This window comes from Streptomyces sp. NPDC048420 (assembly GCF_040651535.1).
In the GTDB taxonomy this organism is placed as follows: domain Bacteria; phylum Actinomycetota; class Actinomycetes; order Streptomycetales; family Streptomycetaceae; genus Streptomyces.
Genome location: NZ_JBEZKG010000039.1, coordinates 1 through 57,671 on the forward strand (window position 1 = coordinate 1; position 57,671 = coordinate 57,671).

Below are 57,671 nucleotides of genomic sequence, written 5' to 3' on the forward strand. Positions count from 1 at the left end.
GGGAGTCGACGCGGAGCGTCGGCGAGTGACGACAACGCGGCAGATGCGCGTGCCAGACCCCGCGCCGCCGGCATGATCCGCCGGACAGGCCCTAGCCCGCACGGTGGACCACCGCGTCGCACAGCTCCATCAGAGCCGCCTTCGCGTCGCACTCCCGCAGCGGGGCCAGTGCCGCGCGCGCGTCCTGCGCGTACTGCACCGTGTCCTTGCGGGCCTGCTCAAGCGCGGGGTGCGTCCGCAGCGCGGCCAGCGCCTGCGCGTGCCGGGTGTCGTCCGTGAGGTCGGAGTCGAGCAGCTCGCACAGGGCGACGTCCTCAGCGAGACCCAGCCGCGCGGCCCGCTCCCGCAGCCGCAGCACCGGCATCGTGGGGATGCCCTCGCGCAGGTCTGTGCCCGGGGTCTTGCCGGACTCGTGGGAGTCGGAGGCGATGTCCAGGACGTCGTCGGCGAGCTGGAAGGCGACGCCGAGGCGCTCGCCGTACTGGGTCAGGACGTCCACGACCGTCTCGTCGGCGCCCGACATCATCGCCCCGAAGCGGCACGAGACCGCGACCAGCGAGCCCGTCTTGCCGCCGAGCACGTCGAGGTAGTGCTCGACCGGGTCCCGGCCGTCCTGCGGCCCGGCCGTCTCCAGGATCTGGCCGGTGACCAGGCGTTCGAACGCCTCCGCCTGCACCCGGACCGCCTCGGGGCCGAGGTCGGCCAGGATGTGCGAGGCGCGCGCGAACAGGAAGTCACCCGTCAGCACGGCCACCGAGTTGCCCCAGCGGGTGTTGGCGCTGTCGACGCCGCGGCGGACCTCGGCCTCGTCCATGACGTCGTCGTGGTACAGCGTCGCGAGGTGGGTCAGCTCCACCACCACGGCCGACGGCACGACCCCCGGCGCGTAGGGGTCACCGAACTGGGCGGCGAGCATCACGAGCAACGGCCGGAACCGCTTTCCGCCCGCCCGCACCAGATGCTGGGCGGCCTCCGTGATGAAGGGGACCTCGCTCTTGGTGGCTTCGAGCAGTCCCTCCTCGACAGCCGTCATTCCGGCCTGGACATCGGCTTCCAGAGCCTGGTCCCGCACGCTCAGCCCGAACGGCCCGACGACGGTCACGAGGGGTCTCCTGTCTGCTGGTGTCTACTGGCGGTTACGCGGAATGTCGATAGGTCGCTGCCATCACTCAAGTCAGCGTATCCGGTCACCTTTGGATCACCGATAGCGCCCGCCCCGTCCATGCCAGGCGGTATCGGATCACGGCCGGTATGTTTTTGATCACCTGAAAAGAACGGATATCTATCGACTTGTAGGGAAGTAGCCGCCCGTGTCCCGAACCGAAGTCGAGATCGAGCCCGAAGAGCCCGGCGGCAAGCCTCCCACCCAGGACGACACCGCGTTCTTCGGCCAGCCCAAGGGCCTGCTGACCCTCTCCGGTCTGGAGGTCTGGGAGCGCTTCTCGTTCCTCGGCATGCAGGCCATCCTCGTCCTGTACTTCGCCGACACGGTGCCGAGCGGCGGCATGGGCATGTCGGCCGGTACCGCCGCGTCCGTCTCCGCGGCCTACGGCACCCTCGTCTACCTGGTCTCGGTCGTCGGCGGCTGGCTCGCCGACCGCATCCTCGGCTCGTACCGCGCGGTGCTGTGGGGCGGCGTCCTGATCGCCTGCGGCCACTACGCGATGGCCGTCCCGACCGGGACCATGACCTGGGTGGGCCTCGGCCTCATCAGCGCCGGTACCGGGCTTCTGAAGCCCAACGTGGCCACCATGGTCGGCAAGCTCTACGCCACCGACGACGACCGCCGGGACGCCGGTTTCGCGCTGTACTACATGGCGATCAACATCGGCGCCTTCGCGGGCCCGCTGATCACCGGCTGGCTCGGCGACCACAGGGGCTGGCACTGGGGCTTCTCGGCGGCGGCGATCGGCATGACGTTCGGACTGGTCCAGTACGTCCTGGGCCGCCGGCACCTGGCGGGGCGCAGGAACAAGGCGGAGTTCGCGCTCGCGCCCCAGGTAATGCACAGGGCTGTTCGCCTGATCATCGCGACGATCGTCGTCCTGGCCGTCCTCGCGACCGCCCTCGCTCTCGCCGGTTGGCTCACCATGGACCGCTTCGTCGACCTGCTCACCCTGATCTCGGTGATCGCCCCGGTCGGCTACTTCGCGGTGATGTTCGGCAGCCCCCGGGTCACCGCCGAGGAACGCGGACGCCTGAAGCCGTACATCGCCCTCTTCCTGGCCTCGACGGTCTTCAACTTCATCCTGTTCCAGGCCTACTCGACGATGATGCTGCTGGCCTCCACGAACGCCGAGACGACCCTCCTCGGCTTCGACTTCCCGGCGAGCTGGTACGCCTCCGCGCTGGGCGCCTTCGAGGTGGGGCTCGCGCCGGTGGTCGCCGCCCTGTGGGTGCGCATGGGCCACAGCCAGCCGCACGCCTCCAACAAGATCGCCATCGGGGTGGTACTCGGCGGCCTGTCGTTCCTGCTGATGGCTCTGCCGACCAGCGGGCACGGCAGCGGCGACTACCTGATGTCCGCCTGGTGGATCGTCGGCTCCTACCTGCTCCTCGGCCTCGGCGACATCCTCCTGGAGACCTCCGGCATGTCGGCCACCACCAAGCTCGCCCCGGTGGCCTTCGCCAGCCAGACCATGTCCCTCTGGTTCCTGTCGCTCGCCCTCGCCAACGGCATCCAGGCCCAGACGGTGAAGCTCTACGACGACGTCTCCCACCCGGCCTACTTCGGCGTCAACGGCGCGATCGCGGTGGCCGCGGGCCTCGCCGTGATCGCCGCCACGCCCTGGCTGCGCCGCACCATGCACCCCGTCCACTGAGGTCACCCGATGAGCATCCACATCCGTACGTCCTTCCCCTACGACACGGCCCACGAGGACGTGCGCATCCCGCTCCGGGACGGGACGCTCGTGTACGCACGCGTGTGGCGACCCCTCACCCCCCAACCGGTACCCGCGATCCTCGAATACCTGCCGTACCGCCTCACCGACTGGACCGCGCCACGCGACTGGCAGCGCCACCCCTGGTACGCCGGCCACGGCTACGCCTCCGTCCGCGTGGACGTGCGCGGGCACGGCAACAGCGAGGGCATGCCGGGCGACGAGTACTCGCCGACCGAGCTGGCCGACGGCGTCGAAGTGGTCAACTGGCTTGCCGCACAGCCCTGGTGCGACGGTCGGGTCGGCATGTTCGGCATCTCCTGGGGCGGCTTCAACTCCCTCCAGATCGCGGCCCTCGCTCCCGAGCCGCTCAAGGCGGTCGTCACCGTCTGCTCCACCGACGACCGCTATGACAACGACGTGCACTACATGGGAGGTTCCGTCCTCGCGGTGGACATGCACGCGTGGGCGGCGACGATGCTCGCCTTCGTCTCCAGGCCGCCGGATCCGCTCCATGTGGGCGACGCCTGGCGGGAGATGTGGCTCAAGCGCCTGGAGCAGGTCGACCCGTTCATCCACACCTGGCTCGCCCACCAGACCCGCGACGACTACTGGCGCCACGGCAGCGTCTGCGAGGACTACGGCGCGATCGACGCGGCCGTCCTCGCGGTGGGCGGCTGGCACGACCCGTACCGCGACACGGTCCTCAGACTCGTCGAGCACCTGCCGCAGGACCGCGTACGAGGGATCGTCGGCCCCTGGTCCCACCAGTACCCGGACCGGGGCCTGCCGCCCGGCCCGGCGATCGGCTTCCTCCAGGAGACCCTGCGCTGGTGGGACCAGCACCTCAAGGGCGTCGACACCGGCGTCATGCGGGAACCGCTCCTGCGCTCCTACGTCAGCGACTCCCACCCCCCGGCCACGGTCTACGACACTCTGCCGGGCCGCTGGGTCGGCGAGCCGGCCTGGCCCTCCCCGAACGTGACGACGGTGTCGTACGGCCTTCAGGGCGCCCCCGTCCTGGTCCGTTCCCCGCAGCACACGGGCGTGGACGCGGGCCGGTTCTTCCCGTTCGGGAACGACGCCGACCTGCCGCCGGACCAGCGGGAGGAGGACGCCCGTTCGGCCTGCTTCGAGTTCGCGGTGGGCGAGGAGACGTGGGTCCTCGGGCGGCCGCGGGTGCGGCTGAGGGTGACCTCGGAGGTGTCGCGCGGGCAGGTCGTCGCGCGGCTGTGCGACGTGGCCCCTGACGGGTCGTCGACCCTGGTCACGCGCGGGGTGCTGAACCTCTCCGCGCGCCATGGCCGGGACCGGGCGGTGCCCTGGGAGCCGGGGGCCACCCAGGAGGTGTCCTTCGAGCTGAACGGCATCGGGCACGCCTTCCCGCCCGGCCACCGCATCCGGCTCGCCGTGTCCTCGGCGTACTGGCCCTGGATCTGGCCGCAGCCGGAGTCGCAGGCCGGGTTCACGCTGGAGCCCGCGGGGAGCTTCCTCGAACTGCCGGTACGCGTGCGTGGAGCCGCCTCGGACATCGACGCGGACATCGATGCGGACATCGCCTCGGAGATCGCCTTCGAGGAGCCGGAGCAGGCCGCGCCGCTGGGGGTCAGTTATCCTGTGACGCTCGACGAGCCCCGGCCCGAGCGCCTGGTCGTGCGGGACGTCGCCAAGGGCCAGTGGCGTCTTGAGGTCGACCCGCGATACGGCGGCACGCGCGTGTACCCCGACGGGCTCGAGTTCACCGAGGACGCGCTGGAGACGTACACGATCCACGAGCAGGACCCCCTGTCGGCGCGCGCCCGCTCGGACTGGTCGATCCGGCTGCACCGCCCGGAACTCGCCTGGGACACCACCGTCCGCACCCGCTCGGAGATCAGCTGCGACGGAACGGACTTCCTCACCTCGAACGAGGTCGTCTGCACCGACGGCGGCGAGGTGGTGTTCCACCGGACGTGGGAGAAGCGGATCCCACGGACGGCCGGTTGACTATGAGTTGGGCATCTTGCCCGTTTTGCACGTCTTGCGAACAGGCGTGACTTGGCTCACTCGGATCGGCGGTTCGACGGATATCCGGAATCAAACGATCCGCCTTCTCTTCGCGCGAGTTGAGGCTTGCGTCCGCAAAGGATCAAGCGCCTCAAATGCCCCGTACCAAGGTCAATAGGCACGGCATGTGAATTCGCCACTTGTTCCGGACATGTGCTCTCGCATACGTTCCCGGCCTGTCGGGCGGACGCCGAATCCTGCCACCGCCCGTACACCCACCGAGAACCACGGCAGGAGCGGGGGAACCAGGTAGGTCGCCGGACCGGACGTCTTCGGACATACCGGTACGGCTTGGGGTGAAGTCGCGCCTTTCGCAGGTGTGGCCGGGCAGCTCCCGCCCGAACCCGACAGCTCACCTCGCAGGCGACGGAGAGGAACTTCGCCATGCCCGCTGCCGCTCAGCACCGCGCTCCCCGCACGAACCGTCTCGTCCGCAAGCTCGCCCTCGCCGGCACCGGAATCGCCGTACTCGCGCTGCCCCTCGTCGGCGCGACCACCGCGTCCGCGGCCACCCCGACCGTGCAGACCGCCACCACGCTCGGCTACGCCAACAACCTCGACGGCTGGATCCGGGCCTCCCTGGCCGTCATGGCGGAGCACGGGATTCCCGGTTCCTACAACGGCATCTACCGCAACATCATCCGCGAGTCCTCCGGCAACCCCTGGGCCATCAACCTCTGGGACTCCAACGCGGCCGCCGGCACGCCCTCCAAGGGTCTGCTCCAGGTGATCGACCCGACGTTCAACGCGTACCACGTGGCCAACACCTCGTGGGACCCGTACGACCCGGTCGCGAACATCACGGCGGCCTGCAACTACGCGGCCCAGCGGTACGGGTCGATCGACAACGTGTGGGGCGCGTACTAGGAACTACGCCTCGGGGAACAGTCTTTCGAGGACGACGGCGATGCCGTCGTCCTCGTTCGACGAGGTCACCTCGTCGGCCACGGCCTTGAGTTCGGGGTGGGCGTTGGCCATCGCGACGCCGTGGGCCGCCCAGTCGAACATGGGGATGTCGTTGGGCATGTCCCCGAAGGCGATCGTCATCTCGGGCCCCAGGCCCAGGTGTTCGGCGGCCAGCGCGAGACCGGTGGCCTTGGTGATGCCGCATGGCTGGAGTTCGACGGTCCCGGGCCCGGACATGGTGACCGTGGCCAGTGAGCCCACCACCGAGCGCGCGGTCACCGCCAACTCGTCGTCGGACAGGTAGGGATGGCGCAGCAGCACCTTGCTGATCGGCGCGCACCACAGGTCGTCGCGGCGGCCCACCCGCACGGCGGGCAGGGTCGGATGGGGCATCAGATATCCCGGCTCGATGAGCGTGAGCCCGTCGACACCGTCCTGGTCGACGGCGGCGTACACCTGTCCGACCTCGGCCTCGATCTTGCCGAGCGCGGTCTCGGCCAGCTCGCGGTCCAGGGTGACCGACCACAGCAGACGGTCCGCGCCGGCGTCGTACACCTGCGCGCCCTGTCCGCACACCGCGAGCCCCGTGCTGCCGAGGTCGTCGAGCAGCGGCCGCACTCTGGGTGCCGGCCGTCCCGTCACGACGAGATGCCGGGCTCCGGCCGCCGCCACCCGCGCGAGCGCGGCCAACGACCGGTCGGAGAGGGTGTCGTCGGCACGCAGCAGCGTGCCGTCCAGGTCGGTGGCGATCAGTGAATATGCGGTGGAGGCGGCCATGATCAGAGAATACGGATGGTTGGCCCCTCCGACTCGACGCGAACCGGACGGCTGCTGCTTTCACATCCGTTGACGGCAGTTCCGGTTCCGGGTGTGCGGCGGCACGGCACGACCACGGCCGACGAACCGCACGGGGCACGGCCCGAACACCCCTGCGGGCCACGGGCCTTGCGTGAGGACACCAACACGATCCATCGTCCGGCGCGGTCCGGGCTGGGGGCTCCCGGGTGCTTCCGGCGGAGCGGATGCGCCGCAAACCGCGCGAGCGCGGCCGAAGACCCCAGCGGACGCGGGCCCTGCCCCCGCACCAGGGCGCCGACACAAGCCATCATCCCGCGCGATCCGGGCCGCGGGCTCCCGATGCTTCCGCCGGAGCAGATACGCCGCCGACCCCAGCGGATCACGGGCCCTGGCCCGCACCAGGGCGTCGGCGCGCCTCCAGCGTCCGGCGGTGGGGGCCGTGGGTTCCTCCGTGGATCCCGTGGAGCGGTTACGCCGAGTCCCGGATCACCAGTTCCGTCGGGAGGATCACCCCGGCCGTGTCCTCGCCGGTGACCTGGGCGAGGAGCATGCGGACCATCTCGGCGCTGATGCGGTCGAAGGGCTGGCGCATGGTGGTGAGGGCGGGGGTGATGGCGGTGGCCGCCGGGGAGTCGTCGAAACCGCCGACAGCGATGTCACCCGGGACCGAACGCCCGGACTGCTGAAGGACGTTGACGACACCGAGGGCCATGAGGTCGGAGGCGACGAACACGGCGTCCATGTCGGGGGCCTGGGACAGCAGCCGCCGCGCCGCCCGTTCGCCACCACTGCGCCGGAAGTCGCCCTCGACCACGAGCGCGGGGTCGTACGGCAGGCCCGCGTCGGCGAGCACGTCCCGGTAGCCGGCGAGCCGGTCGGGGCCGCCCGGCATGTCCAGCGGCCCGGTGACCATGCCGACGCGGCGCCGGCCACCGGCGAGCAGATGGCGGACCATCTCCTGCGCGCCCTCGCGGTCGGCGGCCGCCACGTAACTCACCTTGGAGCCGAGCCCGATCGGCTTGCCGCAGACCACCAACGGGATCCCGGCGTCGTGGAGTTCGGCCGCGACCGGGTCACCGCTGTGGTTGGAGAGCAGCAGCACCCCGTCGACGTGACCCGAAGTGATGTACCGCGTCAGCCGGCGCCGGTCGTCGTCGCTCTCGGCCAGCATCAGCAGCAGCGGGATGTCGTGCTGCGCGAGCCGCTCGGTGCAACCCCGCAACAGGACGTTGAAGTTGGGGTCCTCGAAGAACTTCTCCTGCGGTTCCGTCAGCAGGAACGCCACCGAGTCCGACCGGCCCGTGCTCAGGCTGCGCGCATGCCGGTTGACCACGTACCCGGTCTTCTTGATGGCGGCCTCCACGGCCCGCCGCGCGGCGGGCGAGACGTAGTGGCCGCCGTTCAGGAACCGGGAGACGGTGCCCCGCGAGACACCCGCCTCCCGGGCCACGTCGTGGATGGTGGGAGGCCTGCGGCGGCCGTTCGCGCTGGTGGTCATGTTCCTCGTCAGCTAGAGACGTCAGCAAGAGAAGGGTCGTTCAGGCCTTGACCGAGCCGCTCAGCAGGTCCAGGGACCAGAACCGCTGGATCACCAGGAAGAGCGCGATCAGCGGAAGGATCGCGAGCAGACATCCGGTGATGACCAGGGTGTAGAGGGCCGGCTGCGAAGCACCCTGGGCGAGCAGCGTGTAGAGGCCGAGGGTGATCGGGAACTTCTCGTCGTCGGCGAGCATTACGTAGGGCAGAAGGAAGTTGTTCCAGATCCCCACGAACTGGAAGAGGAACACCGTGATCAGGCCCGGCATCATCATCGGTACGGCGATCCGCGAGAAGATCCTCCACTCGCTCGCGCCGTCCATACGGGCCGCCTCCATGAGCTCGGCGGGCACCGACGCGGCCGCGTAGATGCGGACCAGGTAGACGCCGTACGGCGACAGGATCGACGGCAGCAGCATCGACCAGTACGAGTCGGCCATGCCCAGCTCCGACAGCAGCAGGTACTGCGGTACGGCGAGCACGATGGACGGCACCAGCACGCCGGCCAGGATCATCTTGAAGATGGCCTCACGGCCCCGGAAGGCGAACCGGCCGAGGGCGTAGCCGCCGGCGGCGGAGACCGCGGCCGAGAGAAGGGCGCCGAAACCGGCGTAGAAGGCCGAGTTGGCCATCCACTTCCAGAAGATGCCGTCGCGGTAGGCGGTCAGGTCGCTCAGGTTCTGGAAGAAGCCGCTGCCGGGGGCGAGGGTGAAGGTGGAGAAGAGCTCCGAGCGGTCCTTGGTCGCCGCGATGATCACCCAGGCGATGGGGATCAGGCAGTACAGCGCGCCGAGGATGAGCACGATCGTGGGCACCCAGGCGGTGCGACGGCCGCCACGGGAGGTGTCGGCGCTGAGGGTGAGGGGGGTCATGCCCGGTCCTCCCGGGTGTAGCGGTCGGAGATGCGCAGCAGGGTGAAGGAGAGGACGAACGTGGCCAGGGCCAGGACGACCGCGGTGGCGGAGGCGCCGTAGATGTCGGACTGCAGGAAGGCCTTGTCGTAGATGGCCATCAGGGGGCTCCACGAGCTGGGCAGGCCGTTGGTGAGCGGCTTGAGTGCCATCGGCTCGGTGAAGACCTGGAGGGTGGCGATCACCGAGAAGAAGAAGGTGAGCACCAGGGAGGGCATCACGATCGGGATCTTGATCCGCAGGGCGATCTTCAGGTCGCTCGCGCCGTCGATCCTGGCCGCCTCGTAGATGTCCGGCGGGATGGCCCGCAGAGCGGTGTAGATGACGATCATGTTGAAGCCGGTGCCGCCCCAGACCGCGATGTTCGCGAAGGAGAGGTAGAGGTTGCCGCCGTCGAACAGGTCGGGCTGCGGGAGGCCGAACCTGTCGAGCAGGTAGTAGAAGGGGCTGACGTCCGGCAGGTAGAGGAAGCCCCACATGAGGGCGGCGATGATGCCGGGCACCGCGTACGGCAGGAAGATCATCAGCCGCGCGAAGGGCGCACTGCGGGCCTTCGGGGTGTCCAGCATCAGCGCGAACAGCAGCGCGAGGCCCAGCATGGTCGGGATGACGATGAGGCCGTAGCCGAAGGCGCGCAGCACGCTGTGGCCGAACTCCGAGTCCTTGAGGACGTCGGTGTAGTTCCCGATGCCGTTCCAGACCTGCTCGCGGGCGCCCTTGCCGAGTCCGATGCCCTTGACCTGGACCTTGTGCAGGCTCAGCCAGATCGCGTACCCGATGGGCACCACGGTGAAGGCGGCGAAGAGGGTGAGGGTGGGCACCAGGAACCAGTACGGTGCGCTGCGGCCACGGCGGCGGGGGCGGCTGGGGCGGACGGACTGGGCGGTGCCGGTGCCGTCCGCCAAGGGGCCGGCCTCGGTGAGGTCGGCGCCCTTGAGCGGAGCGCTGGTCATGCCTCGGTCACCTCGAAGCCCTGCTTCTTCATGTCGGCGAAGGTCTTCGACTGCACGGTGGCGAGGGCGGAGTCGAACTGGGCCTCCTTCTTCGCCTTGGTGGCCTTGCCGAAGGCGTCCTGGAAGGTGGTGTAGGCCGTGTTGACGTTGGGGCCCCAGGCCGCGGCGGCGGTGGTGGCGGCGATCTCGCCGGCGGTCGTGTAGAAGTCCGCCTGGTTGGAGAAGAACTCCGGCGTGGTCAGGACGTCCCCGGACTGGCCCTTCGTGGCGGCCGGGTAGATCGCGACCTCCTTGACCAGGGCGGCCAGCGCCTCCGGGTCGGTGTTCAGCCAGGTGGCGAACTTGGCGGCGGCCTCCGCGTGCTTGGAGTCGGTGGAGACACCGGTGGAGGAACCGCCCCAGCTGCCGGTGGCGTTCTCGCCGGACTTCCACTGCGGCAGCGGGGCCATGCGCCACTTGCCCTTGGTGTCGGGGGCGGAGGAGACCAGTACGCCGGGCGCCCACACGGCGGAGACCCAGGCGAGGTGGGTGCCCTTGTTGAGGGCGTTGTTCCAGGCCGGGGTGTACATCGGCTGGTTGTCGATGACGCCCTCCTGCACGAGCCCGCCCCAGAACTCGGCGACCTGCTTGGTGGCTGCGTCGTCGATGCCGACGGTCCACTTGCCACCGGAGTCGACGGTCCACCACTTGCCGCCGGCCTGCTGGGCGAGGCCCGCGAAGAGACCGGGGTCGTTGGAGGAGAACGTGGTCAGGTAGGCGTCCGGGACGGCCTTCTTGGCGGCGCGGGCGGTCTCGGCGAACTCCGTCCAGGTCTTCGGGACGGTGAGGCCGTGCTTCTTGAAGAGGTCCTCGCGGTAGTAGAACATCAGCGGCCCGGCGTCCTGCGGGATCGCGTAGAGCGCGTCCGTGCCGAGGGTGACCATGCCCCAAAGGCCCTCGGCGAACTGGGACTTGGTGTCGGCGGCGTACTTGGTGATGTCGGCCAGGACGTCGTTGGAGACGAGGGTCGGCAGCGACTGGTACTCGACCTGGATGAGGTCGGGGGCGTTGCCGGCCTTCTTCGCGGTGATCAGCTTGGAGACGATCTCGCCGCCGCTGGCCTGCTTGGACACGGTCACCGTGATGTCCGGGTTCTTCTTGTTCCAGATCGCGGCGACCTTCTCCATGTTCGGCGCCCACGACCAGTAGGTCAGCTTGACCGGCCCGCTGTCGCTGTCGCCGGAGTCGTCGTCGGAACCGCCGCAGGCGGCGAGGGTGCTCGTGAGGCCGAGGGCTGCGGCCCCGGCAAGGATGCTGCGCCTGCTGATCTGGCGGCGGTTGATCGACATCTTCATCTCCCCTGACTTGGAACCAGCCGGTCTCGAGACGTCGCGCGTTCGCGGCAACCGCCGTGGGGGGAGGTTCTGCGGACATGTCCGAGAGGCTGTGCGCGAGGGCCGCGCGGCTCTGTGATCGTGCACAGTAGAGAATTGTTTCGGCCCCTTGTCAATGGCGGGGCCGTGGGGTTATCTACTTGTTGCCCGCCGATGACAGGGGTGAGGGGAGCTGTGCACGATCACAGAAGATGAGGGTTTTCTGGGTCGTTCGGCGTTACGTCGGCTCCCCTCACCCCGTTCCCCGGCCCTCCCGCCGGCCCTCCCCCGGCCGCCGAAGTCACCGCGGTGCCGCCATCCCCGTGACCGTCCGCGAAAGGACCCTTGGACATGCGCAGACGCAGTGTTCTCACCGCTGCCGGAGCCGCCGGAGCCGCCGCGCTGGCCGCTCCGATGCTGGGGGCGGCGCCCGCCGTCGCCGCACCGGCCACTGCTTCGGCGGGCGGCCGGAACCGTCTGGAGATCCGGGGCGTCGACATCTCCTCGCTGCCGAAGAACGAGGACCACGGGGCGGTGTACCGCACGGCCGACGGCCACCGTCAGGACCCGGTCCGTCTCATGGCGCAGGCCGGAGTCACCCACGCCCGGCTGAAGGTGTGGGTGAACCCCGTCGACGGCTACAACAACAAGGCGCGCATCCTGCCGCTGGCCCGCCGCCTCAAGCGGGCCGGGGTCGGCATCTGGATCGACTTCCACTACTCCGACAGCTGGGCCGACCCGGCGCACCAGACCAAGCCGGCCGCGTGGGCGGACCTCGACGTGGCGGGCCTCGCCAGGGCGGTCCACGACCACACCGCGGATGTGCTGGGCGGCTTGAAGAGGCAGGGCACCCCGGCTCAACTCGTGTAGATCGGCAACGAGTTGAACGGCGGCCTGCTGTGGCCCGAGGGCAACTGGGAGCACTTCGACAACATGACCGCCTTCCTCAAGGCGGGCCTGAGCGCGGCCAGGGACACCACCCCGCGCGTCCGGACGATCCTGCACCTGGCGAACGGCGGCGACAACGGGCTGTACCGCTGGTGGTTCGACAACATGGTGTCGTACGGCGTCGACTTCGACATCATCGGGCTCTCGTACTACCCGTTCTGGCACGGCCCGATCGCGAACGCGGCCGCCAACATGGCCGACATCACGGCGCGTTACGGCAAGCCGTGCGTGATCGCCGAGACGGCGTACCCGTTCACGCTGGAGAGCGAGGACGACGTCAACGACATCATGAACGACCCCGCGCAGCTGACCGAGGGCTTCCCGGCGACGCCCGCGGGCCAGGCCGCCTGGCTGCGGGCGGTGGCCGACCTCGCGGCCGGGGTCCCGGACGGGCAGGGGCTGGGCTACTGCTACTGGGAAGGCCCGTGGACCTACCGCGCGGGCAGCGGCTGGGACCCGACGGACCCGTCCTCGGGCAACGCGTGGGAGAACCTCGCGCTGTTCGATTTCCAGGACAGGGCGCTGCCGGGGCTGCGGACGCTGGGGCGTTACCGGTCATAGCGCACCGGGTGCGGGGTGTAGCCCGGTACACCCCGCATACGGCAGGCAGCTCCCTCGTGGCCGCGGGCCGGTGACGGAATCGTGGACGGCATCGAACCCCGCCCCGAGAAAGGTCGGCCCCAGCCATGCGCCGTCGCCGCAGCCTCACCGTCGTCACCGCCCTGACCGCCGTCGCCCTCACCGCCGTCCTCGCCACCGGCTGCGACCCCGACGACGTGGACAACTCCCTGGACTGCGTGTCGAACGCCGACACGATCGCGGACAGTGTCAAGGCCATCCACGAGGCCGGCTGGGACGCGGTGAAGGACCCGTCGAAGACCGAGGAGTCGATCGCCACGATCGACAAGAACGTCGACGAGATCAACAAGGTCCGGGACGACTCGGGCGACAGCGAGGTCGACCAGGCCGTCAAGGACCTCGACAAGGCGATCGACGACTACAACAAGTCCATCCTCAACGGCGACACGAACCCGGACGCCGGCAGGATCGACGCGGCGGCCGCCAAGTTGAAGGACGTCTGCACGTCCTGACGCCGGGGGCTGTCCGGCGCATCGTGTCGGTCTGGCGGACGCCGGCACGCGCCGCCTCGAAGGGTGGGCCCCCAGCCACGTCGTCGTCACTCTCCGGCCGGCCCACGGCCGGACGACCTCCGTGCGCGACAGATGCCGTCGCGATGAGGGCTCGACCCCGCTGGCGCGGCAGGATGCCCCACCCGCCCTGCCCGGCCGACCGGCCGCGAAGTGCCGTACCTCGCAGTCGGCCCACCGCACGAGCCCTGCCCGTGAGCGACAGATGCCGTCGCGATGAGGGCTCGACCCCGCTCGCACGGCAGGATGCCCCACCCGCCCTGCCCGGCCGACCGGCCGCGAAGTGCCGTACCTCGCAGCCGGCCCACCGCACGAGCCCTACCCGTGAGCCGCCGCCAGATGCTGTGCCAGCCTCGGTGAGGCGAACTCCGTGCCGCACACGAAGCGCATCACCGGGCCGTAGGAGGCCGCCGCCGGCAGGCCGGTGAAGTACAGGCCCGGTACGGAGGAGACGTATCCGGCGCCGAGCCTGGGTGTGCCCCGGCTGACCGTGAGGGCGGTGCGCAGTTCGTGGCCGAGGAAGTCCATCGCGGCGAGGTCGACGCGGTAGCCGGTGGCCGCGATGACGTGGTCGGCGGAGAGGCGGGCCGTGTCGCCGGTGTGGGTGCGGACGTTCAGGGCCGGGTGGCCGTCGGTGGTGTCGGCGCCCTGGATGCGGTCCACCTCGGTGACCCGGACCTTCCCCTCGAAGCGGTCGCGCAGCCACCACGCGCCGAGGGGGCCGAGGACCCGGCGGACCAGGTAGTGGCGGGTGGTGGCCGGGAGCAGGCGGTAGGGGTGCGGGTAGTAGGTCAGCGCCCACAGCGACCAGGCCCGGCCGAAGGGCGACTCGGGGCGCAGCCTCGGCTGCTTCCAGGGCGGCGCTCCGAAGGCCACGCTGCCGCGCCCGCGGGCGACCACCCGGACCTGCGCGCCCGCCTCCGCGGCCAGCGCGGCCGTCTCCAGGGCGGACTGGCCCGCGCCTACGACGATCAGCTCCTTGCCGCCGTAGCGGGTGAGGTCGTGGTGCTGGGAGCTGTGCGAGACCGGGCCGGTCGGGGCGGGTCCGTCGGGTGCGGCGGCGGCCAGTTCCGGGGGCAGGTGGGACAGCCCGGACAGGCCGCTGGCCACGACGACCGCCCGCGCGGTGAACGTCTCCCCGGAGTCGAGCTTCAGGGTGAAGCCGTGTTCGCCGCGATCCACGGAGACGACCCGCACCTGCTCCAGCTCGGGCACCAGCCTCTGCTGGAACCACTGGCCGTAGGCGATGAAGGTCTCGACGGGGACGATGTCCTCGTCCGTCACCAGCCGGGGTATCCCGGCCGCGTCGCAGTAGTCGACGAGGGTGTGCCCGCGCTGTGGCGCGTCGAGGTTGGAGGCGGCGGGGGTCGACTTGAGGAGCATGCCCGCGGGCATGTGGTCGCGCCAGCTGACCATGGGGTCGCCGAAGACGCGCACGGGTATGCCGCGCTCCCGCAGATGGGCCGCGGTGGACAGGCCGAAGGGCCCGGCACCGATGACTGCTACCGGATGGATCACGAAGTCCCTCCCCAGGACGTCACGTCGTCACTTCGTGGTGGTGCCGCTGTTCAGTTGGCCGCGCTGCCGCGGCGGCTGGTACGCCACAACTGGTAGAGATGCTTCGCGCCGGGCCGCACGAAGCGCCCGAGCATCGTGAGGAACGGCAGCGGGTCGTCACCCGCGAGCCAGGCCAGCTCGGTCCCGCTGGGCCGCGCCGGCGCGTGCGGCGTCGTATAGCCGCTGCGGCGGTAGGCGAGCAGGGCGGGCAGGTCGATGTTCTCCACGACATAGCGGTGGCCGGCCCGCTGTTCCCCCTCCGGAACAGCACGCCCTGTGAGATCCAGGTGCATGGCGCGGACGACGTCCACCCCCGACTCGCTCTCGAAGAGCCGGAACTGGGCGCCCATGCGTGGGTTGAAGTCGAGCAGTTTGTACTGACCGTCGCGCCGGTCGAAGCGCAGGTCGAGGTCGATGACGCCGGTGTAGCCGATCTGTTTGATGAAACGCGCGGCGAGGTCCGCGAGTTCCGGGTTGTCGACGACGTACGCGTTCGCCGTCATGCCCGCGTGCGGCGGCCAGGAGCGCACCTTGACGCCGGTGAACAGGGCCAGCGGGGTGGAGTTGGCGTCGAAGTAGGCGTGCACGATCCAGTCCTCGGCCTCCTCCCGCGGCAGGTACTCCTGGAGGATCACCCCGGGCCGCTCGCCCCAGTCACGGGCGAGGGCGAGCAGCCCTTCACGGGTGGCGATGCGGGTGGTGCCGTTCACCGCGGGCCGCCGGCGCCGTACGAACGCCTCGCGGTTCTTGGCCACCACCGGGAAGCGGGCCTTCTCGGCGAAGGCCACGACATCGTCGTACGACTGCGGGAAGGCGGCCTCCGGGCTCGCGATCCCGTGTTCCACGCACAGTTCGTGCAGGCCCTGTTTGCTGGCCAGGCGCCGGGGCAGGGCGGGCTCCACGCGCGGGAAGAGGAAGCGGCCGAAGAGGTCCCTCTGGTGCTCGGCGATCAGGATCGCGGCCTCCTCGTCGGTCGGTACGAGGACGGCGGGGCGGCCGATGCGGCGCCCGATCCGGATGAGTCCCTCGACGAGCCGGCCCGGGTCCTCGGTGCCGGTCGTCGGCCAGACGAAGGCGCGGGTGAGGTACCGGGAGGCGGCCGCGGGTGTGCAACGGTCCTCCGTGATGGCGTACATGGGCACGCCGAGGCGGCCCAGACTGCGGATCGCTCCCACTCCGCCGTGGTGCAGCGGGTAGTCGCCGAACTTGACGATCAAGGCCGGTACATCCGTGTCGGCCTCGAACGGCACACTGCTCGCACTCCTGGCCACGGTCCCCCCACGCGTCCCCCAACGGACGCGACCCCACCCATCCCGTCCGTGCTCGCAAAGGACGCTAAGCCGGAATGGAAGCCTCCGACTATCCCGTACCAGGACATTACGAACTCTTTAGTCGCATTGCTAACTCTTTAGACACTCCCACGACCGGCGGCTCGGACGTAACGTGTGCCGCGACCACCTGCACCGCACGGCATGCGCGAGAGTGAGGCAGCACCCCATGCCCCCCTTCGAGGTCCCCTTCGACGTGCCTGAGGGCCACCCCTTCGGTCCGCACAACCTTCCGTACGGAGTCTTCTCCCCAGCGGGCTCGCCCGAGCGGACCGTCGGCGTCCGGCTCGGCGACCACGTCCTCGACGCGGGCGCGGCGGCGACCGCCCTCGGCTCCCCGTACGTCTCCCTGCTCGCCCAGCCGTCATTGGGGCCCTTGCTGGCCGCCGGCCGCACGGCCTGGTCGGACGTCCGGCGCGCGCTGACGGCGTGGGTGACGGTCCCGGCCCACCGCGAGGCGATCGCGGGCCTCTTCCACCCGCTGCCCTCGGTCGACCTCCATCTCCCCTTCGAGGTCGCGGACTACGTCGACTTCTACGCCTCCGAGAACCACGCGCGGAACGTCGGCCAGATCTTCCGGCCCGACGCCGCCGACTCCCTGACCCCCAACTGGAAGCACCTGCCGATCGGTTACCACGGCCGCTCGGGCACGGTGGTGGTGTCGGGGACGGAGGTCGTACGGCCGTCGGGGCAGCGTCGGCCCGCTCCGGACGCGGCGCCTGTCTTCGGGCCGTCGGTGCGGCTCGACATCGAGGCGGAGGTCGGCTTCGTGGTCGGCGTGCCCTCGGACATGGGCCGGCCGGTCGGGCTCGGTGACTTCCGGGAGCACGTCTTCGGGCTGTGCCTGCTCAACGACTGGTCGGCGCGGGACATCCAGGCCTGGGAGTACGTCCCCCTCGGCCCGTTCCTCGGGAAGTCCTTCGCCACGTCGGTGGCGGCGTGGATCACCCCGCTGGAGGCCGTTGAGGAGGCCCGGGTGGCGCCGCCCTCCCGGACCCACGAGCTGCTGCCGTATCTGGACGACACGTCCGCCGAGGTGGAGCCGGGCGGTTACGACCTGCGGATCTCCGTCGCGATCAACGGCCACGTGGTCTCCGAGCCGCCCTTCTCCACCATGTACTGGACGGCGGCCCAGCAGCTGGCCCACATGACGGTCAACGGGGCCTCGCTGAGGACCGGTGACCTGTACGGCTCGGGGACGGTGAGCGGGCCCGCCGCGGACGAGCGGGGGTCGCTGCTCGAACTGACCTGGAACGGCCGGGACGCGCTCGAACTCCCCGACGGGAAGCGGACGTTCCTGGAGGACGGGGACGTGGTGACGCTGTCGGCGTGGGCTCCGGGGCCGGACGGGGCCCGGGTGGGGCTGGGGGAGGTCACCGGGCGGGTTGTATCAAGGAGTTGACACAAGCCCCCGTGGTGACGCATCTTGTACTCACCACTTGATACAAGCGTGTCTGGGGTACGTCCCGGTGTTCCGCGGCGCACCCCGGCACCGCTCCACGGGGGTCCGTCTCACATGCTCGAACTCGATTCCACCGCCCGCTCCTCGGCCCGTCGGCCCGTCGACCGGTACGCCCGCTGGACCGGCCTCGCCGTCGGCGCCCTGGCCGCCCGCTGGCTCTCGCCGCTGATCGGCGGCGACGGCATCCTCTACGCCATCCCGGTGTTCGGCCTGTGCGCGGTGGCCGGAGTGCTGGCCGGTGACGCGCTCACCGCCCCGGCCCGGGGTGCCGTCCGCACCGCCGGCCTCACTCCTCGCCGGGTCCGCGCCCATGTGCCGCCCCGGACGACCTGGCTGCTGCTCGGGCTCGCCGCTACCCTGGTCGTCCTCCTGACGGCCGCAGCCGTGACCGCCTCGCCCGACGACCTGGGGCGGGCCGGACGTGCGCTCACCCTGACCTGCCGGGGCGCGACCGAGACGTCCTCCCCCTGGCCCGGCCTCTACTACGGCCTGCCCATGCTCGCCTCCCTCGCCGTCTCCACCGGCGCCTGCGGCTGGGCCCTGCGGCGGATCGCGACCCGGCCCGGCGACGAGCAGTCCCGCCGCGACCGCACACTCGCGATCGTCGCCGCGTGGGGTCTGGTGGTGTCGTCGTCCCTGCTCGGCACGGCCTCCACCATGTCGGGCACCCTGATGAACCTCTCCTGCGACGGGACGACCGGGACCGTCGCGAACGCGGTGCTGTGGCCGTCGGCCCTGGTCTCGCTGGTCGCGGTGGCGTGGTGCCTGTTCACCATCGTCTCGCCCCGGGCCACCTGGGGGAAGCGACGGTGAGCGGGGAGGCCGTACGCGTCGACACGGACAGCCCTGTCCCGCCGTACGAACAGATCCGCGCACAGCTCGCCGCGCTGATCACCACGGGCAGGCTGCCGGAGGGCGAACGCCTGCCGACGGTACGGCAGCTCGCGGCCGACCTCGGGCTCGCGGCGGGGACGGTGGCGCGGGCCTACCGGGAACTGGAGGCCGCGTCTTTGATCCACACCCGGCGAGGCGCGGGCACCCGCGTCGCACCGCTGCCGGCGGAGCTCCGACAGGGACCCGACCCGGCCGAACTGGCGCGTCTGGCCCGGCGATTCGTGGCGCAGGCGCGGGCGGCGGGGGCGGCCGACACGGTCGTGGAGGCGGCGGTGCGGGAGGCGTTGGAGGGGTGAGGGGGCGGTGTGGCCTGGTGGGGCGTCGGGACCTGTTGTGAACGACGTGTCCGTTCTGTCCCCTGACGTCGGCCGTTCGCGCCGTCATACTGGCCACGGACGATGACACGAGACATACGCGCGCCACATGGACGTGTGGGGCGCGGCACGCTCGCCGCCCTTCCTCTCTTCCGACCAGGATCCGGAGCCCGTGGCATGACTTACTGCCTGCTCCTGCTGAGCACCGTCGCCGTGGCGGCCGCCGTGCCGGTGCCGCGCGCGCTCACCCGGGCCGCCTGGCCCGAACGGGAACCGGTGGTCGGCCTGTGGGTGTGGCAGTGCCTGGTCGCCACCGTGCTGTTGTGCTGTCTCACCGCGCTGGTCCTGGGCACGGCGGCGGTCTTCCACACGGTCCGCGACCATGTGTTCGCCCCGGCACCGCCGGCCGTGACCGCGGCGTACGACCTCTCGGCGGCGCCGGTCTGGGCGGTCACGTTGACCTTGCTGCTGGCGGCGGGGGCCGGATGGACCACGGCGATGCTGGCCCGTGAACTGGTCGAGGCCCGTCGCCGCCGCGGCGCTGCCCGGGCGCATCTGCGCGAACGCGCCCCGGATCTGCCGGCCGGGCTCGGGGCGGTGGCGCGCGGTCCGCTGCTCGTCCTGGAGGACGAGTACCCGGACGCGTGGTGGATGCCGGGGAGCCCGCCGCAGCTGATCGTGACGACGGGTGCGCTGCACCGGCTCACCGACCACCAGCTGGACGCGGTCCTCACCCACGAGCGGGGGCATGCGCGGGCCCGCCACGACTGGCTGCTCCATCTGTCCACGGCGCTGGCCACGGGGTTTCCGCGGGTGCCGCTGTTCGCCCACTTCTGCGACCAGACCCACCGGTTGGTGGAACTGGCGGCGGACGACATGGCGTCCCGGCGGTGCGGGCACCTGACGACGGCGTTGGCGTTGATCGAGCTGAACCAGCACCGGGGGGTGCTGTCGTGTGCGTCCAGTCATCGGTTGCTGGGTGAGCGGGTGGACCGGCTGCTGGAGCCTCCGCCGCGGTTGCTTCGCCGACAGCGGGCGCTCACGTCTGCGACGGCTGCGCTGGTGCCGTTGTTGCCGCTGCTGATCGTGTTCGGGCCGGGGTTGTCGGTGCTGGCGTAGGGGGGTCGTGTTTCGGCCGCGCGCCGGTGGGGGCTGATCGCGCAGTTCCCCGCGCCCCTGAAGGGGCGCTCTGGACTGCGGGCAGTCGTGCCGCTGGGGCGGCTCCCGACCCACAGAAGCGGCACCCGGCCAGCGCCGGTGAGCGAGGCCCGCCTCCGGCGCCACCAGGTGGCACATCTCACCCCACAGCAGCAGAAACCGCAGGTCAGACCCAGATCCGTCACACCGTCAGGTGGCGCAACAATCCGGCAACACAGGTTTTCCTACCAGCTCGGTATGGTTCCAGCCATGCCACCCACCGACCGTATCCGGGACCACGCCGGCCAAGGCGCGACCACCGTCGCCGCCAACGCCCGGCGCCGGCTGCGTGCGGACCAGGCGCGGCAGCTCGCCGACCTCCTGCGCCACCAGCTCCTCACCGGCGGCTTCGAGACCGGCACCCTCCCCCACGAGACCACCCTCGCCACCGACTACCGCGCCTCCCGCAACACGGTCCGCCAAGCTCTGGACCTGCTCCGCGCGGAAGGCCTGGTCGAACGCCTCCCCGGAGTCGGCACCGTCGTCGTAGGACAGAAGTACCCCCACGGCCTGGACCGTCTGATGGGCCTCGCGGAAACCCTCCGCGAACACGGCACGGTCACCAACGAGGTCCGCACCATGGGCCCCGCACCCGCCCCGCACCCGGTGGCGCAGCGCCTCCAGATCGCTCCCGGCACCGACGTCCTCTACGTGGAACGCCTGCGCCGCCTCAACGGCCTCCCCCTCTCCCTCGACCTCACCTACATCCCCCTCGACATCGGCACCGCCCTGATCGGCGCCGACCTGGAGAACACCGACGTCTTCCGCCTGCTGGAGACGATCACCGGCCAGCGCCTCGGCCAGGCCGAGATCACCCTGGAGGCGGTGAACGCGGACGCCCACTCCGCCGCCGTACTCGAAGCCCCCCGCGGATCGGCCGTCCTGATGCTGGAACGGCTCACGCACCTCGCCGACGGCCGCCCCGTAGACCTGGAGTTCATCCGCTTCCGCGGTGACCGCATCACCATGAGCGGCCTGCTGCGCCGCTCCCTGTAGACCTGCAGAACCCCCCTTGCTCGCACATTCCTGGAGACAGCCATGCCCTTGGCGCCCCAGCGGGCCGACGTGCCCGTGACCATCGACGAGTCGAAGTGCATCGACGGCTGCACCCTCTGCGTGGACATGTGCCCGCTGGACTCCCTCGCCATCGACACCAGCAGCGGCAAGGCCTACATGCACGTCGACGAGTGCTGGTACTGCGGCCCGTGCGCGGCCCGCTGTCCCACCGGAGCCGTCACGGTCAACATGCCCTATCTGCTCCGGTGAGAGGTCCTCGAACTCCCATGAGAATCAGACCAGTTGTCGTCACCCTTCTGCTGCTGGCACCACTGACGGCCTGCGGCAGCGCCCAGGCCGGTGACAGCTCCACGGTCACCGTCACCGTCGGCTACCAGTCCAAGACCATCAACACGGTCACCGCCGGCACCCTGCTGCGCTCCCTCGGCTACTTCGAGAAGGAGCTCAACTCGCTGCACGACGGAAAGACCTACAAGGTCGACTGGCAGGACTACGCCACCGGCGCCCCCATCACGGCCCAGATGACCGCCGGGAAGATCGACATCGGTTCGATGGGCGACTTCCCGCTCCTCATCAACGCGGCCCGCGGCAAGCAGCTCGGCAAGCCCACCCATCTGGTCTCGGTCACCGGCTACAACCTCCGCGGCGGTCTCAACACCATCGTCACCTCCCCCGACTCGAAACTCGCCTCGCTCAAGGACCTGCGCGGCAAGAAGGTCTCCACCAGCGTCGGCTCCGCCGCCGACGGCACCCTCGTACGTGCCCTGCAGCGCGCCGGCATCGACCCCGACAAGGGCATCGAGAAGCTCAACCAGCAGCCCGCGGTGGGCGCCTCCGCCCTGACGGCGGGCAGCACTGACGCGCTGTCGCAGTTCGTCGCCTGGCCGGGCCTGCTCACCTTCCAGGGCAAGGCGAAGGCGCTGTACGACGGTGCCGAGCTGAACCTCCCCACCTTCCACGGCGTCACCGCCCGCGAGGACTTCGCCAAGCAGCGCCCGGCCGTCCTGGAGGCCTTCCTGAAAGCCCAGGCCGAGGCCACCGACTACCTGAACGGCCACCCCGTCGACGCCGCCGAGAAGGTCGCCGAGGCCACCGGTCTGCCCGCCGAGGTCGTCTACCTCTACAACGGCGCCCACGGCATCGCCACCTTCGACCCGGCGGTCAAGCCCCAGCTGGTCTCCGCCCTGAAGCAGGACGTCTCGGTCCTGAAGGCGGCCAAGCTGACCGGGGACATCGACGTGGACTCCTTCGTCGACGACCAGTACGCCAAGAAGGCCCTCGGGGCGGACTACGCCAAGCGGCCGGCCGCCGCACCCGCCGCCTCGGCGAGCGAGGTCTGGCCCAAGGGCGCCGCCAAGACCCAGAGCTTCAGGACGCCCGCCGAACTCCTCGCGTACGTCTCCACGCACAAGTCCGGTATCCGCGCCGCCTACGTCCCCGACGCCACCACCGGCACCCTCTGGTTCGCCGACAAGGCCGTCTGGGTCGCCGACGGTGACCAGCTCCTGCCCTTCGTCGCCCCGGAGACCGCGCAGGCGTACCTCTCCGCGCACGGCGGCGCCCGAGTCATCACGTACGACGACGCGCTGGAGCGGGCGTCGTGACCCGGTATGCGCTGAGGGCGGCCTCGCTGGCGGTCGCCCTCGGCGTGTGGCAGCTGCTGACCAGCCTGAACATCGACCTGTGGCTGCGCTTCTCGCAGTTCCCCACGGTCGCCGACGTGGCCCGCGCCTTCGCCGACCGGGTCTCCGGCCCCGACTACTGGACGGACCTCACCGACAGCCTCACCCGCATCCTGACCGGGTTCCTGCTCGCCGCGGTGCTCGGCGTGGCGACGGGCGTGCTCGTGGCGCGCTCCCGCCTCGCCGAGGACCTGCTCGGCCCGGTCCTGGAGGTGGTCCGCCCGATCCCCGCGATCGCCCTGGTCCCCGTCGCGATCCTCCTGTTCCCCTCCAACGAGCAGGGCATCGTCTTCATCACCTGTACCGCCGCCTTCTTCCCCGTCCTGGTCTCCACCCGGCACGCGGTCCGCGCGCTGACCCCCGTGTGGGAGGAGGCGGTGCAGACCATGGGCGGCAGCCGCGGGCGGATCCTGGTCTCGGTCGTCCTGCCGGGCGCCCTGCCCGGCATCTTCGGGGGCCTGTCCGTCGGCATCGGCGTCTCGTGGATCTGTGTGATCTCCGCCGAGATGATCTCCGGCCAGTACGGCGTCGGCTACCGCACCTGGCAGGACTACACCGTCGTCAACTACGCGGGCGTCTTCGTCGGCATGGTCACCATCGGCATCCTCGGCTGGCTCACCTCCACGGCCGTGGAGCTGCTGGGCCGCCGTCTGACCCGGTGGCTGCCGAGGACGTCGTACGTGGCCGCGACCCGGCCGAGGACACCGCGCGCCGCAACCGCGCCCCTTCGTGAGGGACCCGAACCCAAGGCCGAGGAGGCACGCGATGAGCACCTCGTCTGACACCGTCGTCGGTACGGCGGCCCCGGCACCGTCCGCCGCTCGCGGCACCCGCCTCACCCTGCGCGACGCCACCCTCGGCCGCCCCGGCGCCCCCGCGGTGACCGGCGTCGACCTGGACATCGCCCCCGGCGAGATCCTCACCGTCGTCGGCTCCTCGGGCTGCGGCAAGTCGACAATGCTGCGCACCCTGGCCGGCCTCCTCCCCCTGCTCTCCGGCGAGGTCTCCCAGGACGGCCGGCCGCTCACCGGCCCCGGTGCCGAACGCGCCCTGGTCTTCCAGGAGGACGCCCTCCTGCCCTGGCGCACCCTGCGCGCCAACGTCGAACTCCCGCTGGCCATCAAGGGGTTGCCGCGCGCCGAACGGCGCACCCAGGCCCAGTCCTGGCTCGACCGGGTCAAACTCGCCGACCGCGCCCTGCAGTTGCCGCACCGCGTCTCCGGCGGGCAGCGCCAACGCGCCCAGCTGGCCCGCGCCCTCGCCGGACACCCTCGCGCCGTCCTCATGGACGAGCCCTTCGGCGCCCTCGACGCGCAGACCCGCGCCGGCATGCAGGACCTGCTGGTGGAGGTGTTGCACGGCACGGGCGCGACCGTCGTCTTCGTCACCCACGACGTGGACGAGGCCCTGTTCCTCGGCGACCGCGTGGCCCTCCTCGGCGGCGGCCGCCTGACCGCCGTACGCGACATTCCGCGCCCGCGCGACCGTGCGGCGCACGACGACCCCGCGCGCGTGGCGCTACGGCGCGACGTCCTCTCCTCGCTCGGAACCTGAAAGGCCCTCCGGTGACCACCCCCTCCTTGAACACGCCTCTGGAGATCCCCGCCCTCACCGACGCCGAGGAGATCCGCTGTGACGTCCTCGTCATCGGTGGGGGCACCGCCGGCACCATGGCCGCCCTGACCGCCGCCGAGCACGGCGCGGACGTGCTGCTGTTGGAGAAGGCCCACGTCCGGCACTCCGGAGCCCTCGCCATGGGCATGGACGGCGTCAACAACGCCGTCATCCCCGGCCGCGCCGAGCCCGACGACTACGTCGCCGAGATCACCCGCGCCAACGACGGCATCGTCGACCAGTCCACCGTCCGCCAGACCGCCGTCCGCGGCTTCGGCATGGTGCAGCGCCTGGAGTCGTACGGCGTGAAGTTCGAGAAGGACGAGCACGGCGACTACGCGGTCCGCCAGGTCCACCGCTCCGGCTCCTACGTGCTGCCGATGCCGGAGGGCAAGGACGTCAAGAAGGTCCTGTACCGGCAGCTGCGGCGCCGCGAGATGCGGGAGAAGATCCGCATCGAGAACCGGGTAATGCCGGTGCGGGTGCTGACGTCTCCGGACGACGGACGGGCCGTGGGGGCGGTCGGCTTCAACACGCGCACCGGTGCCTTCGTCACGGTCCGCGCGGGCGCGGTGATCCTGGCGACGGGCGCCTGCGGCCGCCTGGGCCTGCCCGCCTCCGGTTACCTGTACGGCACGTACGAGAACCCGACCAACGCGGGCGACGGTTACGCCATGGCCTACCATGCGGGCGCCGAGCTGACCGGTATCGAGTGCTTCCAGATCAACCCGCTGATCAAGGACTACAACGGACCCGCCTGCGCGTACGTCGCCAACCCCTTCGGCGGCTACCAGGTCAACCGGCACGGCGAGCGTTTCGTCGACTCCGACTACTGGTCCGGCCAGATGATGGCCGAGTTCGCGGCCGAGGTCGCCTCCGACCGGGGCCCGGTGTACCTGAAGCTGAGCCACCTCCCCGAGGAGTCGATCTCGTCCCTGGAGTCGATCCTGCACTCCACGGAACGCCCCACCCGAGGCACCTTCCACGAGGGCCGCGGCCACGACTACCGCACCCACGACATCGAGATGCACATCTCCGAGATCGGCCTGTGCGGCGGCCACTCGGCCTCCGGCGTCCGCGTCGACGACCACGCCCGTACGACCGTCCCGCGCCTCTACGCCGCCGGCGACCTGGCCTGCGTGCCGCACAACTACATGATCGGCGCGTTCGTCTTCGGTGACCTCGCGGGCGCGGACGCCTCCCAGTACGCCCCGTACGAAGGGGAGTTGCCGTCCGACCAACTGCGCGAGGCGCACGAGCTGATCTACCGCCCGCTGCGCAACCCGGACGGCCCGCCGCAGCCCCAGGTCGAGTACAAGCTGCGCCGCTTCGTCAACGACTACGTGGCTCCGCCGAAGTCCGGCGCCCGTCTCTCCCTGGCCCTGGAGTCCTTCGAGCGGATGCGGGACGACATCGCCGCGATGGGTGCCCGCACCCCGCACGAGTTGATGCGCTGTGCCGAGGTCTCCTTCATCCGCGACTGCGCGGAGATGGCCGCGCGAGCCTCCCTGGCCCGCACGGAGTCCCGCTGGGGCCTCTACCACGACCGCCTCGACCACCCCCATCGCGACGACACCTCCTGGTTCCACCATCTCGACCTGCACAAGTCCCCCTCCGGTGCGATGGAGTTCACGGCCCGGCCCGTGGCTCCCTATCTGGTTCCGATCGACGAGTTCACCCCGGTCGGCGGTCCCTCCCGGCACATCGGCGAGGTGCACGCCGAGGATGTGGCTACGGCCGGTGCGCGGGACCGGGCGCCGGTGGCGGCGGGGGTTGGCGTGGGCGGGGTTGGCGTGGACGGGGTTGGCGTGGACGGGGAGGCGAACTCGCTGCCGACCTCGCTGCCGACGGGGAGGGGGCCCCTCCCCCCTCCCCTCCCCACCCCCCACACCTCCTCCGCCCGCCTCCTCGAACTCGTCTCCCTCGCCGAGGAGCAGCCCGAACTCAGCTCTCTTCAGCCCTACTTGACCGACCCTGCACCCGCCGTCCGGCGCGAGGCCGTGGCCGTACTCACCGAGACCCTGCCTTCTGGCACCGGCCCCGCCCTCGCTGAGGCACTCCGTGACCCCGCCGTCGAGGTCCGCGCCGCCGCGGCCGCGTCCCTGCGCGAACTCGTCGAGACGCTCCCGCCGGAACCCGCCCTGCGTGACGGCCTCGCCGCCGCCCTGGCCGAGGCCGACCCGGTCGTCCGCGCCGCCGCCCTGGACGTTCTGCGCGCCCTGCGCCTGGGTGACGCAAAGCTGTTCGCCGGGTCACTGACCGACTCGGAGATCCCGGTCCGCATCGAGGCCGTCCGCGCCCTGGTCTCGGTGGACGCCGCCACCGAACTGGCCCACACGGCCACCACCGACCCGTCCCGCGAGGTCCGCGTGACGATCGCCAAGGCGCTGGCGACGGTGTGGCCACAGCGCCCGCTCGACGCCGTCCTCGAAGCCCTGTCCCAACTCACCGAGGATCCCGACGCACTGGTCCAGGGGGCCGCCTACGGGGCGCTCGGCACCACCGGCTGCCCCGCGTCGCTCGCCGCCCGTGCCGTGACGGCCCTGTCAGCCGCCGCGTGGCAGGTCCGATCGGGTGCGGCGACCGCGCTGTCCGCCGCCGACCCGGACGTGGCAGTCCCCGCCCTCGCCAAGGCCCTCGCCGACCCGAACGCCGACGTCCGCAAAGCGGCCGTCCTCGCCCTGACCCGGCATTCGGGCACCGAGGACGCCCGCGCGGCGCTGGCCACGGCGACGACCGACTCGGACGCGGATGTCAGGGCGTATGCGGCGAGGGGGTTGCACCATCTGCCGTAGAACTCTGGCGCCACGCCGGTAGTGGACGCCCCTTCACCGGTCGTGCACGGACGCCCACGCACCAGCCGACCGCGGACGCCCGTGCGCTACCCGGCCAGGCAGCGTCCCGTGCACCCATCAGGCCGCGGACATCCCCGCCGCCCATCAGGCCGCGGACATCCCCGCCGCCCATCAGGCCGCGGACGTCCCCGCACCCCACCCGGCGGTCCCGGACGCCCCCCGAATCGTCCCGGCCGCCCCTATATCCAGTCCTCCGGCTCGGGTTCCGCGTCCATCTCAGGCCAGTGGTCGTCGCCATCGGCCTTCGCGGGTGTCACGGTCGGTGCGGTGCCTCCCGCGGGGCCGGGGCTGTCGAGGGAGGCCAGTACGCCGATCACGCCCTCGCCGTAGGTCACCAGCTTCTTCTCGCCGACCCCGCCCACGTTTCCGAGCTGCTGCACCGAGGTCGGCCACACCGTGACGATCTCCCTGAGCGTGGCGTCGTGGAAGATGACGTAGGCCGGGACGCCCTGCTCCCGGGCCTGCTCGGCACGCCAGGCCCGCAGTGCCTCGAACGCCGGCTGCAGTGCTTCGGGCAGCTCGGCCACCGCGGCCTTGGCCCTGCCCCGCCCTGACGAGGAGCTGGTCTTCGCGGTCGCGGGCCTCTTCGGCTCCTTGCGCAGCGGCACCTCCCGCTCCCGCCTCAGCACCGCCCCGCTCGCCTCGGTGAGCACCAGCGTGCCGTACTCCCCCTCGACCGCGAGCAGCCCCTGTGCCAGCAACTGCCGTACGACACCCCGCCATTCGCCCTCGGAGAGCTCCTCGCCGATGCCGAACACGGACAGCTGGTCGTGGTCGAACTGGATGACCTTGCCGGTGCGCTTGCCGAGCAGGATGTCGACGATCTGCACCGCGCCGAACTTCTGCCCCCGCTCCCGTTGCAGCCGCACCACCGTCGACAGCACCTTCTGGGCCGCGACGGTGCCGTCGATGGTCTCCGGCGGCGTCAGGCAGGTGTCGCAGTTGCCGCAGCCCGCCGGATCGGGTTCCTGGCCGAAGTAGTTCAGGAGCTGCCCGCGCCGGCACTGGGACGTCTCGCACAACGCCAGCATCGAGTCGAGATGGGCGGCGGCCCGGCGCCGGAACGCCTCGTCGCCCTCACCGGACTGGATCATCTTGCGCTGCTGTATGACGTCGTTGAGGCCGTAGGCCATCCAGGCGGTGGACGCCAGTCCGTCACGGCCCGCGCGGCCCGTCTCCTGGTAGTAGCCCTCGACCGACTTGGGCAGGTCGAGGTGGGCGACGAAGCGGACGTCCGGTTTGTCGATACCCATCCCGAAGGCGATGGTCGCCACCACGACCAGGCCGTCCTCGCGCAGGAAGCGGGACTGGTGGGCGGCGCGGGTGCCGGCGTCGAGGCCCGCGTGGTACGGGACCGCCTCGATGCCGTTGCGCGAGAGGAACTCAGCCGTTGTGTCCACCGACTTGCGCGAGAGGCAGTAGACGATGCCCGCGTCGCCCGCGTGTTCCTCGCGCAGGAAGGCGAGCAGTTGCTTCTTGGGGTCGGCCTTCGGGACGATCCGGTACTGGATGTTGGGCCGGTCGAAGCTCGCCACGAAGTGCCGGGCCGTCGGCATGTTCAGCCGCTGGGTGAGCTCCTCGTGCGTGGCGCGCGTGGCCGTCGCGGTGAGGGCGATCCGCGGGACGTCGGGCCAGCGCTCGCCTAGCAGCGACAGAGCCAGGTAGTCGGGCCGGAAGTCGTGACCCCACTGGGAGACGCAGTGTGCCTCGTCGATGGCGAAGGCGGCGATCTTGCCGCGCGAGAGGAGGTCCAGCGTCGAGTCAAGCCGCAGCCGCTCCGGGGCCAGATACAGCAGGTCCAGCTCTCCGGCCAGGAACTCGGCCTCCACCACGCGCCGCTCGTCGAAGTCCTGCGTGGAGTTCATGAACCCGGCGCGCACGCCGAGCGCCCTGAGCGCGTCCACCTGGTCCTGCATCAGCGCGATGAGGGGTGAGACGACGATGCCCGTGCCGGGTCTGACCAGGGACGGAATCTGGTAGCACAGCGACTTGCCGCCGCCGGTCGGCATGAGGACGACGGCGTCCCCGCCGGCCACCACATGCTCGATGATCTCTTCCTGCTCGCCGCGGAAGGCGTCGTATCCGAAGACCCGGTGGAGCGTGGCCAGTGCCTCGCTGTCGCTCGCGTCCGGTGTCCCGGTGATCCCTGGCATCTCGCTGATCCCGCCCATCCCGCCCATAGTCCCGTCCCCCGTACGTCGTCCCTCTAGCACTGCCTCCACGATAGGGCTCCGCACTGACAGCCCCGGAGTTATCCACAGGCCGGCCCGGTGACGTCGTGTAGTCATTCGATCGGCCGCTGTCACATGGCGCGTTCGTTCGAGGCGGGGACATGCTGCTGGGGAGGTCCGCCTCCTTCTCCCTCCAGCGTCTCAAGGAGAACCACGATGGCCCTTCGGCCCCTGAAGGCAGTCCTCACCGTCGCGGCGGCAGCGGCCTTCTCGCTGACCGCCGTTCCCGCGCAGGCAGCCGCCCGGACCCGTTCGTCTGGACAGAGCTGACCACGACGTACACGGCGACCGGCCAGTACGGCTACGAGCCGTTCGCGCCGAGCGACGGCTACGACCGCACCGAGGTGTGTGTGACAGACGTGGGCTACCGCTACGTCAACCCGGAGCACATCGGCAGTCTCGACCCCGAGGAACCCTCGGCCCTGCTGTACGAGGACGGGCCCCACGGCCGCAAGCTGACCGGGGTGGAGTGGGCCGTCGCGGACACCGGGCAGGCCACCCCGGAGCTGTTCGGCCTGAAGTTCGAGATGGGGCAGCAGTCCGGCCAGTTCACGCTCCGCGCCTGGATCTACAAGCAGAACCCCAAGGGGCTCTTCAAAGCGCTCAACCGACGGTGAAGTGCCCGGCCCCCTGACCGAACGCACCGGGCCCCGGCCCCCTCGAAGGGAACCGGGGCCCACCGTATGGGAACGGCTCAGGCACCGCAGGTCAGCGCACGAACACTCCGGCCTGGTTCGCCAGGTCCAGGAAGTACTGCGGCGCCACACCGAGCACCAGCGTGACCGCCACGCCGACCCCGATCGCCGTCATCGTCAGCGGCGACGGCACCGCGACCGTCGGTCCCTCCGGCCGCGGCTCGCTGAAGAACATCAGCACGATCACGCGGATGTAGAAGAACGCGGCGATCGCCGACGAGATCACACCGACCACGACGAGCGGCGCCGCGCCGCCCTCCGCCGCCGCCTTGAACACGGCGAACTTCCCGGCGAAGCCGGAGGTCAGCGGGATACCGGCGAAGGCCAGCAGGAACACCGCGAACACGGCGGCGACCAGCGGCGAACGGCGGCCGAGCCCCGCCCACTTGGACAGGTGCGTCGCCTCACCGCCGGCGTCGCGGACCAACGTCACCACCGCGAACGCGCCGATCGTCACGAACGAGTACGCGGCCAGGTAGAAGAGGACCGACGAGACCCCGTCCGGCGTGGTCGCGATGACACCCGCGAGGATGAATCCGGCGTGCGCGATCGACGAGTACGCCAGCAGTCGCTTGATGTCGGTCTGGGTGATCGCGACGATCGCACCGCCGAGCATGGTGACGATCGCGACGGCCCACATGACCGGCCGCCAGTCCCAGCGCAGGCCCGGCAGCACGACGTAGAGGATCCTGAGCAGCGCGCCGAACGCGGCCACCTTGGTCGCCGCCGCCATGAAGCCGGTGACCGGGGTGGGCGCTCCCTGGTAGACGTCCGGCGTCCACATGTGGAACGGGACGGCGCCGACCTTGAACAGCAGACCCATGACGATCATCGCGGCGCCGATCAGCAGCAGCGCGTCGTTGCCCATGGTGTCCACGAGCGCCGGGTCCACGGTGGTGATGGTGCCGTCGACGACCTGCGCGATGGTGCCGTACGACACCGAGCCCGCGTAGCCGTAGAGCAGGGCGATGCCGAACAGGGTGAACGCGGAGGCGAACGCGCCGAGCAGGAAGTACTTGACCGCGGCCTCCTGCGACATGAGCCGCTTGCGGCGGGCCAGCGCGCACAGCAGGTACAGCGGCAGCGAGAAGACCTCCAGGGCCACGAACAGCGTCAGCAGGTCGTTGGCGGCCGGGAAGATCAGCATGCCGGCGACGGCGAAGAGCAGCAGCGGGAACACCTCGGTGGTGGTGAACCCGGCCTTCACCGCTGCCTTCTCGCTGTCGCTGCCCGGCACGGAGGCGGCCTGCGCGGCGAAGGAGTCGATGCGGTTGCCGTGCGTCTCGGGGTCGAGCCGCCGCTCGGCGAAGGTGAACAGACCGACCAGGCCCGCCAGCAGGATCGTGCCCTGCAGGAAGAGGGCCGGTCCGTCGACGGCGATCGCGCCCATGGCCGCGATGCCCGCCTTCGTCGTGGCGTACCCGTCGGCGGCCAGTGCCACGACCGCCGCGAAGGCGGCGCACAGCGCCACGACGGACACGAACAGCTGGGCGTAGTAACGGGACTTGCGCGGGACGAAGGCCTCGACCAGCACTCCGATGATCGCCGCGCCCACAACGATCAGGGTGGGCGACAATTGCCCGTATTCGATCTTCGGCGCGTCGATCTTCGAGATCGGGTCGGCCGCGGTTGTCCACAGGCTGTGGACGGCTACTGCGCTCACTTGGCCGCCTCCACCTCGGGCTTGGGGTCCTTCTTGTGTACGTCGGACATGGTCGACTTCACCGCCGGGTTCACGATGTCCGTGACGGGCTTCGGGTAGACGCCCAGGAAGATCAACAGGACGACCAGCGGGGCGACGACCAGGAGCTCACGCGCGCGCAGGTCGGGCATCGCGGAGACCTCCGGCTTCACCGGGCCCGTCATCGTCCGCTGGTAGAGGACGAGGGTGTATAGCGCGGCGAGCACGATGCCGAAGGTGGCGATGATGCCGATCACCGGGTAGCGCGCGAAGGTGCCGACCAGGACCAGGAACTCACTGACGAAGGGCGCGAGCCCCGGCAGCGAGAGGGTCGCGAGGCCGCCGATCAGGAAGGTGCCGGCGAGCACCGGGGCGACCTTCTGGACTCCGCCGTAGTCGGCGATGAGCCGCGAGCCGCGCCGCGAGATCAGGAAGCCGGCCACCAGCATCAGCGCGGCCGTCGAGATCCCGTGGTTGACCATGTAGAGCGTCGCGCCGGACTGGCCCTGGCTGGTCATCGCGAAGATGCCCATGATGATGAAGCCGAAGTGCGAGATCGACGCGTAGGCCACCAGCCGCTTGATGTCCCGCTGGCCGACCGCGAGCAGCGCCCCGTAGATGATGCTGATCACCGCCAGGACCAGGATCGCGGGCGTCGCCCACTTGCTGGCCTCAGGGAAGAGCTGGAGGCAGAAGCGGAGCATCGCGAAGGTGCCCACCTTGTCGACGACCGCCGTGATGAGCACGGCGACCGGGGCGGTGGCCTCCCCCATCGCGTTGGGCAGCCAGGTGTGCAGCGGCCACAGGGGCGCCTTCACCGCGAAGGCGAAGAAGAACCCGAGGAACAGCCAGCGTTCGGTGTTGGTCGCCATGTCGAGCGTGCCGTTGGCCCGCGCCTCGGCGATCTCCTGGAGGCTGAAGTTCCCGGCTACGACATAGAGGCCGATCACCGCGGCCAGCATGATCAGACCGCCGACCAGGTTGTAGAGCAGGAACTTCACCGCGGCGTACGACCGTTGGGCCGCCGCCTTCTCGTCGGAGCCGGCGTGGGCACGGTCCCCGAAGCCGCCGATGAGGAAGTACATCGGGATCAGCATGGCTTCGAAGAAGATGTAGAAGAGGAAGACGTCGGTGGCCTCGAAGGAGATGATCACCATCGCCTCGACGGCCAGGATCAGGGCGAAGAAGCCCTGCGTGGGCCGCCACCGCTTGTTGCCGGTCTCCAGCGGGTCGGCGTCGTGCCAGCCCGCCAGGATGATGAACGGGATCAGCAGGGCGGTCAGCGCGAGCAGCGCCACCCCGATGCCGTCCACGCCCAGTTCGTAACGGACCCCGAAGTCCGCGATCCAGGCGTGTGATTCGGTGAGCTGGTAGCGGTCGCCGTCCGGGTCGAAGCGGACCAGCACGGTGATCGCGAGGGCGAGGGTGGCGAGCGAGACGAGCAGCGCCAGCCATTTGGCGGCGGTGCGCCGCGCGGCCGGTACGGCGGCCGTGGCGATCGCCCCGATCGCCGGGAGCGCCGCCGTCGCTGTCAGCAGAGGAAAGGACATCGGTATCAGACCGCCCTCATCAGCAGGGTCGCGGCGACGAGGATGGCCGCACCGCCGAACATCGAGACCGCGTACGACCGCGCGAAGCCGTTCTGCAGCTTGCGCATCCGACCGGACAGACCTCCGACCGAGGCCGCCGTGCCGTTGACCACTCCGTCGACCAGGGTGTGGTCGACGTAGACCAGGGACCGCGTGAGGTGCTCCCCGCCGCGGACCAGGACCACGTGGTTGAAGTCGTCCTGGAGCAGGTCGCGCCGGGCGGCCCGGGTGAGCAGCGACCCGCGCGGGGCGACGACCGGGACCGGGCGGCGGCCGTACTGGGCATAGGCGATCGCCACGCCGATCACCAGGACCACCATCGTGGCGAGGGTGACGGTGAGTGCGCTGACCGGGGAGTCGCCGTGGGAGTGCCCGGTGACCGGCTCCAGCCAGTGCAGGAAGCGGTCGCCGATGCTGAAGAACCCACCAGCGAAGACCGATCCGAACGCCAGCACGATCATCGGGATCGTCATGGACTTCGGGGACTCGTGCGGGTGCGGCTCGTGGCCCTCGGCGTCCGGCTGCCAGCGCTTCTCGCCGAAGAACGTCATCAGCATCACGCGCGTCATGTAGTACGCGGTGATGGCCGCGCCGAGCAGGGCGCAGGCGCCGAGGATCCAGCCCTCGGTGCCGCCCTTGGCGAAGGCGGCCTCGATGATCTTGTCCTTGGAGAAGAAGCCGGACAGGCCCGGGAAGCCGATGATGGCGAGGTAGCCGAGGCCGAAGGTCACGAAGGTGACCGGCATGTACTTCCTGAGGCCGCCGTACTTCCTCATGTCGACCTCGTCGTTCATGCCGTGCATGACCGAACCGGCGCCGAGGAAGAGCCCGGCCTTGAAGAAACCGTGCGTCACCAGGTGCATGATCGCGAAGACGTAGCCGATCGGGCCGAGGCCCGCAGCGAGGACCATGTAGCCGATCTGCGACATGGTCGAGCCGGCCAGGGCCTTCTTGATGTCGTCCTTCGCGCAACCGACGATCGCACCGAACAGGAGCGTGACCGCGCCGACGACGGTGACGACGAGCTGGGCGTCCGGAGCGAGGTTGAAGATGTTGGCGGAGCGGACGATCAGGTAGACGCCCGCGGTCACCATGGTCGCCGCGTGGATGAGGGCGGAGACCGGGGTCGGGCCCTCCATCGCGTCCCCGAGCCAGGACTGCAGCGGCACCTGGGCCGACTTACCGCAGGCGGCGAGCAGCAGCATCAGGGCGATGCCGGTGAGAGTCGCCTCGGAGGCGCCGCTCACCATGCCCGGCTCCTCGTGGCTGCCGAGCACCGGGCCGAAGGCGAAGGTGCCGAACGTCGTGAACATCAGCATGATCGCGATCGACAGGCCCATGTCGCCGACGCGGTTGACCAGGAAGGCCTTCTTCGCCGCGGTGGCCGCGCTGGGCTTGTGCTGCCAGAAGCCGATCAGCAGGTAGGAGGCGAGACCGACGCCCTCCCAGCCGACGTACAGCAGCAGGTAGTTGTCGGCGAGGACGAGCAGCAGCATCGCCGCGAGGAACAGGTTCAGATAGCCGAAGAAGCGGCGGCGGCGCTCGTCGTGCTCCATGTACCCGATGGAGTACAGGTGGATGAGCGAGCCGACGCCGGTGATCAGCAGCACGAACGTCATCGACAGCTGGTCGAGGCGGAAGGCTACGTCCGCCTGGAAGCCCTCGACGGGGACCCAGCTGAACAGGTGCTGGGTGAGCGTGCGGTGCTCGGCGTCCTTGCCGAGCAGGTCGGCGAAGAGGATGGCGCCGAACACGAAGGAGGCGCCGGCGAGCAGGGTGCCGATCCAGTGGCCGACGGCGTCCAGCCGTCGGCCGCCGGTCAGCAGGACCGCCGCTCCGAGCAGGGGCGCCGCGATGAGCAGCGCGATGAGGCTTTCCACGATTCAGCGACCCCTTACAGCTTCATCAGGCTGGCGTCGTCGACCGAGGCCGAGTGGCGGGAACGGAACAGCGACACGATGATCGCGAGCCCGACCACGACCTCCGCGGCGGCGACGACCATCGTGAAGAAGGCGATGATCTGGCCGTCGAGATTGCCGTGCATCCGGGAGAAGGCGACGAACGCGAGGTTGCAGGCGTTGAGCATGAGCTCGATGCACATGAACACGACGATCGCGTTGCGCCTGATCAGCACGCCGGTGGCGCCGATCGTGAACAACAGGGCGGCGAGGTAGAGGTAGTTGACGGGGTTCACTTCGACGCCTCCCTCTTGAAGGTGGCCGGTTCGATCTCGGTCCGCTCCAGGCGTTCCTCCGCGCGCTGTTCCAGCGCCTTGAGGTCGTTGAGCGCCTCGGCCGAGACGTCCCTGACCTGGCCGCGCTCGCGCAGCGTCTTGCTGACGGTGAGCTCGGAGGGGGTGCCGTCCGGCAGCAGGCCCGCGATGTCCACCGCGTTGTGCCGGGCGTAGACCCCCGGAGCCGGCAGCGGCGGGACGTGCTTGCCCTCGCGGACGCGCTTCTCGGCCATCTCCCGCTGGGTCAGGGCGCGCTCGGTGCGCTCGCGGTGCGTGAGCACCATGGCGCCGACGGCGGCCGTGATCAGCAGGGCGCCGGTGATCTCGAAGGCGAAGACGTACTTGGTGAAGATGAGGGTCGCGAGGCCCTCCACATTGCCGCCCGCGTTGGCCTGGGTGAGGCCGTTGAACTGGTTGAGGGAGGCGTTTCCGATACCGGCGAACAGCAGGATGCCGAAGCCGAGCCCGCACAGCAGGGCCAGCCAACGCTGGCCCCTGATGGTCTCCTTCAGGGAGTCCGCCGCGGTCACGCCGACGAGCATCACCACGAACAGGAACAGCATCATGATCGCGCCGGTGTAGACGACGATCTGCACGACGCCGAGGAAGTAGGCGCCGTTGGCGAGGTAGAACACCGCCAGGATGATCATGGTGCCGGCGAGACAGAGCGCGCTGTGCACGGCCTTCTTCATGAAGACGGTGCACAGGGCGCCGATCACGGCGACGGTGCCGAGGACCCAGAACTGGAAGGCCTCGCCGGTGGAGGTGTCGGCAGCCAGAGTGGCCGCGGCGAGCTGGAGGGGTGCGGTCATCGCCCGATCACCTTCTCCGACGCCGGTTCGTCCTCACCGAAGGTGGAGTCGGCCTCCTGGACCACCTCGCCCTTGGAGACGGCGACCTGGGGCACGGTGCCGGGCGCGGCCTCGGTCACCAGGCCCCGGTAGTAGTCCTGCTCGTCGGTGCCGGGGTAGATCGCGTGGGGCGAGTCGACCATGCCCTCTTCGAGACCGGCGAGCAGCTGGTCCTTGGTGAAGATGAGGTTGGCGCGACTGCTGTCGGCGAGTTCGAACTCGTTGGTCATCGTCAGCGCGCGCGTGGGGCACGCCTCGATGCACAGCCCGCACAGGATGCAGCGGGCGTAGTTGATCTGGTAGACGCGGCCGTACCGCTCGCCGGGCGAGTAGCGCTCCTCGTCGGTGTTGTCGGCGCCCTCGACATAGATGGCGTCGGCGGGGCAGGCCCAGGCGCACAGCTCGCAGCCCACGCACTTCTCCAGGCCGTCCGGATGGCGGTTCAGCTGGTGCCGTCCGTGGAACCGCGGAGCGGTGGTCTTCTGCTGCTCCGGGTACTGCTCGGTCAGCCGCTTCTTGAACATGGCCTTGAAGGTCACGCCGAAGCCGGCGACGGGGTTCATGAAACCGGGCTTGGTCTCCTTCGGCTCCTCAGCCATCGGACGCCTCCTTTCCATCCGTAGATCCGCCGTCACTCTGAGTATCGGGCCCGCCACTGGCAATCAGCTCCCGCTCCTGGCGCGAGCGGCGCCTGGGCACCGGCGGCAACTCCTGTCCGGGCAGCGGCGGGACGGGGAATCCGCCCGCCATCGGGTCGAATCCGGCCGGTTCCGCGGCGGTCTCGGCGGCCGCCTTCGGCTTCTCCCGGAACATGTCGGCGACGAAGGAGAGCAGCAACAGGACCAGCACTCCGCCACCGATGTAGAGGGCGATGTCGGCGAAGTCGTAGTTCTCGTTGCGCAGGGTCCGCACGGTCGCGACGAGCATCAGCCAGACCACGGAGACCGGGATGAGGACCTTCCAGCCGAGCTTCATCAGCTGGTCGTAGCGCACGCGAGGGAGTGTGCCGCGCAGCCAGATGAAGAAGAACAGCAGCAGTTGCACCTTGATCACGAACCAGAGGAGCGGCCACCAGCCGTGGTTGGCGCCCTCCCAGAAGGTGGAGATGGGCCAGGGGGCCCGCCAGCCGCCGAGGAAGAGCGTGGTCGTCACGGCCGAGACCGTCACCATGTTCACGTACTCGGCGAGCATGAACATCGCGAACTTGATCGAGGAGTACTCGGTGTTGAAGCCGCCGACCAGGTCGCCCTCGGACTCCGGCATGTCGAAGGGGGCGCGGTTGGTCTCGCCGACCATGGTGATGACGTAGATGATGAAGGAGACCGGCAGCAGGATGATGTACCAGCGGTCCTGCTGGGCCTCGACGATCGCCGAGGTCGACATCGACCCGGAGTAGAGGAACACCGAGGCGAAGGCCGCGCCCATGGCGATCTCGTACGAGATCATCTGCGCGCAGGAGCGCAGGCCACCGAGGAGCGGGTACGTCGACCCGGAGCTCCAGCCGGCCAGGACGATGCCGTAGATGCCGACCGAGGCGACCGCGAGGATGTAGAGCATCGCGATGGGCAGGTCGGTGAGCTGCATCGCGGTGCGGTGGCCGAAGATCGAGATCTCGTTGCCGGCCGGACCGAAGGGGATCACCGCGATCGCCATGAAGGCCGGGATGGCCGCGACGATCGGCGCGAGGACGTAGACGACCTTGTCCGCGCGCTTGACGATGACGTCTTCCTTCAGCATCAGCTTGATGCCGTCGGCGAGCGACTGGAGCATGCCCCAGGGGCCGTGCCGGTTGGGGCCGATGCGCAGCTGCATCCAGGCGACGACCTTGCGCTCCCACACGATGGAGAACAGCACGGTCACCATCAGGAAGGCGAAGCAGAAGACGGCCTTGATGACGACGAGCCACCAGGGGTCGGTGCCGAACATCGAGAGGTCTTCCGCGGCGAGGTACGGGCTCATGCCTCCACCTCCGTGGGGGCTTCGGCTGCGAGCGTGGCCGGGCCGATGTGGACGAGGGAGCCGGGCCGCATCCCGGCGTCGGAGGCGACGCCCCCGCCGGTGGAGTTCAGCGGGAGCCAGACCACGCGGTCGGGCATCTCGGTGATCTGCAACGGCAGTTCGACGACGCCGGTCTTGCCGGTCACCGCGAGGAGGTCGCCTTCCTTGACGCCCGCCTCAGCGGCCGTCGCGGACGACACACGCGCGCGTGCCGCGTGCCGGGTCCCGGCGAGCGCCTCGTCACCCTGCTGAAGGAGACCCTGGTCGAGCAGCAGCCGATGTCCGGCCAGCACGGCCTCTCCGGCGGCGGGCCGCGGCAACTGGGCGCCGGTCTCCAGGGGTTCGGTGCCGCGTGGCCCGTCCCAGGGGCCGAGCCGATCGATCTCCGCGCGCGTGGTGCGCAGATCCGGCAGACCCAGGTGTACGTCCATGGCGTCGGCCACCATCTGGAGGACCCGCGCGTCGGTGGGTGCGAGGTTGCGGGTCATCTGGTCGGGCTTGAGCGCGGCCTCGAAGAAGCGCACCCTGCCCTCCCAGTTGAGGAAGGTGCCGGCCTTCTCGGCGACCGCGGCCACCGGCAGGACGACGTCCGCGTGCTCGGTGACCTCACCGGGCCGCAGTTCCAGCGACACCACGAACCCGACCTCCTGGAGCGCTTCACGCGCGCGTGCCGGATCGGGCAGGTCCGCGATCTCGACGCCCGCGACCACCAGGGCCTGGAGTTCGCCGGAGGCCGCCGCGTCGACGATCTGGCCGGTGTCCCGCCCGTAGCGGTGCGGGAGATCGGCCACGCCCCAGACCGCGGCGACCTCCTCACGCGCGCGCGGGTCGGTGGCCGGACGGCCGCCCGGCAGGAGCGAGGGCAGCGCGCCCGCCTCGACGGCGCCGCGCTCTCCGGCCCGCCGCGGGATCCACACCAACTGCGCGCCGGTCGCCGAGGCGGCTCGAACGGCGGCTGTCAGTCCGCCCTTCACCGCGGCCAGCCGCTCGCCCACCACGATCACCGCGCCGGCGGTGCGCAGCGCTTCGGAGGCCCTGCTGCCGTCGTCCTCCAGGCCGACTCCGCCGGCCAGGGCGTCCAGCCACTCGGTCTCGGTGCCGGGGGCGGCGGGCAGCAGCGTGCCGCCCGCCTTCTCCAGACCGCGGGTGGCGTACGTGGCGAGGGAGAACACCTTCTGGCCGTGCTTGCGCCAGGCCTTGCGCAGCCTCAGGAAGACGCCGGGCGCCTCCTCCTCGGCCTCGAACCCGACCAGCAGGACCGCCGGCGCCTTCTCCAGCGCGGTGTACGTGACGCCCGTACCGTCGAGGTCGCGGCCACGGCCGGCGACCCGCGCGGCGAGGAAGTCGGCCTCCTCGCTGCTGTGCACGCGCGCGCGGAAGTCGATGTCGTTGGTGTCGAGCGCCACGCGCGTGAACTTGCTGTACGCGTAGGCGTCCTCGATGGTGAGGCGGCCGCCGGTGAGGACCCCGGCCCGGCCGCGTGAGGCGAGCAGCCCCTGGGCGGCGATCTGGAGCGCTTCCGGCCAGGAGGCCGGTACGAGTTCGCCCTCGGGGTTGCGCACCAGGGGCGTCTCCAGCCGGTCACGCTGCTGCGCGTACCGGAAGGCGAAGCGCCCCTTGTCGCAGATCCACTCCTCGTTGACCTCGGGGTCGTTGGCGGCGAGCTTGCGCATGACCTTGCCGCGCCGGTGGTCGGTGCGGGTGGCGCAGCCGCCGGAGCAGTGCTCGCACACGCTCGGGGAGGACACCAGGTCGAAGGGGCGGGAGCGGAATCGGTACGCCGCCGAGGTGAGCGCGCCGACCGGGCAGATCTGGATGGTGTTGCCGGAGAAGTACGACTCGAAGGGGTCGCCCTCGCCGGTGCCGACCTGCTGGAGCGCGCCCCGCTCGATCAGTTCGATCATGGGGTCGCCCGCGACCTGGTTGGAGAAGCGGGTGCAGCGGGCGCACAGCACGCACCGCTCGCGGTCGAGCAGCACCTGGGTGGAGATCGGGACGGGCTTCTCGTAGGTCCGCTTCTTGCCCTCGAAGCGGGACTCGGCCTGGCCGTGTGACATGGCCTGGTTCTGCAGGGGGCACTCGCCGCCCTTGTCGCAGACCGGGCAGTCCAGCGGGTGGTTGATGAGGAGGAGTTCCATCACACCGTGCTGGGCCTTCTCGGCGACCGGCGAGGTGAGGTGGGTCTTCACCACCATGCCGTCGGTGCAGGTGATGGTGCAGGAGGCCATCGGCTTTCGCTGGCCCTCGACCTCGACGATGCACTGGCGGCAGGCGCCGGCCGGGTCGAGGAGGGGGTGGTCGCAGAAGCGGGGGATCTCGATGCCGAGTTCTTCGGCGGCCCGGATGACCAGGGTGCCCTTGGGCACGCTGATCTCGGCGCCGTCGATCGTCAGCGAGACGAGATCCTCCGGCGGGACCGCCGCCTCTCCCCCGCCTGTGGGAGCGTTGGTGGTCACGGTCATGCGTTCACCTCCGTGCGGGAGTCGGCCCAGACCGTCGACTTGGCCGGGTCGAAGGGGCAGCCACGGCCCGTGATGTGCTGCTCGTACTCCTCGCGGAAGTACTTGAGCGAGGAGAAGATCGGCGAGGCGGCACCGTCGCCGAGGGCGCAGAACGACTTGCCGTTGATGTTGTCGGCGATGTCGTTCAGCTTGTCGAGGTCGGACATGACGCCCTTGCCGGCCTCGATGTCGCGCAGCAACTGCACGAGCCAGTACGTCCCTTCGCGGCACGGGGTGCACTTGCCGCAGGACTCGTGGGCGTAGAACTCGGTCCAGCGGGTGACGGCGCGGACCACGCAGGTCGTCTCGTCGAAGCACTGCAGCGCCTTGGTGCCGAGCATGGAACCGGCGGCGCCGACGCCCTCGTAGTCGAGGGGGACGTCGAGGTGCTCGTCGGTGAACATCGGCGTGGAGGAGCCACCCGGCGTCCAGAACTTCAGCCGGTGACCCGGCCGCATCCCGCCGCTCATCTCCAGCAGCTGGCGGAGTGTGATGCCGAGCGGGGCCTCGTACTGGCCGGGGCTGGCGACATGGCCGCTGAGCGAATAGAGCGTGAAGCCCGGGGCCTTCTCGCTGCCCATCGACCTGAACCAGTCTTTCCCTCTTTGGAGAATCGCGGGAACTGACGCGATCGACTCCACGTTATTTACAACAGTCGGGCAGGCGTAGAGGCCTGCGACCGCAGGAAAGGGGGGACGGAGCCGCGGTTGACCACGGCGGCCTTCGAGCGAGTCGAGCAGTGCGGTCTCCTCACCGCAGATGTACGCCCCGGCGCCGGCGTGCACGGTGATGTCGAGATCGAGGCCGCTGCCCAGGATGTTCTGTCCGAGGTAGCCGGCCGCATAGGCCTCGCTCACGGCCGAGTGCAACCGCCGCAGCACAGGGACGACTTCACCGCGCAGATAGATGAAGGCATGCGAAGACCTGATGGCATAACACGCGATGATCATGCCCTCGATGAGGCTATGCGGGTTCGCGAAGAGGAGCGGGATGTCCTTGCACGTCCCGGGCTCCGATTCGTCGGCGTTGACAACTAGATAGTGCGGTTTTCCATCCCCCTGGGGAATGAACTGCCATTTCATCCCGGTGGGGAATCCCGCACCGCCGCGGCCGCGCAGCCCGGAGTCCTTGACGTACGCGATCAGGTCGTCCGGCGACATCGCGAGCGCCTTGCGGAGTCCCTCGTACCCCTCGTGCCTCTTGTAGACGTCCAGCGTCCAGGACTTGTCCTGGTCCCAGAAGGCCGACAGCACGGGTGCGAGCAGCTTCTCGGGGCTGGTGTCTTTCAGTTCGGGTGCCAAGGTCATCACTCCCCCTCCTCGGCGGTGGGCCCGGCCGGATGGGCCGGGTCGGAGGCCGACGTGTCCTGTGGCGCGTCGTGCGAACTCAGGTGCTCCGACGGGGACGGCTCGTGGACGTCCCGGTCCTGCGGTGCGCCGTCACGCGGATGGACCACGCGCGCGGGTGCGGCCTCTCCCCTGGCCAGGCGGAGGCCCACCAGCGACGCGGGTCCCGCCCCGCCGCTCGCCTCGACGGCTCCTGGCCGCTCGTCGGGGAAGCCGGCGAGGATCCGCGCGGTCTCCTTGAAGGTGCACATCGGCGCCCCGCGCGTGGGCTCGACCGGCCGCCCCGCGCGCAGGTCGTCGACGAGGCGCTTGGCGGTGGCCGGGGTCTGGTTGTCGAAGAACTCCCAGTTGACCATCACGACCGGCGCGAAGTCGCAGGCCGCGTTGCACTCGATGTGCTCCAGGGTGACCTTGCCGTCGTCGGTGGTCTCGCCGTTGCCGACGCCCAGGTGCTCCTGGAGCTCCGAGAAGATCGCGTCGCCGCCCATCACCGCGCAGAGGGTGTTGGTGCAGACACCCACCTGATAGTCACCGGACGGCTTGCGCCGGTACATGGTGTAGAAGGTGGCCACCGCGGTGACCTCGGCCGTGGTCAGCCCCAGTACGTCAGCGCAGAACTGCATCCCGGTGCGCGTGACATGGCCCTCCTCCGACTGCACGAGATGCAGCAACGGCAGGAGTGCCGAGCGGGAGTCCGGGTAGCGGGCGATGATCTCGCGCGCGTCCGCCTCCAGACGGGCTCGGACGTCGTCCGGGTAAGCGGGTGCGGGCAGTTCGGGCATGCCCAGGCTGACGCCCCGCTCGGAAGAACTCGTGGTCACCGGTCGACGCCTCCCATCACGGGGTCGATGGACGCGACAGCGACGATGACGTCGGCGACCTGGCCGCCCTCGCACATCGCCGCCATGGCCTGAAGGTTGGTGAAGGACGGGTCGCGGAAGTGGACCCGGAAGGGGCGGGTGCCGCCGTCGGACACGGCGTGCACCCCGAGTTCGCCCTTGGGTGACTCGACGGCCGCGTACGCCTGTCCCGGCGGGACGCGGAAGCCCTCGGTGACCAGCTTGAAGTGGTGGATCAGGGCCTCCATGGAGGTGCCCATGATCTTCTTGATGTGGTCGAGGGAGTTGCCGAGCCCGTCGGGGCCGAGCGCGAGCTGGGCGGGCCAGGCGATCTTCTTGTCGGCGACCATGACCGGTCCCGGCTGGAGCCGGTCCAGGCACTGCTCGACGATCCTCAGCGACTGGCGCATCTCCTCCAGGCGGATGAGGAAGCGGCCGTAGGAGTCGCAGGTGTCGGCGGTCGGGACGTCGAACTCGTACGTCTCGTAGCCGCAGTAGGGCTGCGACTTGCGCAGGTCGTGCGGCAGACCGGTGGAGCGCAGGATGGGCCCGGTGGCACCGAGGGCCATGCAGCCCGCCAGGTCCAGGTAGCCGACGTCCTGCATACGGGCCTTGAAGATGGGGTTCCCGGTGGCGAGCTTGTCGTACTCCGGGAGGTTCTTCTTCATCTTCTTCACGAACTCGCGGATGTGGTCCACCGCGCCGGGCGGCAGGTCCTGCGCGAGTCCGCCGGGGCGGATGTACGCGTGGTTCATCCGCAGGCCCGTGATGAGCTCGTAGATGTCGAGAATCATTTCACGATCACGGAATCCGTAGATCATGATCGTGGTGGCGCCGAGTTCCATGCCGCCGGTGGCGATGCACACCAGGTGCGAGGAGAGCCGGTTCAGCTCCATCAGGAGCACCCGGATGATCTCGGCCCGGTCGGGGATCTGGTCCTCGATGCCGAGGAGCTTCTCGACGGCGAGACAGTAGGCGGTCTCGTTGAAGAAGGACGTCAGGTAGTCCATGCGCGTCACGAACGTGGTGCCCTGCGTCCACGTGCGGAACTCGAGGTTCTTCTCGATGCCGGTGTGGAGATAGCCGATGCCGCAGCGGGCCTCGGTGACCGTCTCGCCGTCGATCTCCAGGATCAGGCGGAGCACTCCGTGGGTGGAGGGGTGCTGTGGGCCCATGTTGACGACGATGCGCTCGTCGTCGGCCCGGGCCGCGGACTGGACGACCTCGTCCCAGTCACCACCGGTGACCGTGTATACGGTGCCTTCCGTGGTCTCACGGGGAGAGGCGTGGGAAGTGCTCACGAGTACGACCTCCGCTGGTCCGGAGCCGGGATCTGGGCGCCCTTGTACTCGACGGGGATGCCGCCGAGGGGGTAGTCCTTGCGCTGCGGGTGGCCCTGCCAGTCGTCCGGCATCATGATCCGCGTCAGGGCCGGGTGACCGTCGAAGACGATCCCGAAGAAGTCGTAGGTCTCGCGCTCGTGCCAGTCGTTGGTCGGATACACCGAGACCAGGGACGGGATGTGCGGATCGGCGTCCGGGGCGCTGACCTCCAGGCGGATCAGCCGGTTGTGGGTGATCGAGCGCAGGTGGTAGACGGCGTGCAGCTCGCGGCCCTTGTCGTGGAGGTAGTGGACCCCGCTGACGCCGGTGCAGAGCTCGAAGCGCAGGGCCGGGTCGTCGCGCAGGGTCCGCGCGACACGCAGCAGGTGCTCGCGCTCGATGTGGAAGGTGATCTCGCCGCGGTCGACGACCGTCTTCTCGATGGCGTTGTCGGGGAGCAGCCCCTGCTCCTCCAGCGCGCCCTCCAGCTCGTCGGCGACCTCGTCGAACCAGCCGCCGTAGGGGCGGGCGGCCGCCCCGGGGAGCCTGATCGAGCGGACCAGGCCGCCGTAGCCGGAGGTGTCGCCGCCGTTGTTGGCACCGAACATGCCGCGCTGGACGCGGATCTCCTCGCCGCCGTCGCCGCGCTGGCCGGGGAGGTTGGAGGCGCCGAGGTCCTTCTCGGGGTTCACCCCGTTCGACGCCCCGTTGACACCGTTCGCGTCGCTCACCGCAGCAGCCCCTTCATCTCGATCGTGGGCAGGGCCTTGAGCGCCGCCTCCTCCGCCTCGCGGGCCGCCTCCTCGGCGTTCACGCCGAGCTTGGAGGACTGGATCTTCTGGTGGAGCTTGAGAATGGCGTCCATCAGCATCTCGGGCCGTGGCGGGCAGCCGGGCAGATAGATGTCGACCGGGACGATGTGGTCGACGCCCTGCACGATCGCGTAGTTGTTGAACATGCCGCCCGAGGAGGCGCAGACCCCCATGGAGATCACCCACTTGGGGTTCGGCATCTGGTCGTAGACCTGCCTGAGCACCGGCGCCATCTTCTGGCTGACCCGGCCGGCGACGATCATGAGGTCGGCCTGGCGGGGTGAGCCGCGGAAGACCTCCATGCCGAAGCGGGCCAGGTCGTAGCGTCCGGCTCCCGTGGTCATCATCTCGATGGCACAGCAAGCGAGGCCGAAGGTGGCCGGGAAGACGGACGCCTTGCGCACCCAGCCCGCGGCCTGCTCGACGGTGGTCAGCAGGAAGCCGCTCGGCAGCTTTTCTTCGAGTCCCATGAGTTAAAGGCCCCTCAGTCCCATTCCAGGCCGCCGCGCCGCCATACGTACGCGTACGCGACGAAGACGGTGAGCACGAAGAGCAGCATCTCCACGAGCCCGAAAACACCCAGGGCGTCGAAGGTGACGGCCCAGGGGTAGAGGAAGACGATCTCGATGTCGAAGACGATGAAGAGCATCGCCGTCAGGTAGTACTTGATGGGGAAGCGCCCGCCGCCGGCCGGCGTGGGGGTCGGCTCGATGCCGCACTCGTAGGCCTCGAGCTTGGCCCGGTTGTACCGCTTCGGACCGATCAGCGTGGCCATGACCACGGAGAAGATCGCAAAGCCTGCCCCGAGGGCTCCCAGTACGAGGATGGGCGCATAGGCGTTCACCGCTCCTCGCTCCTCTCAGTCGGCACTGACTGCTGGCGATGGCATCGGACTCACACCCGACTCATACGTCCCTGTGACCTCCGTCCGTCCCGACGAAGATCGCGAACATGTGAAGCAGGTCACAAGCCCAACTCACCCGCATCCTATGCCCGCCGGTCTGTGATCTGCGACACGGGGTATTGCACAAGCTTTGTGATCTCCACCACCTGACGAAGGATCATGAAGGCGGATCAGCGGTGATCTTCGTACGTGAAGCGTCCGAGTGATCACCAGAGGTGACATTTCCGCTAGCCGGCGCAGGTCGGGAGAGGCGTCTCCATATCAAGAGAGTTCCCCTGCATGCAAATTGGCGCTGGACGCGACTGCTTGGTAGTGCGCCGCATTCACACATCAGTAGGAGGGGCGAGGCCGGATGTGGACGCGTGCACACATTCACGAGCGGCGACCCCCTCCGGACGCACGCATCGCCGTAACCGTTGCGTGACCTCCGCCACACGCGTGAGAGCTCCCCATGAAGGGGGCTTGGCCAACTGCCTCAACCGATGGTAGATGCGGGGCAATTAGGACGGAACAACGAAAAGCCATGATCACAGGCTTGATCACGTGCGTCCGCAATGTCCGTTACGGCGTCAATAAAGAGCGGAGCAGCAGGGATTCGGGCCGTCGATTGAACAACTGTGGCGCAGCCCACGTTTCTTGAAGGTATGGAGGAGCCCCTGATACCAGTTGGTCCCATGTCCCACACCGCTCACATACGCAGCCACCGGAAACCCCGCCGCAGCGCGACGACTTCGATCGCCGTGCGTGCCGGAGTCGCCGGTGGCGTACTCAGCATGGCAGCGGCGGGCGCGTCGGCTCAGGCGTTCGCCGCCGAGTCGACGACGCAGACCCTCGAACTGCCCACCCTCTCGGCCGACCTGGGCAGCCAGGTGGCCGAGTCCGCCGACGCGATGCAGCAGGCAGCCGCGAACTACCAGCTGCAGGCCGAGCGTGACGCGGCCGCCGCAACCGCCGCAAAGCAGGCCAAGGCGGACCTCGCGGAGGCCAAGAAGAAGGCCGAAGCCAAGAAGAAGGCCGAGGAGGCACGCAGGGCCGCCGCCGAGGAGGCCGCGTCCCGCAGCTCCGCGCGGGCCACCCTGTCCGCCTCGGCGAGCGCCAGTGTCTCCACGAGCTCGTCCACGGCCACCGGTTCGGCCGCGGCGGTCATCGCCTTCGTGAAGGCGCAGATCGGTGACGCCTACATCTCCGGCGGCACCGGCTCCGGGGGGTGGGACTGCTCCGGCCTGGTCCAGACCGCCTTCAAGCAGGTGGGCATCGACCTGCCGCGCGTCTCGCAGGACCAGTCGACGGCCGGCACCCAGGTCTCGCTGAGCAACCTGCAGCCGGGCGACATCCTGTACTGGGGTAGCGCGGGCAGCGCGTACCACGTGGCGGTGTACGTCGGTGACGGCATGTTCGTCGGCGCGCAGAACCCCTCGACGGGTGTCGCCGAGAAGCCGATGTCCTACGACCCGCCGACCGGCGCGGTGCGGGTGCTCTGACACCGGTAGCACAGCCAGGTAAGGGCCGCAGCCGCTCGGGGGCAGCGGCCCTTCCGACTCATACCGGGGCGAAACTCACCCCAGGTCGAAGGTGTTGGGCAGACCGAGGCGGTGGCGCACCTCGTCGACCCGTTTCAGGGGTTCCAGCTCCGGGGGCCGGTAGAGCTCCCACACCCGGCACCGCTCGGTGTCCGAATGGTCCGCTTCCAGCAGCGCGTTGACCGCGAGCCGGGCGGACTCGTTGGCGCCTTCCATCGACGCCAGGTCCACGTCCGTGCGGATGTAGTCGCCGGCGAGGAAGAGGTTCGGGACCGCTGTGCGCGCCGAGGGGCGGTTGTGGAGCGTGCCCGTGGGGTGGACGAGGAGCTGCTCGCGGTTCTGCGGCTCGGGGCCACCCAGACCCGTCACAGCCGGGTCCATGAACCAGCCCAGACGGTCCTCGTCCCGCAGGGTCGTCCTGCCGGAGTCGTTGAGACCGTCCTTCAGTTGGGCCCAGAGCTCGGCGACGACCTCCTCCTTCGTGCATTCCTTGGCCGTCTTGCCGTACAGGATGCCGGGCTTGTCCCACTCCGAGATGATCGCCGAGAGGCAGTCCCGGGCCCGTCCGTCGCCGTAGTCGCGCGGAAAGTCCCGTCCGTCCCAGAACTGCGCCTGTCCGACGCCGGTCACCGACCAGGGTGAGTCGAGGCAGTTGATGTGGCCGTGCACGACCGGTGTGGGCGTGCGGAGGTAGAACATCACCCCGGTCATCCAGTCCGTCTCCAACGCGTCGCAGCGCGCGAGCTGCGGGTCGGCCGCGCGCAGGGCCGGGCCCCACGTCACGCGCGCGTGCTCGACCGGGAGGGCGCAGACGTAGTGGTCGGCGGTGACGGTACGGTCGTCGCCGCCGTCGCGGGCCGAGACGTGGACGCCGGTCACCCGTCCGCCGTCGTAGCGGATCTCGCGGACCTGGGTGCCGAGGACGAACTCGACGCCGAGGGAGCGCAGATGCCGTTCCCAGGGGTCGATCCAGGCCTCGCTGGTGGGGGCGTTCAGGACGCGGTCGATGTCGGCGTCGCCGTCCATGCCGCGGCCGAGCAGGCCCCACAGGAGGAGGGCCTCGATGATGACGCGGCCGACCGTGCGGGTGGAGGCGACCTCCGCGCGGGTGGCGACGAGGTTGCGGGTCTGGCCGATGCCGAGGAGCGTGCGGTACTCCTCGCTCATCTCCTCGGCGCGGATGAAGTCCCACCAGGCGACCTTCTCCCACTGGTCCTCGCGGCGGGCGTCGCAGCTGGTGAGGTGGACCAGGAGACGGTCGGCGAAGTAGGCGGCCTCGTGGGCGGGCAGGCGGGTGCCGAGGTCGAGGACGGAGAGGATCTGGTCGCGGATCCAGGACGGGGTGAGATCGCCGGGGGCGGGCGGGGTGGTGACGCGGCGCAGCGGGAAGTGCAGGTCGGGGCGGCCGCCCGCGCGGGCGAACAGGGCCTCGGTGCCGCTGCGGAGGTTGTCGTGGACGCCGTTCGCGTTGCCGGGGAAGGGGATGCGGCGCAGGGTGTCGGGCAGATTGCGGTAGAAGCCGGGGAAGAACCGGAAGCCGTGCTCGGCGGGGAGGTCGGCGCGGCCGCCCGTGCCCGTTCCCGGGGCGGGCATCGAGCGGGCCTTGCCGCCGAGGGCGTCGTAGTACTCGTAGACAGTGACGGCGTAGCCGCGTTCGGCGAGTTCGTGGGCGGCGCTGAGACCGGAGACCCCGCCGCCGAGGACGGCGACGCGTGGGCCGGACGGAGCGGCGACCGCCCTGCCCGCCCCCACGGTGCCTAACGCGACCGCCGCTCCCCCGGCCCTTGTCAGGAACCGTCTGCGGGTGTGGCCGGTCTGCTGCTGGGGCTGTTGGATGTGTTCTGTTGTCATGGGCAACGGAGGGTAGGGAGGGGCTCCGGAGGCCGGAACCCCGTTGCCCGACCGCCCACAGCATCCTCACACCACAGGAGAGATCACCATGCCCAGTGTGTTCGTCCAAGGCAGGCCCGCCGACGCGTATCCACGGCTCGCTCCCGAGGCCCGACGCGGCAAGGTCCGCCGTATCACCGAGGCCGGCGAGGAGATCCTGCACAAGCCGTGCCGGGACGTGACCGAGTTCGGTCCCGACCTCTCCGCGCTGATCGACGACATGTTCCTGACGATGTACATCGCGGAAGGGGCGGGCCTCGCGGCCAACCAGGTCGACGTCGATCTGCGGTTGTTCGTCTACGACTGCCCGGACGACGACGGTGTCCGGCATGTCGGGCACATCGTCAACCCGGTCCTCGACCGGCTCGACCCGGCCGGGCGCAGGCTGCTCGACGACGGCGAGGGGTGTCTGTCGGTGCCGGGCGCCGTCATGGACGTACCGCGTCCGGACCGGGCCGTGGTGCGCGGGTTCGACAAGGACGGCGAGCCGCTCGTGATCGAGGGGACCGGGTACTTCGCGCGCTGTCTGGAGCACGAGACCGACCATGTGAACGGACGCGTGTATCTCGACCGGCTGACCAGGCGCGAGCGCCGGGACGCGCTGCGGCAGGCGGCGGACCGGCGGGACGAGGTGTTCGCCCGCCGGGCTGCCAACATCGAGGCGCTGAAGGGCGGTCAGGGCACGGTCAGCGCCTGAGGGAGTGGACCAGTGCCCACACCGACACCGCGATGAGGATGACGAAGACAGGTAGCGCGACCCCTACGTCCATTCCTCCACGGTGCTCCGGTCGAGGGGCCCCTGTCACGCCTTCGGCGCCACCTTGCTCAGCCCGTTGATGATCCGGTCCATCGCGTCGCCGCCCGTGGGGTCGGTGAGGTTGGCGAGCATCTTCAGGGTGAACTTCATGAGCACCGGGTGGGTCAGCCCGCGCTGGGCCGCGATCTTCATGACCTTCGGGTTGCCGATGAGCTTCACGAAGGCGCGGCCCAGCGTGTAGTAGCCGCCGTAGGTGTCCTTCAGCACGCGCGGGTAGCGCTGGAGCGCCATCTCCCGCCCCGCGGGGGTGGAGCGCGCCTGGGCCTGGACGATGACGTCGGCGGCGATCTGGCCGGACTCCATGGCGTAGGCGATGCCCTCGCCGTTGAAGGGGTTCACCAGGCCGCCGGCGTCGCCGACCAGCAGCAGGCCCTTGGTGTAGTGGGGCTGGCGGTTGAAGGCCATGGGAAGCGCGGCACCGCGGATCGGGCCGGTCATGTTGTCGGGGGTGTAGCCCCACTCCTCCGGCATGGAGGCGCACCAGGCCTTCAGCACCTCGCGCCAGTCGAGCTCCTTGAAGGAGTCGGAGGTGTTCAGGACGCCCAGACCGACGTTCGAGGTGCCGTCGCCCATGCCGAAGATCCAGCCGTAGCCGGGCAGGAGGCGGTCCTCGCCGGGCCCGCGCCGGTCCCACAGCTCCAGCCAGGACTCCAGGTAGTCGTCCTCGTGGCGGGGGGACTCGAAGTACGTCCGTACGGCCACGCCCATCGGGCGGTCCTCGCGGCGGTGCAGGCCCATCGCGAGGGAGAGCCGGGTGGAGTTGCCGTCGGCGGCGACCACCAGGGGCGCGTGGAAGGTGACTTCACGCTTGTCCTCGCCCAGTTTCGCGTGGACGCCCGTGATACGGCCCGTGCGGTCGTCGGTGATCGGGGCACCGACGTTGCACCGCTCGAACAGCCGCGCCCCCGCCTTCTGGGCCTGGCGGGCGAGCTGCTCGTCGAAGTCGTCGCGCTTGCGGACGAGGCCGTAGTCCGGGAAGGAGGCGAGATCCGGCCAGTCCAGCTGGAGGCGCACACCGCCGCCGATGATCCGAAGGCCCTTGTTCCGCAGCCAGCCGGCCTCTTCGGAGACGTCGATGCCCATGGCGATGAGCTGTTTCGTGGCACGCGGGGTGAGGCCGTCGCCGCAGACCTTCTCGCGCGGGAACTCGGTCTTCTCCAGGAGGAGTACGTCGAGTCCGGCCTTGGCGAGGTAGTACGCGGTGGTGGAGCCGGCCGGCCCCGCGCCGACGACGATGACATCGGCGGTGTTCTCGGACAGGGGCTCGGTCACGGCGGGATCTCCCCAAGCTCGGATCAAGTTCGGACACAGGTACGGAATCAAGTTCGGAATCCGCGTGCCGACCGGCACTGGACATGGGCAGTCTATTCAGCAGAATTGATCACCCGGCTGAAGGGCTGCCCCAGTGAACCGAGCTCTGCCCGTAGTACGGCTGCGCGTCCCCACCGACGAGGACGCGCTCGCCTGGCACAGGATCTTCGACGACCCGGACGTCATGGAGTTCCACGGCGGGAAGCCCGCGGAGCTGTCCGTCTACGAGGAGCTCACCGCGCGCCAGCGCCGGCACGACGCCGAGCTGGGATTCTGCCTGTGGACCATGGTCGACGAGAACGGGCAGGTCATCGGCTTCACCGGCGCCCAGCCATGGCCGCGGGACTGGGGACCGGTCGGTGAGATCGAGATCGGCTGGCGGCTCGGGCGGGACTACTGGGGCAAGGGGTACGCCACGGCGGCCGGGCAGATGACCCTGGAGCGGATCAGGGCGGCGGGCGTCACCGACGTGGTCGCGATGGTCAGACCCGGAAACGAACGGTCGATCGCGGTCACCAAGCGGCTCGGAATGGAGCTCGCGGAGACCTTCCCGCACCCCCGGCTCCCGGAGGACGCACTGTGCTTCCGGCTCCCCCTGCGGAAATCTCACGCACGGTAGCGGACTGCTACAGAACGAAACCCGGCACTTCCGGCCGGTGCGAGGCCGGAGTTACCCTGCCAGTACCGCTGGGGGTGACATCTGTGCACATAACACCCAAGACGCCCGAAGTGCGCGTACCGCGTCTGGTCGGACTCATGGCCATGGACGCGCGCGAGTCGGCCCAGGCGCAGGGTCTGTTCATCAACGCGCCGGATCGGAAGGACTTCCACCTGGCCGTCGTCGACTATGTCGTACGCCAGTACCCGCAGGCCGGGGCGGAGGTGCCGCGGGACTCGGTGGTGTACGTCTGGTTCGACCGCGGCCCGGGTGAGGGCGGTGGAGGCGTCCATGAACCCCGCGTCCCGAAGCCCCCCAGGGGTGGCCTCCAGCGCGAGCTGGACGAGCCGGGCGACCCGTACGCCGTGCGCTGTACGACGGGATTCGGCTGACGCGGGCCGAGGCTTGCACCAAGGCTTCCCGGAAAGCCGCTCAGCTCTCCTTGACGCCCCGGTGCAGTGCCACGATCCCGCCCGTCAGGTTCCGCCAGGCCACCTTCGACCAGCCCGCCTTCTGGAGGCGTTCCGCCAGGGCCGGCTGGTCGGGCCAGGCGCGGATGGACTCGGCGAGGTAGACGTACGCGTCGGGGTTGGAGGAGACCGCGCGGGCGACCGGCGGCAGGGCGCGCATCAGGTACTCGGTGTAGACGGTCCGGAAGGGCGCCCAGGTCGGGTGCGAGAACTCGCAGATCACGACCCGGCCGCCGGGCCTGGTCACCCGGTACATCTCGCGCAGTGCGGAGTCGGTGTCCTGGACGTTGCGCAGCCCGAAGGAGATCGTGACGGCGTCGAAGGTGTCGTCCTTGAAGGGCAGCTTGGTCGCATCGCCCGCGGTGAACGGCAACCAGGTGTGCTTGCGCTTGCCGACCTGGAGCATCCCGAGCGAGAAGTCGCAGGGCACGACGTAGGCGCCGGTGCGGGCGAAGGGCAGCGACGAGGTGGCCGTGCCCGCCGCCAGGTCCAGGATCTTCTGGGCGGGGCGGGCGTCGACGGCCCTGGCGACCTCCTTGCGCCACACCCGGTCCTGGCCGAGCGACAGCACGTCGTTGGTCAGGTCGTACCGTTCCGCCACGTCGTCGAACATCGAGGCGACTTCGTGCGGCTGCTTGTTCAGGGAAGCGCGGGTCACCCGCCCATTCTTGCAGCCGCCCTCACGAAGAGACCCGACGCCCTCCCGGCAGTAGCTGCGGCTTCTTCTTCCCGGCCACGTCCTCCACCCACCCGCACACCAGCACGAAGACCGCGATCAGCACCCACCCGACGCCGAACATGAACCACTGGCTCTCCAGCGGCAGCCACTTCTCGAACGCGGGCACGTTCCAGAACCGGTCGATCAGCGGCACGGCGAGGATCAGCGCGATCTCGTGCCACAGGTAGATCGTCACCGCGCGGGAGTTGAAAACCGTGACGATCCGGTCGGTGCGGCGGAAGCGGGTCAGCCACGCGAAGTCGATCCCGAAGTACGACTTGGCCCACATCAGCAGCATCACGTACCCGGCGGACCAGAAGGCCTGCGCGAGGGGGATGTCGTCGAGGTCGTACGACCCCGTCTCGGCCTGGTGGGTGAAGGCGTACCAGCCGCCGAAGCCGATCGCAGCGAACGAGAGCAGGACGACGGCGAACGGCTTCAGCCGCTCCAGGACCCGGTCACGGTGGGCGAAACCGAGGATCCAGCAGAACAGAAAGGTGGCGAGGTCGGTCAGCGCGCTGCCGAGGCGGTCGTCCGGGGGCTCCCACAGGAAGTGGAAGACCACGATCGGGGCCAGGGACAGCAGCAGCACCGGCACCGGGGCCAGCCGGAAGACCTTCAGCAGCAGCGGGGAGAGCAGGACGAACCAGAGGTAGGTGCGCAGGTACCAGAGGATCTCCCAAGCCTGGACGGCCCACTGGTTGCCCGGCGGATCGCCCAGCGGCACGACCCAATAGACGATCTGCCAGCCCGGCATCCAGTCGTGGATCAGCATCGCGAGCACCACGAAGACGCCCCAGAACCAGAACGGCGGCAGCAGCCTGCGCATCCGGCTCTTGACGACCGTGAACGCCGGGCGCTCCAGGGACTTCGCCATCAGCGTGCCGGCCAGGGCGAACATGATCCCCATGGAGGGGAAGACCATGCCCGCCCAGGCCCACCCGAAGGTGTGATAGCTGACGACCCGGATCAGGGCGACGGCCCTGAGGGTGTCGAAGTAGCGGTCGCGGCCGGAGGGCCGAGACGGAGGCTTCTCCTCCTCCGCCTCGGCGTCAGCGGAGGCTTCGAGAACCGGTGGCTCGATGTACACCTGCGGCTGCGCATACGGCTGCTCTGCGTACCCCGAGTACCCGTACTCCGGGCCGTACCCCTGCTGCCGGTACCTCTGCTGGTATCCCTCCTGGCACCCCTGCTGCTCCCAGCTCATCAGCCCACCCCCGCCGGCGTGCCGACCTCGCCGGTCCGCTTCAGCTTCTGCCAGCGCAGCCGGCCGCCGGTGAGGGCGGTGATGCAGGAGTGGATGAGGACGAGGTACATCATCTGGCGGTAGGCCAGCTGCTGGAGCGGCATCATCAGCAGATAGCGGTGTTTCTCCTTGTCGAGGCGGAAGGCGTACGCCGCGCACACGAGCTGGACGCCCAGGACGGCGAGCCACGCGTACAGCGCCGCCTGGAAGTCGACGAAGATCATCGAGTAGGCGGTGAACACGTCGATCAGCGGGGCGAAGACCGGCGTGACGATCTGGAAGATCACCACCAGGGGCATGCCGACCCGGCCGAAGCGCCCCGAGGGACCCTTGTCCGTGAGGGACTTGCGGTGCTTCCACAGCGCCTGCATGGTGCCGTACGACCACCGGTAGCGCTGCGACCAGAGCTGTTTCAACGACCCCGGCGCCTCGGTCCACGCGCGTGCGTGCTCCTGGTACACGACCCGCCAGCCCTGCCTGTGCATCGCGATGGTGATGTCGGTGTCCTCGGCGAGGGTGTCCTCGCTCATCCCGCCGACCTGCAACACGGCTTCCCTGCGGAAGGCCCCGATGGCGCCCGGGATGGTGGGCATGCAGCGCAGCAGGTCGTACATGCGGCGGTCGAGGTTGAAGCCCATCACGTACTCGATGTGCTGCCAGGCGCCGATAACCGTGTCGCGGTTGCCGACCTTGGCGTTGCCGGCGACCGCGCCGACCTCGGGGTCGGCGAAGGGCTGCACAAGCTGCCGTACGGTGTCCGGCTCGAAAACAGTGTCGCCGTCCATCATCACGACGATGTCGTGACTGGCGCTGCGGACACCGTTGTTGAGGGCGGCCGGCTTGCCCGCGTTCTCCTGGCGGATGACCCGGACGTTGGTCATGCCGAGCGAGCGCGCCGCCTCGCGGGCGATCTCGGAGGTGCCGTCCGAGGAGCCGTCGTCGACGACGATGACCTCGATCGGGTGGGTGCTCTTCGCCAGCGACTCCAGGGTGTTGGCGATGCACTCCTTCTCGTTGTACGCCGGGACGATCACGCTCACCGGCCGGGTGACGGTCGGCCCCCAGGTGAAACGGCGTTTGTTGCGCTGTCCGTAGTGCCGCCGGGCGAGGATCAGCATCATCCCGAAGCGGCCCATGACGGCCACGCCCACGATCACGAGTCCGACCGACAGCGTGGGCACCGTCAGCTCGGCGACGGCGACGGCGGCGACGAGGGCCTTGCCTTCGTAGAGGGTTGTGCCGGTGGCCTCGCGGTGCGCGGCCTGGAGGCGTTGGGCGTTCGTCAGTCCTTGAGACTGCCGGCCGGTCACGTTTCCGCCTCCCGTCTGCTGCCGGCCCTGCGGACCGTTGCTCGCGTTCTGCGTCTCCAGCACCCCGCTGATGGTGGTGAAGGTGTAGCCCTGCGCCTTCATCTTCTCGATGTACTCGGGCAGCGCCTTGATCGTCTGCTCACGGTCGCCACCGGCGTCGTGCATCAGCACGGAGGCACCCGAGGTCCCGGACGGAGTGGCCCACTTGACGATCTTCGAGACGCCCGGCTTCTTCCAGTCGTCGCTGTCGGTGTCGACGAAGACGCTGGTGTAGCCCTCCTCGCCGAGCTTCTTGTAGACGGGCCAGCTGTAGTTGTCGATCGCGTCCGTCTCCGAGGAGTACGGCGCCCGGAACAACGTGGTGGTGATGCCGGCCGCGCCCGCGAGGGCGAGCTGCGTCTGGGTCATCTCGCGCCGGATACGGGCGTCGCTCTGGTAGGAGAGGTCGACGTGGGTGAAGGTGTGGATGCCCACCTCGTTGCCCTGCTCGACCATGTCCTTCACGATCGACGGGTAGCGCGAGACCATCGAGCCCACCACGAAGAAGGTCGCCGGGACGTCGTACTTCTCCAGGATCTCCAGGACCTGGGGCGTGTACGTCGGGTTGGGGCCGTCGTCGAAGGTGAGCGCGATCGTCTTGGAGGGGACGGAGGTCGTCGTCGCCTGGCCGCCTCGGAAGCTGATGATCGGTCCGCCGTTCAGGATCTTGTCGGGGACCTTGCTGGAGCTGGCGCCGTCGCGCACCCGCTGGTCGCCGCCGACCTCGGCGCGCAGATAGCCGTCGAGCAGCATCACGCTGGTCAGGCCGAGCAGGAGCAGCAGGGCGAGGATGACCCGCGGTTTCTGCAGCGCCGCGGCCTTGCCCGCCGCCCGCTCCATGCGGGTGGGGGCACGCCGGCGGCCACGGGAGGGCGTCGTCGTGGTCATGTGGTGGGCCGTTCGGGTCAGTTGGAGGCCGCGGAGGCGGTCGCGGTCGGGGCGGCGCTCGGCGGAGCGCCCGTGGCGGTGCCCGTGGGCGGGGTACCGGTGGGCCGGGTCGGCGGGGTGCCGACGCTGCCCTGGGGCTGGAAGCCGCCGGGGCCGGAGTTCGACGATCCACCCGGTCCGCCGTTCCCGAACGGGATGAACGAGGACGTGGTGGAGACGCCGATGCCCATGAAGGCGAGGCCCAGCACGACGGCGTAGCCCAGGGACAGGACACCGAGGAGAAGACCGATCCGGCGCAGCATCTTGGAGCGGCGTCCGGAGTTGTCAACGAACACGGGTCCCTCGGCGGGCCCGTTACCGCGTTTGCGGCGGCGACCGCGCACGTCGGTGTGGTTCTCGATG

The 57,671-nt window shown here is 69.9% G+C and carries 48 protein-coding genes, 1 pseudogene and 1 riboswitch (1 of these 50 running past the window's edge); of the genes and pseudogenes, 20 read left to right on the forward strand and 29 right to left on the reverse strand.

Annotated elements, in window-relative coordinates; all coding sequences use genetic code 11:
• Nucleotides 1-91: 91 nt before the first annotated feature.
• Nucleotides 92-1,102: a polyprenyl synthetase family protein gene (locus tag AB0D34_RS42625; RefSeq protein WP_362672414.1), complete on the reverse strand. Its 1,011-nt coding sequence runs from the start codon at nucleotides 1,100-1,102 to the stop codon at nucleotides 92-94.
• Nucleotides 1,103-1,310: 208 nt separating this feature from the next.
• On the opposite strand from AB0D34_RS42625, the gene AB0D34_RS42630 reads away from it, so the two are divergent.
• The 3 genes from AB0D34_RS42630 (at nucleotide 1,311) to AB0D34_RS42640 (ending at nucleotide 5,795) form a co-directional block, all read left to right on the forward strand.
• Nucleotides 1,311-2,822 (forward strand): peptide MFS transporter, encoded by a 1,512-nt coding sequence (locus AB0D34_RS42630; protein WP_362672416.1) that lies wholly within the window; start codon nucleotides 1,311-1,313, stop codon nucleotides 2,820-2,822.
• Nucleotides 2,823-2,837: 15 nt separating this feature from the next.
• Nucleotides 2,838-4,868: a CocE/NonD family hydrolase gene (locus AB0D34_RS42635; protein ID WP_362672528.1), complete on the forward strand. Its 2,031-nt coding sequence runs from the start codon at nucleotides 2,838-2,840 to the stop codon at nucleotides 4,866-4,868.
• Between the two features lie 266 nt (nucleotides 4,869-5,134).
• A riboswitch (cyclic di-AMP (ydaO/yuaA leader) is annotated at nucleotides 5,135-5,307 on the forward strand.
• Between the two features lie 5 nt (nucleotides 5,308-5,312).
• The gene (locus tag AB0D34_RS42640; protein WP_362672419.1) at nucleotides 5,313-5,795 is read left to right on the forward strand and encodes a transglycosylase SLT domain-containing protein; all 483 of its coding nucleotides are present in this window, start codon (nucleotides 5,313-5,315) and stop codon (nucleotides 5,793-5,795) included.
• A 3-nt stretch (nucleotides 5,796-5,798) separates the two neighbouring features.
• Here AB0D34_RS42640 and AB0D34_RS42645 read toward each other — a convergent pair whose 3' ends face one another.
• From AB0D34_RS42645 to AB0D34_RS42665, 5 genes are all read right to left on the reverse strand, one after another.
• Entirely contained in the window at nucleotides 5,799-6,611 is an 813-nt protein-coding gene (locus AB0D34_RS42645; protein WP_362672422.1) for an HAD family hydrolase, read from the reverse strand.
• Between the two features lie 490 nt (nucleotides 6,612-7,101).
• On the reverse strand, nucleotides 7,102-8,130 hold the full coding sequence (locus AB0D34_RS42650) for a LacI family DNA-binding transcriptional regulator (protein ID WP_362672424.1): 1,029 nt from the start codon (nucleotides 8,128-8,130) through the stop codon (nucleotides 7,102-7,104).
• Nucleotides 8,131-8,170: 40 nt separating this feature from the next.
• Nucleotides 8,171-9,040, reverse strand: coding sequence for a carbohydrate ABC transporter permease (locus AB0D34_RS42655; protein ID WP_362672427.1), 870 nt, complete (start codon nucleotides 9,038-9,040; stop codon nucleotides 8,171-8,173).
• Nucleotides 9,037-10,032, reverse strand: a complete 996-nt coding sequence (locus AB0D34_RS42660; protein ID WP_362672429.1) for a sugar ABC transporter permease — start codon at nucleotides 10,030-10,032, stop codon at nucleotides 9,037-9,039. The genes AB0D34_RS42655 and AB0D34_RS42660 overlap by 4 nt, the downstream gene beginning before the upstream one ends.
• Complete coding sequence (locus AB0D34_RS42665) at nucleotides 10,029-11,366, reverse strand: sugar ABC transporter substrate-binding protein (RefSeq protein ID WP_362672431.1); 1,338 nt, start codon at nucleotides 11,364-11,366, stop codon at nucleotides 10,029-10,031. Before AB0D34_RS42665 ends, AB0D34_RS42660 begins: the two co-directional genes overlap by 4 nt.
• A 432-nt stretch (nucleotides 11,367-11,798) precedes the next feature.
• Here AB0D34_RS42665 and AB0D34_RS42670 point away from each other — a divergent pair.
• Nucleotides 11,799-12,893, forward strand: a pseudogene (locus AB0D34_RS42670) (arabinogalactan endo-1,4-beta-galactosidase).
• 125 nt (nucleotides 12,894-13,018) lie between these two features.
• A complete protein-coding gene (locus tag AB0D34_RS42675) occupies nucleotides 13,019-13,423 on the forward strand; it encodes a hypothetical protein (RefSeq protein ID WP_362672434.1) in 405 nt (134 codons plus the stop codon).
• A 375-nt stretch (nucleotides 13,424-13,798) separates the two neighbouring features.
• Here the strand turns inward: AB0D34_RS42675 and AB0D34_RS42680 are convergent, their stop codons facing one another.
• Together AB0D34_RS42680 and AB0D34_RS42685 are read right to left on the reverse strand one after the other, a co-directional pair.
• Nucleotides 13,799-14,998, reverse strand: coding sequence for an FAD-dependent oxidoreductase (locus AB0D34_RS42680; RefSeq protein ID WP_362672436.1), 1,200 nt, complete (start codon nucleotides 14,996-14,998; stop codon nucleotides 13,799-13,801).
• Nucleotides 14,999-15,048: 50 nt separating this feature from the next.
• Nucleotides 15,049-16,287, reverse strand: coding sequence for an ATP-grasp domain-containing protein (locus AB0D34_RS42685; RefSeq protein ID WP_362672438.1), 1,239 nt, complete (start codon nucleotides 16,285-16,287; stop codon nucleotides 15,049-15,051).
• 247 nt (nucleotides 16,288-16,534) lie between these two features.
• Here AB0D34_RS42685 and fahA point away from each other — a divergent pair, with 247 nt between their 5' ends.
• The 10 genes from fahA to AB0D34_RS42735 all read left to right on the forward strand — a co-directional run bounded on the left by fahA (nucleotide 16,535) and on the right by AB0D34_RS42735 (nucleotide 27,340).
• Entirely contained in the window at nucleotides 16,535-17,767 is a 1,233-nt protein-coding gene (fahA, locus tag AB0D34_RS42690) for a fumarylacetoacetase (protein ID WP_362672440.1), read from the forward strand.
• 114 nt (nucleotides 17,768-17,881) lie between these two features.
• The gene (locus tag AB0D34_RS42695) at nucleotides 17,882-18,640 is read left to right on the forward strand and encodes a hypothetical protein (RefSeq protein WP_362672442.1); all 759 of its coding nucleotides are present in this window, start codon (nucleotides 17,882-17,884) and stop codon (nucleotides 18,638-18,640) included.
• Nucleotides 18,637-19,017 carry a GntR family transcriptional regulator gene (locus AB0D34_RS42700; RefSeq protein WP_362672444.1) on the forward strand — a complete coding sequence of 127 codons (381 nt, stop codon included), beginning with the start codon at nucleotides 18,637-18,639 and terminating at the stop codon, nucleotides 19,015-19,017. Before AB0D34_RS42695 ends, AB0D34_RS42700 begins: the two co-directional genes overlap by 4 nt.
• A gap of 195 nt (nucleotides 19,018-19,212) precedes the next feature.
• Entirely contained in the window at nucleotides 19,213-20,154 is a 942-nt protein-coding gene (locus AB0D34_RS42705; protein WP_362672447.1) for a M56 family metallopeptidase, read from the forward strand.
• Nucleotides 20,155-20,442: 288 nt separating this feature from the next.
• Nucleotides 20,443-21,228: a GntR family transcriptional regulator gene (locus AB0D34_RS42710; protein ID WP_362672448.1), complete on the forward strand. Its 786-nt coding sequence runs from the start codon at nucleotides 20,443-20,445 to the stop codon at nucleotides 21,226-21,228.
• Between the two features lie 42 nt (nucleotides 21,229-21,270).
• Nucleotides 21,271-21,498, forward strand: a complete 228-nt coding sequence (locus AB0D34_RS42715; protein ID WP_018568287.1) for a ferredoxin family protein — start codon at nucleotides 21,271-21,273, stop codon at nucleotides 21,496-21,498.
• A 17-nt stretch (nucleotides 21,499-21,515) separates the two neighbouring features.
• Nucleotides 21,516-22,853, forward strand: coding sequence for an ABC transporter substrate-binding protein (locus tag AB0D34_RS42720; protein WP_362672450.1), 1,338 nt, complete (start codon nucleotides 21,516-21,518; stop codon nucleotides 22,851-22,853).
• A complete protein-coding gene (locus AB0D34_RS42725; protein ID WP_362672452.1) occupies nucleotides 22,850-23,713 on the forward strand; it encodes an ABC transporter permease in 864 nt (287 codons plus the stop codon). The genes AB0D34_RS42720 and AB0D34_RS42725 overlap by 4 nt, the downstream gene beginning before the upstream one ends.
• Entirely contained in the window at nucleotides 23,697-24,485 is a 789-nt protein-coding gene (locus AB0D34_RS42730) for an ABC transporter ATP-binding protein (protein ID WP_362672454.1), read from the forward strand. Before AB0D34_RS42725 ends, AB0D34_RS42730 begins: the two co-directional genes overlap by 17 nt.
• Before the next feature lie 11 nt (nucleotides 24,486-24,496).
• Nucleotides 24,497-27,340, forward strand: coding sequence for a fumarate reductase/succinate dehydrogenase flavoprotein subunit (locus AB0D34_RS42735; RefSeq protein WP_362672456.1), 2,844 nt, complete (start codon nucleotides 24,497-24,499; stop codon nucleotides 27,338-27,340).
• A 239-nt stretch (nucleotides 27,341-27,579) separates the two neighbouring features.
• Here AB0D34_RS42735 and recQ read toward each other — a convergent pair whose 3' ends face one another.
• On the reverse strand, nucleotides 27,580-29,580 hold the full coding sequence (gene recQ, locus AB0D34_RS42740; RefSeq protein WP_362672531.1) for a DNA helicase RecQ: 2,001 nt from the start codon (nucleotides 29,578-29,580) through the stop codon (nucleotides 27,580-27,582).
• A gap of 152 nt (nucleotides 29,581-29,732) precedes the next feature.
• On the opposite strand from recQ, the gene AB0D34_RS42745 reads away from it, so the two are divergent.
• The gene (locus tag AB0D34_RS42745; protein WP_362672459.1) at nucleotides 29,733-30,248 is read left to right on the forward strand and encodes a hypothetical protein; all 516 of its coding nucleotides are present in this window, start codon (nucleotides 29,733-29,735) and stop codon (nucleotides 30,246-30,248) included.
• A 91-nt stretch (nucleotides 30,249-30,339) separates the two neighbouring features.
• Here the strand turns inward: AB0D34_RS42745 and nuoN are convergent, their stop codons facing one another.
• The 14 genes from nuoN to AB0D34_RS42815 are packed head-to-tail and all read right to left on the reverse strand — an operon-like array spanning nucleotide 30,340 to nucleotide 46,342.
• Nucleotides 30,340-31,989 (reverse strand): NADH-quinone oxidoreductase subunit NuoN, encoded by a 1,650-nt coding sequence (gene nuoN, locus AB0D34_RS42750; RefSeq protein WP_362672462.1) that lies wholly within the window; start codon nucleotides 31,987-31,989, stop codon nucleotides 30,340-30,342.
• Nucleotides 31,986-33,557, reverse strand: a complete 1,572-nt coding sequence (locus AB0D34_RS42755; RefSeq protein WP_362672465.1) for an NADH-quinone oxidoreductase subunit M — start codon at nucleotides 33,555-33,557, stop codon at nucleotides 31,986-31,988. The genes nuoN and AB0D34_RS42755 overlap by 4 nt, the downstream gene beginning before the upstream one ends.
• Before the next feature lie 5 nt (nucleotides 33,558-33,562).
• Nucleotides 33,563-35,476 carry an NADH-quinone oxidoreductase subunit L gene (gene nuoL, locus AB0D34_RS42760; protein ID WP_362672468.1) on the reverse strand — a complete coding sequence of 638 codons (1,914 nt, stop codon included), beginning with the start codon at nucleotides 35,474-35,476 and terminating at the stop codon, nucleotides 33,563-33,565.
• 14 nt (nucleotides 35,477-35,490) lie between these two features.
• Nucleotides 35,491-35,790, reverse strand: a complete 300-nt coding sequence (nuoK, locus tag AB0D34_RS42765) for an NADH-quinone oxidoreductase subunit NuoK (protein ID WP_003974374.1) — start codon at nucleotides 35,788-35,790, stop codon at nucleotides 35,491-35,493.
• Nucleotides 35,787-36,641, reverse strand: a complete 855-nt coding sequence (locus AB0D34_RS42770) for an NADH-quinone oxidoreductase subunit J (protein WP_362672470.1) — start codon at nucleotides 36,639-36,641, stop codon at nucleotides 35,787-35,789. Before AB0D34_RS42770 ends, nuoK begins: the two co-directional genes overlap by 4 nt.
• Complete coding sequence (nuoI, locus tag AB0D34_RS42775; protein ID WP_362672472.1) at nucleotides 36,638-37,279, reverse strand: NADH-quinone oxidoreductase subunit NuoI; 642 nt, start codon at nucleotides 37,277-37,279, stop codon at nucleotides 36,638-36,640. Before nuoI ends, AB0D34_RS42770 begins: the two co-directional genes overlap by 4 nt.
• On the reverse strand, nucleotides 37,272-38,639 hold the full coding sequence (gene nuoH, locus AB0D34_RS42780) for an NADH-quinone oxidoreductase subunit NuoH (protein ID WP_362672474.1): 1,368 nt from the start codon (nucleotides 38,637-38,639) through the stop codon (nucleotides 37,272-37,274). Before nuoH ends, nuoI begins: the two co-directional genes overlap by 8 nt.
• Nucleotides 38,636-41,140 (reverse strand): NADH-quinone oxidoreductase subunit G, encoded by a 2,505-nt coding sequence (locus AB0D34_RS42785; protein ID WP_362672477.1) that lies wholly within the window; start codon nucleotides 41,138-41,140, stop codon nucleotides 38,636-38,638. Before AB0D34_RS42785 ends, nuoH begins: the two co-directional genes overlap by 4 nt.
• Nucleotides 41,137-42,486 carry an NADH-quinone oxidoreductase subunit NuoF gene (nuoF, locus tag AB0D34_RS42790; protein ID WP_362672480.1) on the reverse strand — a complete coding sequence of 450 codons (1,350 nt, stop codon included), beginning with the start codon at nucleotides 42,484-42,486 and terminating at the stop codon, nucleotides 41,137-41,139. Before nuoF ends, AB0D34_RS42785 begins: the two co-directional genes overlap by 4 nt.
• Complete coding sequence (nuoE, locus tag AB0D34_RS42795) at nucleotides 42,486-43,346, reverse strand: NADH-quinone oxidoreductase subunit NuoE (RefSeq protein ID WP_362672483.1); 861 nt, start codon at nucleotides 43,344-43,346, stop codon at nucleotides 42,486-42,488. The genes nuoF and nuoE overlap by 1 nt, the downstream gene beginning before the upstream one ends.
• Nucleotides 43,343-44,665 (reverse strand): NADH-quinone oxidoreductase subunit D, encoded by a 1,323-nt coding sequence (locus AB0D34_RS42800; RefSeq protein WP_362672485.1) that lies wholly within the window; start codon nucleotides 44,663-44,665, stop codon nucleotides 43,343-43,345. The genes nuoE and AB0D34_RS42800 overlap by 4 nt, the downstream gene beginning before the upstream one ends.
• Nucleotides 44,662-45,417 (reverse strand): NADH-quinone oxidoreductase subunit C, encoded by a 756-nt coding sequence (locus tag AB0D34_RS42805; RefSeq protein ID WP_362672487.1) that lies wholly within the window; start codon nucleotides 45,415-45,417, stop codon nucleotides 44,662-44,664. The genes AB0D34_RS42800 and AB0D34_RS42805 overlap by 4 nt, the downstream gene beginning before the upstream one ends.
• Entirely contained in the window at nucleotides 45,414-45,968 is a 555-nt protein-coding gene (locus tag AB0D34_RS42810) for an NADH-quinone oxidoreductase subunit B (protein ID WP_007383964.1), read from the reverse strand. Before AB0D34_RS42810 ends, AB0D34_RS42805 begins: the two co-directional genes overlap by 4 nt.
• Nucleotides 45,969-45,982: 14 nt before the next feature.
• Nucleotides 45,983-46,342 carry an NADH-quinone oxidoreductase subunit A gene (locus tag AB0D34_RS42815; RefSeq protein ID WP_007383963.1) on the reverse strand — a complete coding sequence of 120 codons (360 nt, stop codon included), beginning with the start codon at nucleotides 46,340-46,342 and terminating at the stop codon, nucleotides 45,983-45,985.
• A gap of 734 nt (nucleotides 46,343-47,076) precedes the next feature.
• Here AB0D34_RS42815 and AB0D34_RS42820 point away from each other — a divergent pair.
• Complete coding sequence (locus AB0D34_RS42820) at nucleotides 47,077-47,883, forward strand: C40 family peptidase (protein ID WP_362672489.1); 807 nt, start codon at nucleotides 47,077-47,079, stop codon at nucleotides 47,881-47,883.
• A gap of 75 nt (nucleotides 47,884-47,958) precedes the next feature.
• Here the strand turns inward: AB0D34_RS42820 and AB0D34_RS42825 are convergent, their stop codons facing one another.
• A complete protein-coding gene (locus tag AB0D34_RS42825; protein ID WP_362672492.1) occupies nucleotides 47,959-49,773 on the reverse strand; it encodes an FAD-dependent oxidoreductase in 1,815 nt (604 codons plus the stop codon).
• A gap of 88 nt (nucleotides 49,774-49,861) precedes the next feature.
• On the opposite strand from AB0D34_RS42825, the gene def reads away from it, so the two are divergent.
• Entirely contained in the window at nucleotides 49,862-50,509 is a 648-nt protein-coding gene (gene def, locus AB0D34_RS42830; RefSeq protein ID WP_362672494.1) for a peptide deformylase, read from the forward strand.
• A gap of 105 nt (nucleotides 50,510-50,614) precedes the next feature.
• On the opposite strand, the gene AB0D34_RS42835 is transcribed toward def, so the two are convergent.
• Nucleotides 50,615-51,901 (reverse strand): geranylgeranyl reductase family protein, encoded by a 1,287-nt coding sequence (locus tag AB0D34_RS42835; protein WP_362672497.1) that lies wholly within the window; start codon nucleotides 51,899-51,901, stop codon nucleotides 50,615-50,617.
• Nucleotides 51,902-52,034: 133 nt separating this feature from the next.
• On the opposite strand from AB0D34_RS42835, the gene AB0D34_RS42840 reads away from it, so the two are divergent.
• Nucleotides 52,035-52,559 carry a GNAT family N-acetyltransferase gene (locus AB0D34_RS42840; RefSeq protein ID WP_362672499.1) on the forward strand — a complete coding sequence of 175 codons (525 nt, stop codon included), beginning with the start codon at nucleotides 52,035-52,037 and terminating at the stop codon, nucleotides 52,557-52,559.
• A 110-nt stretch (nucleotides 52,560-52,669) separates the two neighbouring features.
• Entirely contained in the window at nucleotides 52,670-52,990 is a 321-nt protein-coding gene (locus tag AB0D34_RS42845) for a PASTA domain-containing protein (protein ID WP_362672534.1), read from the forward strand.
• Nucleotides 52,991-53,030: 40 nt separating this feature from the next.
• Here AB0D34_RS42845 and AB0D34_RS42850 read toward each other — a convergent pair whose 3' ends face one another.
• The 4 genes in view from AB0D34_RS42850 to AB0D34_RS42865 are tightly spaced (at most 22 nt apart) and all read right to left on the reverse strand, a layout consistent with a single transcriptional unit that may run on beyond the window.
• Nucleotides 53,031-53,726 carry a demethylmenaquinone methyltransferase gene (locus tag AB0D34_RS42850; RefSeq protein ID WP_362672502.1) on the reverse strand — a complete coding sequence of 232 codons (696 nt, stop codon included), beginning with the start codon at nucleotides 53,724-53,726 and terminating at the stop codon, nucleotides 53,031-53,033.
• Between the two features lie 22 nt (nucleotides 53,727-53,748).
• Entirely contained in the window at nucleotides 53,749-54,993 is a 1,245-nt protein-coding gene (locus tag AB0D34_RS42855; RefSeq protein ID WP_362672505.1) for an acyltransferase, read from the reverse strand.
• Entirely contained in the window at nucleotides 54,993-57,269 is a 2,277-nt protein-coding gene (locus AB0D34_RS42860) for a bifunctional polysaccharide deacetylase/glycosyltransferase family 2 protein (protein WP_362672507.1), read from the reverse strand. Before AB0D34_RS42860 ends, AB0D34_RS42855 begins: the two co-directional genes overlap by 1 nt.
• A 17-nt stretch (nucleotides 57,270-57,286) precedes the next feature.
• Nucleotides 57,287-57,671: the 3' portion of a hypothetical protein gene (locus tag AB0D34_RS42865; RefSeq protein ID WP_362672509.1), read on the reverse strand. It continues 17 nt past the right edge of the window; the window shows 385 of its 402 coding nt (coding positions 18-402); the start codon falls outside the window, past its right edge; its stop codon occupies nucleotides 57,287-57,289.

Coding starts and splice junctions, on each gene's coding strand:
- AB0D34_RS42650 (WP_362672424.1), bottom strand. CDS start 8,130: ATGACCACCAGCGCGAACGGCCGCCGCAGGCCTCCCACCATCCACGAC.
- recQ (WP_362672531.1), bottom strand. CDS start 29,580: ATGGGCGGGATGGGCGGGATCAGCGAGATGCCAGGGATCACCGGGACA.
- fahA (WP_362672440.1), top strand. CDS start 16,535: ATGCCCCCCTTCGAGGTCCCCTTCGACGTGCCTGAGGGCCACCCCTTC.
- AB0D34_RS42825 (WP_362672492.1), bottom strand. CDS start 49,773: ATGACAACAGAACACATCCAACAGCCCCAGCAGCAGACCGGCCACACC.
- AB0D34_RS42860 (WP_362672507.1), bottom strand. CDS start 57,269: ATGACCACGACGACGCCCTCCCGTGGCCGCCGGCGTGCCCCCACCCGC.
- AB0D34_RS42770 (WP_362672470.1), bottom strand. CDS start 36,641: ATGACCGCACCCCTCCAGCTCGCCGCGGCCACTCTGGCTGCCGACACC.
- AB0D34_RS42855 (WP_362672505.1), bottom strand. CDS start 54,993: ATGAGCTGGGAGCAGCAGGGGTGCCAGGAGGGATACCAGCAGAGGTAC.
- def (WP_362672494.1), top strand. CDS start 49,862: ATGCCCAGTGTGTTCGTCCAAGGCAGGCCCGCCGACGCGTATCCACGG.
- nuoI (WP_362672472.1), bottom strand. CDS start 37,279: ATGGCTGAGGAGCCGAAGGAGACCAAGCCCGGTTTCATGAACCCCGTC.
- AB0D34_RS42645 (WP_362672422.1), bottom strand. CDS start 6,611: ATGGCCGCCTCCACCGCATATTCACTGATCGCCACCGACCTGGACGGC.
- nuoF (WP_362672480.1), bottom strand. CDS start 42,486: ATGACCTTGGCACCCGAACTGAAAGACACCAGCCCCGAGAAGCTGCTC.
- AB0D34_RS42655 (WP_362672427.1), bottom strand. CDS start 9,040: ATGACCCCCCTCACCCTCAGCGCCGACACCTCCCGTGGCGGCCGTCGC.
- AB0D34_RS42745 (WP_362672459.1), top strand. CDS start 29,733: ATGCTGCTGGGGAGGTCCGCCTCCTTCTCCCTCCAGCGTCTCAAGGAG.
- AB0D34_RS42705 (WP_362672447.1), top strand. CDS start 19,213: ATGACTTACTGCCTGCTCCTGCTGAGCACCGTCGCCGTGGCGGCCGCC.
- AB0D34_RS42695 (WP_362672442.1), top strand. CDS start 17,882: ATGCTCGAACTCGATTCCACCGCCCGCTCCTCGGCCCGTCGGCCCGTC.
- AB0D34_RS42720 (WP_362672450.1), top strand. CDS start 21,516: ATGAGAATCAGACCAGTTGTCGTCACCCTTCTGCTGCTGGCACCACTG.
- AB0D34_RS42710 (WP_362672448.1), top strand. CDS start 20,443: ATGCCACCCACCGACCGTATCCGGGACCACGCCGGCCAAGGCGCGACC.
- AB0D34_RS42715 (WP_018568287.1), top strand. CDS start 21,271: ATGCCCTTGGCGCCCCAGCGGGCCGACGTGCCCGTGACCATCGACGAG.
- AB0D34_RS42820 (WP_362672489.1), top strand. CDS start 47,077: ATGTCCCACACCGCTCACATACGCAGCCACCGGAAACCCCGCCGCAGC.
- AB0D34_RS42755 (WP_362672465.1), bottom strand. CDS start 33,557: ATGTCCTTTCCTCTGCTGACAGCGACGGCGGCGCTCCCGGCGATCGGG.
- nuoH (WP_362672474.1), bottom strand. CDS start 38,639: ATGAGCCCGTACCTCGCCGCGGAAGACCTCTCGATGTTCGGCACCGAC.
- AB0D34_RS42660 (WP_362672429.1), bottom strand. CDS start 10,032: ATGACCAGCGCTCCGCTCAAGGGCGCCGACCTCACCGAGGCCGGCCCC.
- AB0D34_RS42785 (WP_362672477.1), bottom strand. CDS start 41,140: ATGACCGTGACCACCAACGCTCCCACAGGCGGGGGAGAGGCGGCGGTC.
- AB0D34_RS42730 (WP_362672454.1), top strand. CDS start 23,697: ATGAGCACCTCGTCTGACACCGTCGTCGGTACGGCGGCCCCGGCACCG.
- AB0D34_RS42640 (WP_362672419.1), top strand. CDS start 5,313: ATGCCCGCTGCCGCTCAGCACCGCGCTCCCCGCACGAACCGTCTCGTC.
- AB0D34_RS42675 (WP_362672434.1), top strand. CDS start 13,019: ATGCGCCGTCGCCGCAGCCTCACCGTCGTCACCGCCCTGACCGCCGTC.
- AB0D34_RS42665 (WP_362672431.1), bottom strand. CDS start 11,366: ATGAAGATGTCGATCAACCGCCGCCAGATCAGCAGGCGCAGCATCCTT.
- AB0D34_RS42810 (WP_007383964.1), bottom strand. CDS start 45,968: ATGGGACTCGAAGAAAAGCTGCCGAGCGGCTTCCTGCTGACCACCGTC.